Below are 55581 nucleotides of genomic sequence, written 5' to 3'. Positions count from 1 at the left end.
ATCAGGCAGGCGCAGGCGGCGGTCGGTATCGCCCACAGCGCCAGGTCCAGCGGCTCCAGATGGGTCTTGTACGTGGTGTTGACGAACCCGGTGATCAGCAGGATCGAGCCGACCGCCAGGAAGCAGTCCTCGCCGAAGAACAGGCCGACGTTGTCGGCGCTCGCGGCGAAGGACCGGATCCGCTCCCGGGTCCGCTCCGGCAGCGCCCCGTACCGACGCTCCGCGGCCCCCTCCGCCATGGGCGCGACCATCGGCCGTACCGCCTGCGCGGGGCCACCGAGGCTTACCAGCCCGACGGCGGCCGTAAGTTGACGCAGGATCAGGTACAGCGCGAGGAAGCGACCGGTGGTCAGCGCAGCGAACCTGGTGACGAGCGCACGCGCCTGCTCTCTGAGCCCGTACCGTTCCAGAAGGCCGATCACCGGCAGGGTGATCACGAAGATGGTCACCGAGCGGCTGGCGGCGAAGCCGGTGCCGAAGTCGGCCAGCACCGCACGCGGACTGAGGCCGCCGAACAGGCCGGTGACGATGCCCGCCACACCAACGACGAGCAGGGGGTTGCGTTTCGTGGCGAATCCGACGACCACCACGAGCACGCCGAGCAGAGCGAGCATCCGTCCGCCTTCCGCGCTCGGTCCCCACCGGCTGTGGGGAGGTAGCGAGGAGGCTAGAAGGTTGTTGAACAATTCCACAAGAGTCATGCACGATATGGGTCCAGTGATTCCGCGGAAGGGACACCATGGACAGCTCACCCCCTGATCTGCTCGGGGAGTTCGCCGCCGACCGTCTGCTCCTGGGCCGGTCCAGTACCGTGCGGCGGGTCACCGACGTACTGCGCGACCGGATCGCGGCGGGCGCCCTGCGCTCCGGCACCCGGCTGTCCGAGGAGGCGCTCGGCGGCGCCCTCGGGGTCTCCCGCAACACCCTGCGCGAGGCCTTCCGGGTGCTGGCCCATGAACGCCTGGTGGTCCATGAGATGAACCGGGGCGTCTTCGTGCGCAGCCTCGGCCCCGCCGACGTCGCCGACATCTACCTGACCCGCCGCGCCCTGGAGACCGAGGGCGTACGGTCCGCGACCGGATCCGGCCGACTGGCGCCGGTCGCCGAGGCGGTGGCCGCGGGCGAGTCGGCCGCACGGGACGGCGACTGGTCCGCGGTCGCCGACGCCGACCTGCGCTTCCACCGCGCCGTCGGCGCGCTCACCGGCAGCGAGCGGATCGACGCCTACCTCGCCGGCCTGCTCGCCGAACTCCGGCTGGCGTTCGCCGTGATGTCCGATCCACGCGCGCTCCACGAACCGTTCCTGCGCCGCAACCGGCAGATCGCCGACCTGCTCGCGGCCGACCGGAGCCGCGACGCCGAAGCGGAACTGGTCCGCTACCTGGACGACGCACGCGAGCTGATCGTGGCCCGGATGCGCCAGGACGCCCAATGACCGCCCCCGTCATCGACCTCAACGCCGACCTGGGCGAGGGCTTCGGACGCTGGCCGCTGACCGACGACGAAGCGCTGCTGTCCGCCGTCACCAGCGCCAACGTCGCCTGCGGCTACCACGCGGGCGACCCCGCCACCATGCGCAGGGTGTGCGCGCTGGCCGCCGAGCGCGGGGTGCGGATCGGCGCCCAGGTCTCCTACCGGGACCTGGCCGGTTTCGGGCGCCGCGCGATGGACGTCCCACCGGACGAACTGGCGGCCGAAGTGGCCTACCAGATAGGCGCGTTGGAGGTCTTCGCGCGGGCCGCCGGGGCGCGCGTGGCATACGTCAAGCCGCACGGCGCCCTGTACAACCGCGCGGTGTCCGACACCGAGCAGGCCGCCGCCGTGGTCGAGGGTGTCATGCTCGCCGGCGGCTTCCCGGTGCTCGGGCTGCCCGGCTCCCAACTGCTGGCCGCAGCACACCAGGCGGGGTTGACCGCCGTCCCCGAGGCGTTCGCCGACCGCGCCTACACCGGCCGTGGCACGCTGGTGCCGCGCCGTGAGCCCGGCGCCGTGCTGCTGGACCCCGACGCCATCGTCGAGCGGTCGCTGGGCATCGCCCGCCATGGTTCGGTGCGCTCGGTCAGCGGTGCGCCGGTCACGGTGCGGGCGCGCTCGCTCTGCCTGCACGGTGACACACCGGGGGCCGCCGCGCTGGCCTTGCGGGTCAGGAGTGAACTGCTGGCGGCGGGCGTGGAGTTGGGAGCCTTCGCATGACTGCGCCGCGCCCACTGCTGGTAGGCGCGCACGCCCTGCTGCTCGAACTGCCCACCGAGGAGGCGACCGAGGCGCTCCACGCCGAGCTGCTGCGCCGCCGGGCGGCCGGGGAGCTGCCACCGGTCCGCGAGATCGTCCCCGGCGCCCGCACCGTACTGCTGGACGGGCTGGCCGAACCCGAGGCGCTGGCCGACGAGTTGACGCGCTCGGCCGTGCCACCGCTGCCACCGCGCGAGGGTTCGGTGGTGGAGATACCGGTCCGCTACGACGGACCCGACCTGTCCGAGGTGGCCGCGCTGTGGCAGGTGCCGCCCGACGCGCTGCCGAGGGTGCTCGACGGGATCGAGTTCCGGGTCGCGTTCACCGGATTCGCCCCGGGATTCGGATACCTGAGCGGGCTGCCCGCCCGCTACCACACCCCGCGCCGGGCCACCCCGCGCACAAGCGTCCCCGCCGGTTCCGTCGGTCTGGCCGGACCGTACGCGGGCGTCTATCCGCGCAGTTCCCCCGGCGGCTGGCAGATCGTCGGCACCACCGACGCCACGCTGTGGGACCCGGCCCGCGAGCCCGCGGCCCTGCTCGCCCCCGGCGCCCAGGTGCGCTTCACCCGGGTCGGACCATGACCGCGCGGTACCTGGAAGTGGTCCGCGCCGGAGCGCTGACGACCGTCCAGGACCTCGGACGCTCCGGACACGCCCACCTCGGTGTGGCCCGGGCGGGCGCCCTCGACGAGCCCGCGCACCGGCTCGCCAACCGGCTGGTGGGCAACCCGGAGCACGCCGCGACCCTGGAGACCACGGTCAACGGCTGTGCGGTACGGGCCGGTTGCCCACTTCTCGCGGCGGTCACCGGCGCGCCCTGCCCGGTACGGGTGGACGGCCGCCCGGCGGCCTGGGGCGCACCGGTGTACGTGCCCTCGGGGGCGGTGCTGGAACTCGGCCGGGTCACCGCGGGGTTGCGCGCCTATCTGGCGCTCGCCGGCGGGGTGCGCAGCACACCGGTGCTCGGCAGCCGGTCCACCGATCTGCTCTCCGGACTGGGCCCGGGTCCGCTACGGGACGGAGAGCGGCTACCGGTCGGCGAGCCGTACGGCACACCGGCGGCGGTGGATGCCGCGCCATGCCCCGGGCCGCCTACGGAACTTGTGGTTCCGCTGATTCCCGGGCCGCGCGCGGACTGGTTCTCCCCGAACGCGCTACGGATCCTCGCGGCCGGCGGGTACACCGTCAGCCCGGCGAGCAACCGCATCGGCCTGCGCACGGAGGGGCCCGCGCTGCCGCGCGCCAGGGACGGTGAACTCCCCAGCGAGGGGATGGTGTTGGGCGCCGTGCAGGTGCCGCCGGACGGCCGCCCGGTGATCTTCCTCGCCGACCATCCGACGACCGGCGGCTATCCGGTCATCGGTGTCGCCTCGCAGGACTCCCTGGCCCCGGCCGCGCAGGCGGCCCCGGGAACGCCGGTGCGCTTCGTGCCGGTGAGCCGGTCCGGTGCCAGGGCGGCCACCGCGGCGACCGCGGCGCGATGCGCGGCCTCGTCCAGCGCGGCGGGGGACCCCGCGGCACGGTGACGGCACTCGGCCGCGGCCAGCCGCAGCAGGTCGGGCAGCAGGTCCGTGCACCGGTCCAGCACCCAGCCGGTGCCCCGGGTGGCCATCCACCAGGCGCTGGCGGTCCGGCCGGGCGGCGGGCCGTCGGGGGTGGTGCGCGGCGGCTCCCCGACCGCCAGGCCGCGCTCGTCCAGCAGCGCGTGGAACTCGTACGCCAGCAGCCGGTGGCCCAGTTCGCTGGGGTGCAGCCGGTCCACGCTCCAGGAGGCCCGGTCGGCGACCCACGGATGCTCCGCGGTGTGCAGATGCACCGCCCCGTACCGCCGGGACAGCGCGTGCACGACATGGTTGACCGCCCGCATCCGCCGTCCCAACGGCCGGGCCAGCGGCCACGGCAGCCCCAGCATCCGGCCCGGATCGGGCAGGCACGCGGTCAGCACGGTCACCCCGTCGGCCGCCAACGCGCCCAGTGCCACGTCCAGTTGGGCGGCGACCGCGCCGATGTCGAACGAACCGCGCAGCGTGTCGTTGGCGCCCGCCACCACCGCGGCGAGGTGCGGCCGGAACGCCCGGGCCGCGGCCAGCTGGCTGTTCGCCACATCGGCGGTCAGGGCGCCGCTGCGCGCGCAGTTGAGGAACCCGGTCCCGTCCGGGGTCGCGCCGATCCTCTCGGCCAGCAGCGCGGCCCAGCCGCGCCAGCCTCCCGGCACCGGGTCCCCGAGACCCTCGGTGAGCGAATCACCCAGCGCCGCGAACCGTATGCCCTCGCTCCCGGTCATCGCACGTCCTCCCGTTCCCCCCGCGCGGGTACGGCGTCGCGCGGCGCCTCATACGCGGCGTCGTGCGCGGCCAGGAAGGCCGTGATCGCGGCGGGCCAGCCGAAGCACTCCGCGCGAGCCCTGGCCGCCGCCCTGCGCCGCGCCTCGGGCACCGCCAGCAGCTCGTCCACCGCGTCGGCGAAGGCCGCGCCGTCGTCCCGCGCCGCCCGGCCCGCCTCCCCGACCACCGAGGGCAGCGCGGAGGACTCGCTGACCACCACCGGTGTGCCGCAGGCCAGCGCCTCCAACGCGGCCAGCCCGAAGGTCTCCACCGGGCCGGGCGCCAGCACCACGTCCGCGCTGGCCATCAGCCCGTACAGCACGTCCTTGCTCGCCACGTGTCCCAGGAACCGCACCGGAAGCTCCTCGCGGCGGGCACGCTGCTCCAACTGGGCGCGCAGCGGGCCGTCCCCGGCGATCGTCAGCACCGCGTGCGTCCCGCGCGCCCGCAGCGCGGCGAGCGCGTCCAGCGCCCGGCCGGGCCGCTTCTCCACCGACAGCCGCACGCACATCGCCAACAGCACCTGCTCCGGCCAGGCGTAGTGGCAGCGGTTCCGCTCACCGCCCGCCGCGGGGTGGCAGGCGGCCAGGTCCACACCCAGCGGCGCGTGCACCACGTTGCGGGCACCGATCCGCTGGAACTCGGCCGCCGCCCACGCCGTGGTGCACACCACCCGCGAGAACGCGTGCGCGGTACGGGAGTTGAGCCGGTCGGCGGCGGCCTGGGCGACCCCCTCCGGCAGGCCCCACATGCGCAGCACCCCGTCGGCGCTCTCGTGCGAGACCATCACCGCGGGCACCCGGCGCCGCCTGGCCCAGGCACCGGTCCAGCGCAGCGTCGTACGGTCGGAGACCTCAAGCCGGTCCGGGCGCAGCGCGGCCAGCCGCCGAGCCACCGCCCGGCGGTCGACCAGCACCCGGTAGCCGCCGGAGCCGGGCACCACCGGCCCGGGCAGCGTGATCACCCGGCCCTGCTCGGTCATCTCGTCGCGGTGGTCGGGCCCCGGCACGATCAGCACCGGCTCGTGCCCCGCCGCCAGGTACCCGGCGCCCAGGTGCCGCAGGGCGGTGCGCAGGCCGCCGGAGACCGGGGTGACGAAGTTGGCCAGCCGGACGATGCGCAGCCCGCGCCGCGCGTCGCCGGTCATGCCGCCACCGCCGAGGCGGCGAGACGTTCGGCGAGCACCTGCTCGTAGTGGCTGATCAGCAGGTCGCCGACGGCCGCCCAGGAACGCCCCGCCACCGCCTCCCGTCCGGCCAGACCGTACGCGGCGCGCAGCCGCGGAGTGCCGGCGAGCCGCCGTACCGCGTCCCGTAGCGCCTCCGGGTCGTCGGGCGGCACCAGCAGGCCGGTGCGGCCCGGGCTGACCAGGTCCAGCGGACCTCCCGCCGCCGGGGCGACCACCGGTATCCCGCTGGCCATGGCCTCCTGCACGGTCTGGCAGAACGTCTCCATCGGGCCGGTGTGCGCGAAGACGTCCAACGAGGCGTAGATCCGGGCGAGTTCACGGCCGGTGCGGCGGCCGAGGAAGACCGCCGACGGCAGCGCGGAGCGCAGGTTCGCCTCGCTCGGTCCGTCGCCGACGACGACCAGCCGCACCCCCGGCAGTTCGGCCGCCCCGGCGAGCAGTTCGACCCGCTTCTCCGGCGCCAGCCGACCGACGTAGCCGACCAGCACCTCACCGCCCGGCGCCAGCTCCCGGCGCAGCGCGGGGTCGCGGTGCGCCGGGTGGAAGCGGACCGCGTCCACCCCGCGCGGCCACAGGTGGACCCGGGGGATGCCGTGCCGCTCCAGGTCGGCGGCCGAGGCGGTGGACGGCGCCAGGGTGCGGTCCGCGGCGGTGTGCAGGCTGCGCAGCCGGTGCCAGGCCGCGGTCTCGCCGATGCCGAGGTAGGCGCGGGCGTAACCGCCGAGATCGGTCTGGTAGACCGCGACACAGGGCAGCCCCAGCCGGGCGGCTCCGGCCACACCGTGCGCCCCGATGACGAAGGGGCTGGCCAGATGGACGAGTTGGGCCCGGTGCGCGGCGATCGCGGCCGCCACGCGGCGGCCGGGCAGGGCGACCCGCACCTGGCGGTAGCCGGGCAGCGGCAGCGACGGTACGCGGATCACCGGGCAGGGCGCGGCGGCGTCCGCCTCGGCCGCCCGGTCTCGGGCGGGCGCGGTGGGGGCGATGACGAGTGGGGCATGACCGCGGGCGACGAGGTGCTCCGCGGTCCGTAGCGCGCAGTGTGCGACGCCGTTGACATCGGGCGGGAAGGATTCGGTGACGAGGGCGACTCGCATACTGCGGTTGTCGGCGCCCGGGAAGATGCGGCGGCCACGTCGATCTTTCCCCGCGGAAAACGTTCCGTGAGCTTCTGGCCTCCGACCCGCGTCCTGAACACAGGCGGCCCGAGGTGGCTCTCCGCAGGCAAGCGCCCCGGACCCCAAAAGCCCCGTAACCGACCTAAGCGGAACGCCGCCGTGCGGTGGCCGCCGTGGTACTCAACCTGCCGCGCACAGCGGACTGCACGTCCGCCTCCTCCGCCGGATCCGCCGCCAGGCGCCGCAGCTGTGCGAGTACCCGGACGTCCCCGGTCGCGGCGTGCCGCGCCGCCAGTTCGCGGGTGGACTCCTCGCAGTCCCACAGGCACTCGATGGCGAAGCCGTCCGCGAACGACGGATCGATGACCGCCAGCGTCCGGGCCGCGCAGCCGCGCAGATGCGACGACGCGGTCTCCCGGTAGACGTGCCGCACCACGGGCGCCGCGCAGCCGATGGCCAGCCGCCCGGCGCCCTCCACCAGGACGGCCAGCCCCTCCGCGTCGGCGCCGCGGACCCGTACCGTGCGGCGCAGTGCGGCGAGCACCCGTGCGGCGTCCTCGGCGCCGCCGAGCATGGAGAGCATCTGGGCCGCGGCGGTGCCCAGTTCGTCCTCGCGGGCGGCCCAGCGGCGGGCCTGTTCGACACCGGCGACGCTGCGCATACGGGCGAAGGACTCCAGCGCGGCGCGCGAGACGACCAGTGAGGGGTCGGCGGCGGCCGCTTCTATCAGCCCGAGGACATCCGGATCCTGCCGGTCGGCGAGATGCCGCAGCGCGGCGGCGCGGGCCCCCTGCGGTCCGAGACGGGCGGCGTGCAGCAGCTCGGCGCGGTCCTCGGGCCCGGCGACGGCGGCCAGGCAGCGGGCGGCGGGGGCGTCCCGGTGCTGCACCGGGTGGACCTCCAGTCCCTGCTCGGCCCACTCCAGCACGTCCCGCACACTCCAACCGGGCGCCGGACCGGCCGGGCGCAGCTGCCGCTGCCAGCGGTCGAAGGAGCCCTGCTCCTCGGCCGCGCGCACCCGCGCACCGTGCACCCGGTCGTCCGCCCACAGCCGCCAGGGCCTGGGCTCGTACGCCTCGCGCAGCGCACGGGCGAGCGCCGCGTCACCCTCCGCACCGCGCGGGAAGCGGCCGAGGATCGCCGGCGCCAGGGCCGTCAGCCCCGCGTCGTCGTCCCGTAGCGCCAACTCGTCCAGTGCCCAGTGCCAGTTGCTGCCCCGGGCCGCGTACTCGCGCAGCAGCCGCAGCGCGTCCCGGCGGCCGTACCCGGCGAGGTGTCCGAGCACCGACAGGGCGAGCCCGGTGCGCTGCTCCTCCGTGTCCAGGACGTCGTCGGGGTGGAACAGGTGCTGCTCGATCCCTTCGAGACCGCCCTCCAGCTCCGAGTAGAGCCGCGCGTAGTACAGCGAGCGCGACTCCACCTGCCAGTCGCGGCGGGGGTCGCTCAGCACACACTGCTCCAGCGCGGCGAGGGCCTCGCCGCGCTGCTCCGCGAGGGCATGCAGCGTCCCGTCTCCGCGCCCCCGCTGGAGGAGGCCGAGAAGGGTGCCGCTGGGCGCTATGTCGGGGTCGAACATGAGGTCAGCATCCGGTACGGAGGGTTACGGTGGCAACGGGATTTCCCTGTTGGTGCCCGGCATCCTTACCGGCGGACGCAGACGTCATGCCTGGAACGCGGTACGGATTGCGCACGGGTACGAGCGCCGCAGCTTACCCGCAGTGCGCCGTCCCGAGCCTCCCGGTGCACCGCGCTGACCAGGAACGACCTGATCGCCTCTGGGATATGCCACAAGCACCACCGGATCGGGTATTGCGGAAACCCTTACGGACGATCGCTCACTGTGCAACAGTCGTCACTGACCCTTAGGGCCGACCACAAGCACTCACGCCGCCTCGCGCCCGCAGCTGACGTCTGTATCTGAGTACGTTCGGAGACAGTCATGCCGTCCCACCTGCATGCGGACCACGCCGCAGCACCCCCGCCGGATCCCGGCACGCTCGACGCGCTCATCTCGCAGGCGCGCCAGTTGCGCGGCCAGGTGGACGCCGTGCGCAGCGAGCCGGGGCTTGACGACGATGACGCGCACAGCCGCTGGCAGCGCGCGCTGTGCGACCTCGCCATGCACCATCTGGACGACCTGGGCGAACACCTGGGCCAGCTCAAGGAAGGGCTGCGGGAGGATGGTGGCGGCGCGGCCGGGGCCGCATACGCGACGGCCGCGCCGCCGGTCCCCGGTGAGCAACCGCCGCCCGCCGCCCGGCAGGTGCGCGCGCTCGGCCGGGCGGGCAGCGCCGAATGGGACCTGTTGACCGACCAGGTGACCTGGTCCGACGAGCTGTACGCGATCTTCGGCAGGACGAAGGCGGACGGTCCGCTCACCCTGGACGAACTCCCGTCCTGGCTGTTCGCGGAGGACCAGCAGGCACTCACCACGATGGTCACCGGCTGTCTGGTGGACGCCAAGCCGATCAACGGCGAGTTCCGCATCGTGCGCCCGGACGGCTCGGTGCGCACGGTGCACATGGTGGGCGAGCCGGTGCTCGACGCCGACGGCTCCACAGCCTCGATGTGGGCCGTGCTACGGGACGTCAGCGAACTGCGCCGCAGCCAGCGGGCGTTGCGCGAGACCCGTGACTCGCTGCGACGTCAGCGCGAGGTGGCGCGGACCGAGCACCGGCTGGCGGTCGAACTGCAGGAAGCCGTCCTTCCGCCGTGGCGCGGCTCCCTGCGGTTCCCGTCCGACGGCGACACCCACGCCCTGGACCTGGCCGCGCACTACCTGCCGTCCGGCAGCAGCGCGCTGATCGGCGGCGACTGGTACGACGCGATGGAACTCGGCGACGGCGCCACTCTGTTGACGGTCGGGGACCTCATCGGCCATGGGGTGGCGGCGACTTCGGGCATGGCGATGCTGCTCGGCGCGGTCCGTGGCCTGGCGCTCGTCGGCCTGGAGCCGGGCGAGTTGCTGGCCCGGCTGAACGAGGTGGTGGACCGCTCGGCGCAGCCCGCCCTGGGCAGCGCGCTGTGCTGCCGCTACGACGGCCAGCGGCGCACCCTGACCTGGGCCCAGGCCGGGCACCCCGCCCCACTGCTGTTCCGCGGCGGGACGGGGCGCGGTCTGACGGCGCCGGAGGGCATGCTGTTGGGCGCCGCCCCCAACGCCTCCTACGGTCAACGCACCGAATATCTGCTACCGGGCGACCTGTTGGTGCTGCACACCGACGGACTCGCGCCCCGCGGCATGCCGGAGGACACCGCCGCAGCCCAACTGCTCAACCTCGGCCACCGGTTCGCCGAAGCCCGCAGCGCGCAGGAGTGCGTGCGTGCGGTCGTCGAACAGCTCGGCAGCCCGGAGCGCGAGCATGACGCCTGTGTGCTGGTTGCCCGAATCTCGTAGTCGTCATCTTGTGGTCGGGGCGCGTCGAGCGCCCCACAGCCCGACCTGGAGCCCTTGACGTGCCGGTGGTTCGGCGTTGCCGCCCCTGTCGGCGTGGGTCGGCGATCCGCCGTACGCCCGCGCCAGGAAGGCCCTACACGCTGGCGGTGCCGTCCTTGCCCCCGGGCTTCTTCGGCAGCACGGTACGGATCTCGTCGCGCAGGTCCTGGATCGTCGGGTACGTGGCGTACCGCCCGGTCAGCCGGTACATCTCACGCAACCGGTCCCAGGTGCGGTGGGACGAGGTCTGGCCGATGCTCAGCAGCGCCAGCCTGGCGTACCGGTCGGCCTGCTCCGGCTCGTCGGCGATGAAGCACGCCGAAGCCATGGAGATGTAGTCGAAGATCCGCGACCGCTCGTGCCCCGACCTGCGCAACTCCAGCGCCTGCTGGGCGTGCTGCTGCGCGGGCGCCGCGGCCGACGGATCGTGCTCGGCCAGCGTACGGAACGCCAGTGCCTGCATGCCGTGCAGATCGGCCTCGTCGAAGTTCTGCATCCAGCACGGCGGCGGCACATCGCCCTTGTCGGAGACGAAGAGGTCCTCCGCCTGCCCCAGGGTGCGCCGCATCGCCTGGCCGCGCCCCTTGGCCGCCAGCGCCCAGGCCTCGATGGTCTGGAGCATGGCGCGGGTGCGCGGCAGGGCCTGTTCGCCCGAGCCGGACTGGGCCAGCTTCATCAGGTCCAGCGCATCGTCCGGACGGCCCAGGTGGACCATCTGGCGAGCGGCGCGGGACATCGCCTCACCGGCCCTGGGCCGGTCGCCGCCCTCGCGTGCCGCGTGCGCGGCGATCACGAAGTACTTCTGGGCGGTGGGCTCCAGGCCCACGTCGTGTGACATCCACCCGGCGAGGCACGCCAGGTTGGCCGCCACCCCCCACAACCGCCTTTGCAGATGGGCCGGATGGCGGTAGGAGAGCATGCCCCCCACCTCGTTGAGCTGCCCGACGACCGCCTTGCGCTGGAGTCCGCCGCCGCGTGAGGCGTCCCAGGCGCGGAACACCTCCACGGAGTGCTCCAGCGCCTCGATCTCATCGGAGCCCACGGGTGCCGCCTCATAGCGGTCATAGCCCGCCGTGGTGGCCTTGGCGGCGTGCAGGGGGTCGTCGACGACGGGGGCATCGGCTGACAGGGCAGGGTCGGTGTGCAGCCACTCGTACATGGCGCTGCTGAGTGCGGAGCCTGCGGCGAGCGCGGCGCCCGCGCCCACCAGACCGCGTCGGTTGAGCATAAGGTCCATTCCCGTGAATTCGGTGAGGACCGCGGCGGTTCGCTCCGGTGGCCACGGCAGGCTTTCGACGGCCTGCTTCTTTCCCGTACGCCGATGCCGGTCGAACCCGAGATCCTCGATGGTCACGACACGGCCGAGGCGCTCGGTGAACAAGGCGGCCAGCACTTTGGGCACCGGATCGCGCGGCGTCTCACCGGTCTCGATCCAGCGGCGCACACGGGAGGTGTCGGTCGACAGTTGCGGGTGGCCCATCGCGGCCGCCTGCCTGTTGACCATCCTCGCGAGCTCGCCCTTGGACCAGCCGGTGAGTCCGAACAGATCCGCGAGCCGGGTGTTGGCTTCCTTGGTCACGTCAAGCCCCCAGGTTCCTCGGCACAGTTGACAGTAGTGGCCGAAGAGACGGCTCGGCAGTATTCGCCAGGGTCCGCCAGGGTTCGCTACGTGGTTCACCACCCGCGGATGGGTGTCATGTAGGAACGCGCCTCCCCGGCCCATCCGGAGCACGGGTGCTCGGGTGCCGGTGCCCTGTCAATGCGCTGTCGACGTCCTGTCGATGTGCTGGGCGCCGGCGACCGGGTCCCCCGAAGGGACCGTCCCGATCGCCTCGATCCGGGACACCCGGTTCCGGAAGCCGAGTCGGCGCCCGGCAGCCGCATTCCCCCAGGGTGCGGAGGCCGGTGGGGAACCCGCCGGACCGGCCCCCGGCCGAACCGATGAGTGCCGCCCCCAACGAGCCAGAAGCATTCCCCAGGCACACGAAGGGATCTGTTACCACCCCATGTACTCAGCATCGTCCTCCGTGTCCGCCCCACCCCGGCCGCTCGCCCCGCGTGGGCCAGGCCTCGTGGCGCGCCCCCGGGCCGCCTCCACCGAGCCGTTCCCGGACCCCTCGTACGCGGCCGCGGCGGGCCGTGGCGCCGGGCGGCCACGCGGCTTTCCGGCCGGGGCCTCCCATCCGCTCAGCGGGAGGCTCGATGTGACCGGCCCCCAGGGCGCTCCGCTGCGGGCGGCGATCGCATCCGTCCAGCGGATCTGCCCGGAGTTCACCCCGGCGCAGGTGATGCGGCGCACCAGCCGCTCGGTGCTCCTGGTGGGCACGGCGGGGCGCAGCCCGGCCGTCGCCAAGTGCCTGCTGGACCACTCGCCGGTATGGGAGAAGCAGTTCAGGCAGGAGATAGCGGCGTACCGGACGTTCGTCCGGCACCGCCCCCCGGCCCGGGTTCCGCGCCTGGTCGCCGCGGACCCGGAGAGCTGCGCCCTGGTGATGGAGCGGATGCCCGGCCGGGTCGCTGCGATCCAGCGGCATCCGGTGGAGGCTCCGCCGCGCGCCGACATACGAGCCGCGCTCGGCGCCATCTGCCGGATCAACCAGTGGCAGCCGCCCGCCGACACCTTCAAGCGCCCACTTGAGTACGGCACCCGGCTCTCCCGCTTCCATGAGCTGGGCCTGCTCACCGATCGCGACCTGGGCGACCTGCAGAAGCTGATGCGCGGCCTGGCCCGGGACTTCGGCGGCCACGGTCCCTGGCAGTTCTGCCACGGCGACGCCCTGCTCTCCAACGTGCTGCTCTCACCGACCGGCCCGGTCCTGGTGGACTGGGAGCACGCGGGCTGGTACCTGCCGGGGTACGACCTGGCGGTGCTGTGGTCGGTGCTCGGCGACGACCCGGTGACGCGGCGTCATATCAGCCAGCTCGCCCAGTCGCCCGGACCCGCCTGGCGGGACGCCTTCCTGGTGAACCTGATGCTGGTGCTGACCAGGGAGATCCGCACCTACGAGACGGCGCTACAGCGCTCCATGCACGGCACCGGCCCGGCCACCCCGGGCGCGGCCGAGGCTGGTGAGGAGCAACGGCTCCTGCTGCGCCGCCTCCACGACGACTGCGGGATGGCACGGCGCGCGGTACGGGCGGCCGTGGGCACCCGCTGAGCCGTCCAACAGCACGCCGCGCCACCCGCACCACGCTGTCCCTTCCGCCTCCCCCGGACAGCGTCATCCGGACGGCGCAATCGCGGCCCCCGAAGGGCTGGTCTACCGAGGCCGTGCGGACGTGAATGCCCGTGCCGGGGAACCCCCGGCGCGGGCATTGACGTGCCCGATTGCCGTCGTGGGCCTGCGGCAACACCGACGGCATGGATGTTTGACTGACCATCAGACAGCCGGTACGCCTGGGACTCCGCCCACGTGGAACGCGCCAGACCAGGGAGGCTGCTTTGCGAGGCTCCGCACCCGCACACCCCGGACGCCGCGGCAGGAGACCCGTGCTGCGTGTCGTGGCCACCGCCGCCGCACTGCTCCCGGTGTTCTGCGTGGCACCACGGGTCGACGCCACCCCGCCGTCGCGCCCCGAGCCGCTCCAGCAGGCCTTCGCCCAGGCTGCGCGGCAGTACCACGTACCGCAGAGTGTGCTGCTGGGCGTCTCCTACCTGGAGTCACGCTGGGACGGCCATGCCGGGCGGCCCAGCGCCAGCGGCGGCTACGGCCCCATGCACCTGACCGACGCCCGTACCGCGATCGCCCAGTCCCGCTACCGCACCGACGGTGACGCGGCCGGCGACACCCGCGGTGACCCCGCCCGCTCCCGGCTGAGCCCGGGTGCCGTCACGGTGCCCCAGGACCGGGTGCTGCCTCCGTCACTGCGCACCGCCGACCAGGCGGCCCAGCTGACCGGACTGACCAACGAGCGGCTGCGCACCGACCCGGCCGCCAACATCGCGGGCGGCGCCGCGCTGCTGGCCGCCTACCAGCAGGCGCTGGGCAAGCCGTTGAGCGCCGACCCCGCCGCCTGGTTCGGCGCGGTGGCCCGCTACTCGGGCGCCGATGACACGGCCACCGCGGTGAACTTCGCGGCCGACGTCTACCAGACCATCCACGACGGCGCTTCCCGCACCACGGACAGCGGCCAGCGCCTCACGCTGGCCGCCCAGCCGAAGGTCAAGCCCGACCCGGCGCAGGTCAACCGGCTGGGCCTGCGCACAGCGGACGCCAGGAACACCGAGTGCCCGCAGTTGGTCGCGTGCGAGTGGATCCCGGCGCCGTACGCCAAGTACGGCCCGGACGCCAACGACTACGGAAACCACGATGTGACCAACCGGCCGCAGGACTCCTCGGTGGACTACATCGTCATCCATGACACCGAGGGCACCTGGGACACCACGCTCAAGCTGGTGTCGGATCCGCACTACCTGGGCTGGCACTACACCGTCCGCTCCTCCGACGGCCATGTCGCGGAGCACATGAGCACCAAGGACGTGGGCTGGCACGCGGGCAACTGGTACGTCAACTCCAAGTCCGTCGGCGTGGAGCACGAGGGGTTCCTGGCCGATCCCGACGCCTGGTACACCGAGGCGATGTACCGCACCTCGGCCCGCCTGGTGCGGTACCTGGCGCACAAGTACCGGGTTCCGCTGGACCGCCAGCACATCCTGGGCCATGACAACGTGCCGGGCACCGAGCCGTCCACCGTGGCGAACATGCACACCGATCCGGGGCCGTACTGGGACTGGGCGCACTACTTCGAGTTGATGGGGGTGCCGTTCCAGCCGTCGCCCGGTGCGAACGGCGGGCTGGTGACGATCGACCCGTCCTACGAGGGCAACCAGCCGTTCTTCACGGACTGCGGCGGAAGGGACTTCCCCTGCGCACCCCATGGTTCCGGGGCGGTACGGCTGTACAGCGCGCCCAGCGAGGCCGCGCCGCTGGTCAGGGATGTGGGCCTGCACCCGAACGGTGACTCCACGACCGGGGTGAACGACACCGGGGCGCGCGCCGCGACCGGTCAGCAGTTCGCGGTGGCCGACCAGCGCGGCGACTGGACGGCGATCTGGTACCTGGGCCAGAAGGCGTGGTTCCACAACCCGCCGAGCGCCCCCGCGGCGCTCAACCGGCGCGGCTGGGTGGTCACCCCGAAGCCCGGCCGCCTCTCGGTACCGGTGTACGGCCGGGCCTACCCGGAGCCGTCCGCGTACCCGCGGGGCATCGCCGTGCAGCAGCTGGTGCCGCTGCAGTACTCGCTGCCCGCCGGTCAGCGCTATGTGATCGGTGACTGGATGCGTGGCGAGTACTTCTTCTCATCGTCCTTCGACCGGTCCAAGCAGACCTGGGTGCGCGGCAAGCTGATCTACTACGAGATCCAGTTCGGGCACCGGGTCGCCTACGTCCGGGCGGACGATGTGGCGATCCGACCGTCCACGGGAGCCTGATCCGGCGCGTGAACGCGAAGCGGGCGCCCCCCCCGGCCGGGGGGGGGCGCCCGCTTCGCGTTCAGCCCTGCTGGAACATCTCCGCGGGCAGCGGCTTGAGCAGCTGGTAGAGGTCGTCGGTGATCGGCCGGTCCCAGGTGGCGATGGTGACCTGCACGCCGTCGCTGCGGTCGAACTGCGCGCAGGCGATCCGGCTCTCGCTGACCTTGATGCGGCGGACGATCAGCAGGCTGTCGCCGTGCATCACGGGGATGTCCTCGCGCTCCACCTCGTGCACCGGCTCCTCGTTGCCGAGTGCCGCGAGCAGCTGCGCCACCTCGAACGGCACCTGTCCCTCGGCCAGCTCGCGGGCGGGCGAGCCCTCCGGCAGGTTGCCGATCAGCATGGCCGGGCCGCGACCGCCGAACAGGTCGTAGCGCAGGAAGATGCCCTGGCAGCTGCCGTCCGGTCCGGGCAGCAGCCCCGCACCGAGGTTGCCCGGCCAGTCGCCCGGGTCCATGGCCAGGACGTCGAAGTCAGGGCCGGTGGGCGTGGCGGCGCTGCGTCGGCGGAGGAAGGACATGGGCACATGGTACGTGCCCATGGTCCACCCGCGAGCCCGGGGCCGAGCCCTACACCGAGGGATACGTACGCCCGGCGAACCGCCGCTCGAACCCGTCGCCGGTGTCGGCGCTGACCGTGTAGTCGTAGCCGCCGTCCGGGGCGACGCCCAGGCTGACCGTCCGCGATGCGCCCGGCTGGACCGTGGCGGTGCCGCCGGACCCGCCGTCGCCCGCCGCGTTGCCGCCGATGGTGAAGGTGACGGCGGTGTGACCGGCGTTGGTGAGGGTGAGCGTGAGCTGCTGCGGGGCCGACGGGGAGATGGACACCGCGGCCTCCGGGTGGCCCTTGGTGGTGGAGGACCAGGTCCGTACATCGCCCTTGAAGCCGCGCAGATAGCCGTCCGGGCCGTGCGCGTCGATGTCGTAGGGGCCGCCGCCGTAGGTCAGCGCGCTGAAGTAGTCCTGGAAGCCGCCGCCTACGGGCGCGGTGTACCGCCAGGAGCCGTAGCCGCGGTGGTTGACCGTGTAGATCGAGAATCCCGCGCCCAGCGTGCCGGTGTTGGCCACCTTGATCCACAGGCGGCCGGTGCCGGGGTCGGTCCAGGAGGTGGTGTCGAAGCCGTAGCCGACCGGGCGGGCCGGGCGGGTTCCCGGCTCCTGCACCGGTTGGGGCGCGCTGGTCGGCGGCTTGGCAGCGGGCAGCGACTGCTCCTGGTCGCACTGGGCGACCAGCGCCTTGGTGTCGGGCAGGGTGGGGAAACCGGTGTTCGCGGTGGTGAAGTCGAAGGCGCTCATCAGGTCACCGCAGACGGTGCGCCGCCAGGTGGAGATGTTGGGCTCCTTCACCCCGGTCCAGTTCTCCAGGAAGCGCAGCACGGAAGTGTGGTCGGCCACCTCGGAGTTGACGTAGCCGCCCTGGCTCCACGGCGAGATCACGATCATCGGCACCCGCGGCCCGAGCCCGATGGGCGCGCCGTTGATGAACTCGTCGGCGGTACCGGCCGGGGCGACCGGAGGGGCGACATGGTCGAAGAACCCGTCGTTCTCGTCGAAGTTGAGGAAGACCACGGTCTTCGCCCACACCTCGGGGTGGGCGGCGAGCGCCTGGAGTACGAACGAGGAGGTGAAGTCGGCGCCGTAGGCGGGTGGATAGGCGGGGTGCTCACTCTGGTCGGTAGGTGCGACCACCCAACTGACGGCGGGCAGCGTCCCGTTGGCCACGTCCTGTGCGAAGGCGTCGGCGCCGCGCCGCTGCATGCCGTTGACGTAGAGCGGGGAGTCGGTGGAGGCGTTCTGGAACTGGGTGAACCAGGCCAAGGGGTTGTCGTCGTAGTTGTCCTGCTGCTGGTAGACCCGCCAGCTGATCCCGGCCGCCTCCAGCCGCTCGGCGTAGGTGGTCCAGCTGTAGCCCGCCTCGGAGTTGTCGGTGACGGGGCCGCCCGCGGTGCCGTTGGGGTCGATCCAACCGGTCCACTGGTAGAGGCGGTTGGGGTTGGTCGGCCCCTGGACGGAGCAGAAGTACTGGTCGCAGACGGTGAACGCCTCGGCCAGCGCGACCTGGAACGGGATGTCGGCTCTGGTGTAGTAGCCCATGGTGTAGGCGCTCTTGGCCGGGATCCAGTTGTTGTACGTGCCGTTGTTCCAGGCGGAGTGGGTGCCGGACCAGCTGTGGTCGAGGTCGACCACACGCTGTGCGTCGGTGGTCGAGGTGTCCAGATGCCAGGGCGGCAGCACGCTGCCGCCGGACGGTCCGCTGGTCGTCTGGTGCAGTACGTCGGAGCCGTTGGGGAAGCGCAGCAGTGACCGGTCGCCGAAGCCCCGAACGCCCTTGAGGGTACCGAAGTAGTGATCGAAGGAACGGTTCTCCTGCATCAGCACCACGACATGCGCGACGTCGTCCAGGGTGCCGCCGGCTGGCGAGGCGGCCATGGCCTGTTGGACGGCGGTCGGCAGTGCACCGAGGGCGACGGCGGCAGACGTTCCTGCCGCCGCACCGAGGAATCCACGACGTGACAGCGGTGTCAACGCGTCTCCTGGGTCGGCGGGATCGGGACGCGCAGATTCAAGGCGCGTGGCACGACGGGCGCGCCAACGTGAGCACATGGCGCCGTGGACACTTCCTGCACAACAGATGTCCCGCACCCCAAGCCGCGGCAAAGTAACCGCCGCCCTGGTGACAGGCGAGGCCGGAGATCGATACACTCAACGGCCTTAATTGCGCAGGCAATTAGCCAACAAATATCCCTACACTGAAAGTGTAGCCCAACCATGGCGAACCGTCAACATGGCGCCTCCCCCGCCGAGGCGCCCCAAGCCGCCGCCCTGCGCGCCGAACGGGCATACGTGGCCGCGCTGTACGCCCGACTCGACGCCGACCGCGCGCGGGCCGAGGACACCCTGCGCCGACTGGAGAGCCGCGGCTCGGCCGGCGGCACCCGGCAGGCCCGGACCGAACGCGACATCTCCGCCGCCGAGTTGGCCCGTACCATCGCGCGGCTCAACGGTGTGGACAGCGGTCTGTGCTTCGGCCGCGTCGACACTGAGGACGGAACCACCCTCTACATCGGCCGGGCCGGACTGCGCGACGCGACCTACCAACCCCTGCTGGTCGACTGGCGGGCACCGGCCGCGCACCCCTTCTACGCCGCCTCGCCGGGTGATCCGCACGCCCTGGTGCGCCGCCGCCATCTGCACACCAGGGGACGGGAGATCACCGGCCTTGACGACGAGGTCTTCGACCTCGACCTGATCGGGGAGGACGCTCGCGCACTGGTGGGCGAGGCGGCGCTACTGGCGTCGTTGCGCCGCGGCCGTACCGGACGGATGTCGGACGTGGTGGCCACCATCCAGGCCGAGCAGGACCGGGTGATCCGCTCCGGGCTGCCCGGCATCCTGGTGGTCCAGGGCGGCCCCGGCACCGGGAAGACGGTGGCCGCGCTGCACCGCGCGGCATACCTGCTCTATGCCCACCGGAAGACGCTGGAGCGGCGCGGGGTGCTGGTGATCGGACCGAACGACACCTTCCTGCGGTACATCGGCCAGGTGCTGCCGTCGCTGGGCGAGACCGAGGTCGCGACCACGGCGCTGGGCGGGTTGTTCCCCGGCGTGCACGCCACCGAGGCGGACAGCGCCGAGACAGCCGTCGTCAAGGGTTCGCCGCGGATGGTCGAGGTGATCGAGGCTGCGGTGCGCAACCTCCAGCGGGACCCGGGCGGTGACATCCGGGTGCCAGTGGAGGGTGTCGAACTACGGCTGACCAGGGGCCAGTGCCTGCGGGCCCGCGACCGCGCGCGGGCGCTGGGGATGCCGCACAACATGGCGCGCAAACGGTTCGTCACCGATCTGCTCGACGCGCTGGTCCGCGACCAGGCCGCGCGGCTCGAACGCCCGCTGGACGACGAGGAGTTGCGGCACGGCCCGGCCGAACTGTGGCGGCAACCATCCGTACGGGCGGCCATCGACGCCCTGTGGCCCGAGCTGGCCCCGACCGGCCTCATTCGTGAGCTGCTCGGCGACGCCGACCAGCTGCGTGCGGCGACCACCGGCCTGACGGAGGCCGAACGCGCCACGCTGTTCCGGCCGTTGGACGCGCCCTGGACCGTCGAGGACGTACCGTTGCTGGACGAGGCGGCCGAGTTGCTCGGCGCCGATGACTCCGCCGAACGCGCCCGGGCGAGGACCGCCGAGGCACGGCGTGCCGACGAGGAGGAGTACGCGCTGGGTGTGCTCCGGATCACCGGCCTGGAAGACCAGCTCGACCCGGCCGTGCTCGCCGCCTTCCACCGGGATCCCGCCCCTTACCGCACCACGGCGGAGCGCGCCCAGGCGGACCGGAGTTGGGCGTACGGGCACGTCATCGTGGACGAGGCACAGGAGTTGTCGCCGATGGCCTGGCGGATGGTGATGCGGCGGATACCGTCCCGTTCGATGACGGTGGTCGGCGATGTGGCGCAGACGGGCTCCGCCGCCGGGGCCCGGTCCTGGGGCGAGATGCTCGACCCGTACGCCAAGGGCCGTTGGCGGCAGGTGGAGTTGACCGTCAACTACCGCACTCCGTCAGAGGTGATGGCGGTAGCCGCCGACATCCTGGCGGCGGTCGCGCCTGGGCAGCGGGCGCCGGAGTCGGTGCGTGGCGAGGGCACCGGCCCGCGGGCGGTCGCGGCGCCGGACGGGGCTCTGGCGGCCGCGGTGGCCGACGCCGTGGCGGCCGAACTCGCCGCGTTGGAGGCGGATGGCGGTGGCCGACTCGCGGTGATCGCCGCGGACCGCCGACTCCCTTCGCTCACCGCGGCTTTGCCCCGGGCCGCGACCGGAACGCACCGTGCGGCGCTGGACTCCGACGTGGTGCTGCTGACCACTCGTCAGGCCAAGGGGCTGGAGTTCGACCGGGTGGTACTGGCCGATCCGGCAGGGATCCTCGCGCAGTCCCCCAAGGGCGGACACGATCTGTACGTTGCCGTCACCCGGGTCACCCGGCAGCTCACCGTCGTCCATGAGGGCGAGCTGCCGGAGGTGTTGTCCGGGCCCGTCAGGTGAGGTCGAACTCGCCGTCCCGGGCGCCGAGCACAAAGGCGTTCCACTCCGCCGGGGTGAAGATCAGCGAAGGGCCGTCGGGGTTGCGACCGTCGCGCATGGCGATGTAGCCCTCCACGAAGGCGATCTGGACATCGCCCTTCCCCTGGTTGCTGGCCTGCCACACCGCATCCGTCAAGTCGAGCTGCGGTTTCTTCCCGTTGGCCAAGGGCTGTCCGGTCTTGCTGTCAGCCACGTCCGCTCCCTTCCGGCTTTGTCTTCCGCGGCCCAGCCTAGCGAGGGCGGGCGGTGCCCGACAGCCCGTTCACCGAGGCCGGACGCCCTCCGGTCACGCATCGGGCCGCTCGGACCCCACCAGCCACATCGAGAAGAACTGCGAACCGCCGCCGTAGGCGTGGCCGAGCGCCAACCGGGCACCGTCCACCTGGCGTTCGCCCGCCTGCCCGCGTACCTGCAACGCGGCCTCGGCGAAGCGGATCATGCCGGAGGCACCGATGGGATTGGTGGACAGCACACCACCCGATGGGTTGACAGGAAGATCGCCGTCGAGCTCGGTCACCCCTGACTCGGTGAGCTTCCAGCCCTCCCCCTCGGCCGCGAAACCCAGGTTCTCCAGCCACATCGGCTCGTACCAGGAGAACGGCACGTACATCTCCACCACGTCGATCTCCCGGCGGGGTTCGGCGATCCCGGCCTGCCGGTAGACGTCCGCGGCGCAGTCCTGGCCGGCTCGCGGGGACACGTAGTCCTTGCCCGCGAACATGGTCGGCTCGCTGCGCATCGCGCCACCGCGCACCCACGCGGGCGGTCGTGGTGCGCGCCGGGCACCGGCGGTGTCGCTCAGCACCAGCGCGCAGGCGCCGTCGGAGGACGGGCAGGTCTCCAGATAGCGGATGGGGTCCCACAGCATGGGCGAGGACCGGACCTTCTCCAGCGTGATCTCCGGATCGCGAACGTGCGCGTACGGGTTCCGCAGCGCGTTGCGGCGGTCCTTGTAGGCGACCAGCGAGCCCACGGTGTCCGGCGCGCCGCTGCGCCGTATGTACGCCCTGACGTGCGGTGCGAAGAAGCCGCCCGCGCCCGCGAGCAGCGGTTGCTGGAAGGGGATCGGCAGCGACAGCCCCCACATGGCGTTGGATTCCGACTGTTTTTCGAAGGCGAGGGTGAGTACCGTGCGGTGGACCCGGGCGGCGATGAGGTTGGCGGCCACCAGTGCCGTGGAGCCGCCGACCGAGCCCGCGGTGTGCACCCGGAGCATGGGCTTGCCCACCGCGCCCAGGGCGTCGGCCAGGTACAGCTCGGGCATCATCACGCCCTCGAAGAAGTCCGGCGCCTTGCCGATGACGACGGCGTCGACGTCCGCCCAGCCCAACTCGGCGTCGGCCAGGGCCGCTTGGGCGGCCTCTCGAACCAGCCCGGCGATCGACACGTCGTGCCGCGCGGCGACGTGCTTGGTCTGGCCGATCCCGACGACGGCCACCGGTTCCCTGCTCATGAGGCCTCCAGTACGGCCACCAGATTCTGCTGTAGGCACGGGCCGGAGGTGGCGTGCGCCAACGCCCGCTGGGACTGGCCGCGGTGGATGCGCGCGGCGGCCTCGCCGAGCCGGATCAGTCCGGCGGCCATCACCGGGTTGGCGACCAGCGCGCCGCCCGAGGGGTTGACGGCGACGGAGTCGCCCAGCCGCAACGCCCGGCGCAGTACGACCTCCTGGGAGCTGAACGGGGCATGCAGCTCCGCGGTGTCCACGGGGGCGTCGAAGGCCCCTGCCCGCTCCGCGGCCTGCCGGGTGGACGGCGAGTCGGAGAGGTCGCGCACCCCGAGGGAGTGCGCCTCGATGCGGTGGTCCATGCCGCGGATCCAGGCGGGCCTGGGGCACAGCCGACGGGCGGTGTCCCCGGCGGCCAGCACCACGGCCGCCGCCCCGTCGTGGATCGGCGGGCAGTCCCGGCGCCGCAAGGGCCGTACGACGTAGTCGTCGGCGCCGGTGCGGGCGCCGTAACGTGCGGCGATCGCAGCCAGTCGGCGTTCGTCGGTCAGGCCCGCGTCGATCAGCGACTGCGCCTGGAGCGCGGCGAGCGAGACCGAGTCGGGCCACAGCGGTGCGACGTAGTAGGGGTCCAACTGCCGGGTCAGTACGTCGCGCAGTTCGCCGGGTGACGACTTGCCGTAGGCGTAGACCAGCGCGGTCTCCGCCTCGCCGGTGAGGATCTTCACCCATGCCTCGTACAGCGCCCACGCGCCGTCCATCTCGACGTGCGACTCGGCGATCGGAGGCCAGGCACCGACCCCGTCCAGCGCCATGGTGAACGAGAAGGCGCGCCCGGCGAGATAGTCACTCGACCCCGAACAGGTGAAGTCGATCTGGTCGGTTGTCAGTCCCACCTGGCCGAGCACCGCGTGCAGTACCGGCATCAGCATCTCCACCTCGGAGAACTCCGAGCTGTCGCGCCGGTGTTCGCTCTGCCCGAAGGCGACGATCGCCACGTCTCGGGTCACAGCAGCTCCTTGTAGCTGTCGTAGTCGGCGTCGGGCTCACCGGTCGGGCGGTAGTGGTCGGGGTACCGGCCGCCCTCGGTCCACACCGCCTCCACCCGCAGTCCCATCCGCACCTGGTCGTACGGGATGCCGCCGATCCGGCCGTGCAGCGCGAGGTCGGCGCCGTCGAGGGCGATGTGCGCGTAGACGTAGGGGACTTCGATGTCCAGGTTCTTCGCCTTGATGTTGACCACGCAGTATGTGGTGACCGTGCCGCGCGGCCCCACCTCGACCTGCTCGGCGGTGGCCACCCCGCAGGTCGGGCACGCGCCGCGCGGCGGTACGTAGACCTTGCGGCAGGCCGGGCAGCGCTCGCCGATGGTGCGCCGCTCGGCCAGCGCGGCGAGATAGCGGGACTGGGCCTGTCCGGGCGAGTACGTGTAGTCGAGCCGCGCGGGGGCGACGATGCCGCTGACCGGATCGGCGAACCGGCCGTCGAAGGCGCGGGGTTCACGCCGGGCCGCGCCGCCCTCGTCGGGTTCGAAGCAGGCGATGTCCGTGATGGCGCCGGTACGGTCGGCGGCCCAGCGGATCCGAACCCGCATACCGGTGTGCACGCCCTCGGCGTCGGGGGCGTCCATGGCGTGCAGCATGGCGGTGTCGGCGCCGTCCAGCCTGACCAGTACCCAGGCGAACGGGCGGTCCAGCGGCTGCTGCTGGCGCGGTTCGGGGTTCCATGCCCAGCTGGTGACGGTGCCGGTGGGGGCGACCTCGACCAGCTCGCGCAGTTCCTCGGCGGTGACCGGGTCGTACTCGACCGGCGGCACCAGTACCCTTCCGTCGTGGCAGCGCACGCCGAGCACGGTGCGCTCGCGCAGTCCGGTGAGGAAGGCGCTCTGCACAGGCCCGAGGGAGCGGGTGAACGGGAACTCCACGACCAAGGGCGCCTGGAGCGCCCGCGGTGCGGGGGCTGGGGTCATGGGCGTCTCTCCTTGGGTCGCGCCACCGTCAGGCGCGCCGGTAGTGGGCGGGGCGCTTCTCGGCGAAGGCACGGGCGCCTTCCTTGGCGTCCGAGGTGGCGAAGATCGGCCAGCCGCGATCCAGTTCGCTGGCGAGTCCCTCCGTCTCGGTCAGCTCGGCCGTCTCGTAAACCGAGGCCTTGACCGCCTCGACGGCCAGTGGGCCGTTGGCGTTGATCAACTCGGCGATCTCCAGCGCCTTCTCGCGCGCCGTGCCGTCCGGGACCACCTGACCGATCAGGCCGATACGCTCGGCTTCCCGCGCGGAGTACGGACGGCCGGTGAGCAGCATCTCCAGCGCGTGGGTACGGGGGATCTGCCGGGCCAGCCGGACGGTTGAGCCACCGATGGGGAACAGCGCGCGGCGCACCTCGAACAGCCCGAAGACCGCGCCCTCCGCGGCCACCCGGATGTCGGTGCCCTGGAGCAGTTCGGTGCCGCCCGCCACGCAGTGCCCCTCGACGGCGGCGATGACGGGTTTGCGGGGGCGGTGGTGGCGCAGCATCGCCTTCCAGTGCAGGTCGGGGTCGGCGGTGAGGCGGTCGCGGTACTGCTGGCCGTCCATCCGCCCGTCGGCGGACAGCGCCTTGAGGTCCATGCCGGAGCAGAACGTTCCGCCCGCGCCGGTGAGCACCACCGACCGGATCGCGTCGTCCTCGTCGGCCTCCACCCAGCCGTCCCACAGTCCGACGAGCATCGGCAGCGAGAGGGCGTTCTTCGCTTCCGGCCGGTTCAGAGTGAGTACGAGTGTCGCGCCGGCGCGCTCCACGGTGAGGTGTTCGGTGCCGCCCATGGCATCTCCTCCAGTCGTGGCACTCAGTAGAACAGGTTGCAGTAGGACGTTCAACAGGTTCCTGACGAGTTGTCAGATTTCTCGGCCGGTGGGTCTTCACACCTCCCGCGGTCGGCGCTCTAATGGGGCCGCCAAGCCAGTGGTGCCGGTCAGGAGGAGCCGTGGAGTACAACCTCGCCGACCTCTTCGAATCCGTCGTCGACGCCGTACCGGACCGCGAGGCGCTGGTGTATGTCGACCACCCCGGCAGCGGCGCGGAGCGGCGGCTGACGTACGCCGAACTGGACGCCGCGGCCAACCGCGTCGCCCACCACCTCGCGGCGTCCGGTGTCGCCCCCGGCCAGCACGTCGGCCTGCACCTGTACAACGGCGTCGAGTACCTGCAGACCGCACTGGCCTGCATGAAGATCCGCGCCGTCCCGGTCAACGTCAACTACCGCTATGTCGCTGACGAGTTGGCGTACCTGTACCAGGACGCGGACCTGGTGGCGCTGGCCCACGACGCGGACTTCGACGACCGGGTGGCCGCGGCGGCCGCGACATGCCCGACGCTGCGGCATCTGGTCCGGGTCGGCTCCGGAACGGCATCCGCACTCTCGTACCGGGAGGCGGAGGCGTCCGGATCACCCGAGCGGGACTTCGGGCCGCGCTCCGGGGACGACCAGATCATCATCTACACCGGTGGCACCACCGGCATGCCCAAGGGCGTGATGTGGCGGGCGGAGGACCTCTTCTTCTCCGGCCTCGGCGGCGGCGCGCCGACCGGCGAGCCGGTGCGACGGCCCGAGGAGTTGGCCGAACGGGTGGCGGTCGGCGGCGAGGGGCTGGTCTTCTTCCCCACCGCGCCGCTGATGCACGGCACGTCGACGCTCACCGCGTTCATCGGCTTCTTCTTCGGCCAGAAGGTAGTGATCCACCGCAAGTTCGCTCCGGAGGAGGTCCTGCGGACCATCGAACGGGAAAGGGTGACCAGCGTCTCACTGGTCGGCGACGCGATGCTGCGCCCGCTGACCGACGCGCTCGCCGGACCGTTGAAGGGCACCGACTGCTCGTCGCTGATCACCCTGTCCAGTTCCGGGGCGATCCTGTCCGACACCGTGCGGACGCAGTTCCAGGCGCTCGTCCCGAACGTGCTGGTCCTCAACAACTTCGGATCCTCCGAATCCGGCTTCAACGGCACCGCGACGGACGACGCGGGCCCGCGCCGGGGCTTCCGGTTACACGTCAACTCCCGTACCAGGGTGGTGGATCCGGTCACTCACCTGCCCGTCGCCCCGGGCGCTACCGGGCGCCTGGCACAACGCGGTCACGTGCCGCTCGGCTACTACAACGACCCCGAGAAGACCGCACGGACCTTCTTCCGCGACACGACCGGGGAACGCTGGGTACTGCTCGGCGACCTGGCCACGGTGGACGACGACGGTGTCGTGACGGTACTGGGCCGCGGGTCGCAGTGCATCAACACCGGCGGGGAGAAGGTGTTTCCGGAGGAGGTCGAGGAGGCGGTCAAGTCCCACCCGGGCGTCTACGACGTCCTCGTGGCCGGCGTCCCCGACCCCCGCTGGGGCAGCCATGTGGCAGCCGTAGTCCAACTACGCGACGCCACCGCGACATTGACCCTCACCGAACTACAGGACCACTGCAGGACCCGCCTGGCGGGCTACAAGGTCCCGCGCACACTCGTCATAACCCCCCAGATCCACCGCTCCCCCAGCGGCAAGGCGGACTACCGCTGGGCGGCAACCATCGCGACGGCCGCCGCCAACCCCACCTGACACCCGCCCAGCCGAAGGCACCCATCTCGCCGCTGCACACTGCCGGTTGGGGAACACGTCCCCCCAAGGAGCGGCGAGCCACAAGCGATCGCACCCCCGCGACCCAAACGACCACCGGACCGCAAGAGGACAGACAACGTGAGGGGGCGGGGGCGAAGGGGTGGGGGTCCTGGACGCTGACGTGTATTTGCGGGCCGAACTTCCGCCGCACCCAACACAGGGGGCAACCGGCCCGTAAATATACGGTCCAGGACCCCCACCCCTTCGCCCCCGCCCCCGCCCGCACCCCCTCCGGCAACGCGCCGGACGTCAGAGGGCCCGCAACCGCCGCTTGTAGAGCTTCCCGTTGGGATCCCGCGGCATCTCCGCGATGAAGTCAACAGACCTCGGGCACTTGTACCTGGCCAGCACCCGCCCGCAGTGCGCCAGGATCTCCTCCGCCAGCTCCGGCCCCGCATCCCGCCCCGGAGCCGGTTCGACCACCGCCTTGACCTCCTCCCCCCAGTCCTCGTGCGGCACGCCGAACACCGCCGCGTCCGCCACCGCGGGGTGGGTCAGGAGGGCCGCCTCCACCTCCGCCGGATAGATGTTGACCCCACCCGAGATGATGAGGTCGATCTTCCGATCACGCAGATACAGATAACCGTCCGCGTCGAGGAACCCGAGGTCGCCCACCGTGAAGAAGTCTCCTATGCGGTTCTTCCGGGTCTTGTCCTCGTCCTTGTGGTAGCGGAACCCACCGGTGGTCATCGACATGTACACCGTCCCCAACTCCCCCGGCGGCAGCCGGTTCCCCGCGTCGTCGAAGATGGCGATCTCGCTGATCGGCCAGGGGCGCCCGACGGTGCCCGGTTTCTTCAGCCACTCGGCGGCGGGAGCGAAGGTCCCGCCGCCCTCGCTCGCGGCGTAGTACTCCTCCACGCACGGCCCCCACCACTCCAGCATCGCCCGCTTGATGTGCTCGGGGCACGGCGCGGCGCCGTGGATGGCGTGCCGCATGGAGGACACGTCGTACCGCCCCTTGACCTCGCCGGGCAGCGCCAGCAGGCGATGGAACTGCGTCGGCACCATATGCGTGTGCGTGCACGCGTACGTGTCGATCACCCGCAGCATTTCCTCGGGCGTCCACTTGTCCATCAGCACCACGGGATGCCCGATGTGCAGTGCCGCCGCGGCGAACTGGAGCACCGCCGTGTGGTAAAGAGGCGAGCACACCAGATGCACGTTGTCGTCGAACGGCTTGATGCCGAAGAAGCCGAGGAATCCGCCGAGATGGGTTTCCTCCGGAGGCTTTCCGGACAGTGGGCGCCGAATGCCGCGCGGCTTTCCGGTGGTTCCCGAGGTGTAGTTCATCACCCCACCGGAGGTGCGGTCCCGCGGCGGCTCCGAGGGCTGCCCGTCGAGCAGCGCGGAGTACGGCCGGAACCCCGGCGCGTCGCCCACCGCGAAGCGGTGGCTCGCCGGAAGCGCCGCCTCCTCCGCGGCGGCCCGCGCCTGCGGCGCGTACCGCTCGTGCGCGATCAGCGCCTTGGCCCCGGAGTCCGCGACGATCCAGGCGATTTCCGGGCCGACGAGATGGTGGTTGACCGGTACGAGATAGAAACCGGCCTGCGCGGCGGCGAGATAGGCGGTGAAGAACTCGACGCCGTTCGGCAGTACGACGGCGAAGGCGTCGCCGGGTCCGAGCCCGGCGGCCCGAAGGCCGTGGACGAGTTGGTTGGCGGTGGCATGCAGCCGCTTCGCGCTCCACCGCTCGCCGTCCGGTGCGACCAGCATGGTCCGGTCGGGGTTCTGCGCGGCCTGCGCCCAGAATCCGTTGACGGTCGTGGTCATCGGGGACGACCTCCTTCGCGTCCGGCGATCCGGTTGACACGGGTGATGGCCCGCTCGAAGCCGCGGACCAGGTCGTCGAAGACGGCCTGGACCGGTCGTTCGGAGTTGAGTCGGCCGACGATCTGGCCGACGGGAGTGCCGAGCAGTGGTTCGACCTCGTACTTCTGGATGCGGGAGACCGCCTCGGCGACCAGCAGCCCCTGGAGCGGCATCGGCAGTGGGTCCGGGCTCGCCGGGTCGTCCCATGCCTCGGTCCAGCGGGTGCGCAACTGGCGGGCGGGCTTGCCGGTCAGGGCGCGGGAGCGGACGGTGTCGCCGGATCCGGCGGCGAGCAACCTGCGGGTCAGCGCTGGGGAGTTCAGCTCGGCCTCACGGGTGGTGAGCCAGATCGAGCCGAGCCAGACGCCCTGTGCGCCGAGCGCCAGCCCGGCGGCGATCTGCTCTCCACTGCCGATGCCCCCGGCGGCCAGCACCGGCAGCGGGGCCACCGCGGCGACCACCTCCGGGGTGAGCACCATGGTGGTGATCTCGCCGGTGTGGCCCCCCGCCTCGTAGCCCTGGGCGACGACGATGTCGATGCCCGCCTCCTGGTGGCGTCGGGCGTGCCGGGCGCTGCCGGCCAGCGCGGCCACCAACGCGCCGTTGTCGTGGGCGCGTTGGGTGACGTCGGGTGGCGGTGAGCCCAGGGCGTTGGCGAACAGCTTGACCGGGTGGTCGAAGGCGACATCGAGCTGGGAGCGGGCGACCTGCTCCATCCAGCCGGTGATCCGCCAGCCGGACTCCTCACCGGGTGGCAGTTCGGGCACGGCGTGCTGGGCGAGGGTGTCCCTGACGAACTGCCGGTGCCCTTCGGGGATCATCGCCTCGATGTCGGCGACGGAGACGCCGTCGACCTTCTTGGCGGGCATCACCACGTCGAGCCCGTACGGTCGGCCTCCGGTGTGCGCGTCCAGCCAGTCCAGGTCGCGGGCGAGGTCGTCGACGGCCCCGTAGCGCACCGCGCCCAGTACGCCGAGCCCACCCGCCTTGCTGATGGCCGCGGCGACCGCGGGGAACGGCGTGAAGCCGAAGATGGGGTGCTCGATGCCCAGCCGCTGGCTCAGCTCCGTCTCCATGAGGGGCAGGATGCCGCACGCCGCCGACGAGGGGAAGAGATTTTCTGACGTAACGTCAGTTTTGCTCGGGATCAGGACCGGGCGTACTCCCGGCGGATCGCCGCCACCCTCCGGTACAGGTCCACCGCCTCGGCGCCACGGCCGAGTTGCTCCAGGCAGTGCGCCTCGTCGTTGCGACTGGTCAGGGTGTCCGGATGGTTGGGTCCGAGCGCCCGCTCCCGCCCCTCGGCGACGGCGCGGTAGAGGCTCAGGGCCTCGTCCCAGCGGCCCAACCAGCCCAGGGCAACGGCCACTTCGCGCCTGCTGACCAGCGTGTCGGGGTGCTCGGCGCCCAGCGCCCTGGCACGGATCCCGTACACCTGGCGCGCCTCGGCGAGCGCCTCCTTCCAGCGCCCGAGCCTGCCGAGGTTGACGCCCATGCCGTGCCGGGCCCGCAGCGTCTCCGGGTGGTCGGCTCCCTGGACCCGGGCGCGCACCGCGGCCAGCTCCCGGTAGAGCTTGAGCGCCTCCTCGCTGCGCCCGAGCCGGCCCAGGCAGATGCCGACCTCGTAGCGGGCGGCCAGGGTGTCCGGATGGTCGGGGCCGAGGCTGCCGGAGCGGGCCGCGGCCACGTCCCGGTATTCGGCGAGCGCGTCCTCCCAGTGGCCCAACTGGCCGAGTGTGTAGGCGACTTCGAAGCGGGTGACCAGGGTGTCCGGGTGACTGGCGCCCAGCGTCCGGGCCCGGGCCGCGGCCACCTCGCGGGCCGTCTCGTAGGACTCCTGGAGCCGTCCGAGCCGACCGAGGTTGAAGGCGAGGTTGTGCCGGCAGCGCAGGGTGTCGGGGTGGTCGGCGCCCATGGTGCGCTGCCGGGCGGCCAGCACGTCGGTGTAGACCCGGTGGGCGTCCTCGTGGCGGCCGAGCCTGCCGAGGGCGAACGCGGTCTCCTGCCGGGCGGCGAGCGTCTGCGGATGGTCGGCGCCCAGCGTCCGGCTGCGGGCCGCGACCACCTGCTCGTACTCGGCCAGCGCCTCCTGCGCGTGGCCCAGTCGGCTGAGGGCGAAGCCCAGTTCGTAGCGGCTGGCCAGGGTCTCGGGGTGCTCGGCGCCCAGCGCGTCCTCGCGGGCCTGGGCGACGGCGCGGTGCACCTCCACCGCCTCGGCCCAGCGGCCGAGCCTGCCCAGGCTGAGGGCCGCGTTGTACCGACTGGCCAGCACGGACAGCAGCTCGGGATCCACGGTGTGCCGCGGCCGGGCCGCCCAGGCCGCGTTGTACCAGGCCCCGGCGGGTATGCCGCCCCCGGCGTCCGGCCGGAGCGCGCGGCGGCCGACCGCCAGCGGGCCGAGAGTCAGTGCCCGGGCCCAGAAGGGCAGTTCGCCCGCGCGTTCCGCACTGGCCTGGATGGCGGCCAGCCGCTTGCCGATCACCTGGGCGTCCTGCGGGCGGTCGTCCGGCTCCTTGCCGAGCAGGTCGAGGACCAGCCGCTCCAGCGCCTCGGGCAGTTCGGGGCGGTGCTCGCGCGGCGGCTCCGGCGCGGTGTCCCGGTGCCGTACCAGCACCGCCCAGGCGTCGTCCATGTCGAACGGCGGGGCACCGGTGGCCAGTTCGTAGAGCACGCAGCCGAACGAGTACAGGTCGCTGCGGTGGTCTATCTCGCCCCCGGCGATCTGCTCCGGCGACATGTAGTGGGGGGTGCCCATCGCCATGCCGGTGCCGGTCAGCCGGGAGGTGAAGCCGATGTCATGGCCGAGCCGGGCGATGCCGAAGTCGCAGATCTTCACGGTGCCGTCGGGCACGCGGATGATGTTGGCCGGTTTCAGGTCCCGGTGCACCACCCCCTGGGCGTGGGTGTACGCCAGCGCCGCGGCGACCTGCTCGGCGATGTCCAGCAGGTCGGGCACCGGAAGCGGGATGCGCTGTCCGTCCTCCAGTAGTTGCAGCAGGTTGCGGCCGTCCAGCAGTTCCATCACGAGGTAGAGCACCCCGTCGTCCTCGCCGAAGTCGTGCACCACGGTGATGCCGCGGTGTTGCAGCGAGGCGGCGACCCGCGCCTCGCGGCGGAACCGCAGTTCCATCGCCCGTGTGTGCGCGGGATCGCTTGAGCTCTTCATCGGCTTGAGGCACTTGACGGCGACCTTGCGGCCCAGCGCCTCGTCCTCGGCGCGCCACACCTCGCCCATGCCACCGCGACCGATCAGTTCGATCAGCCGGTATCGCTCCCGAATCAGCCTGTTCTCCCCCATCGCAAGCCGCCGCCCCCCGTTGTTTCGCTTCTGTCACCCGGCGTTTTCCAGTATGGCCGCGCCGTGCAGGGTACGGCACGGCGCATCACGGCCGGGTTCGCGCATCCGCCTCCGCGCAGCGCGTGTTTCGCGGGAGCGGCGTTGGGGAAAGGCCGGTCAGCGGCGGACCCTCGGCATGCCCAGGCCGATCCACGAGATGATCTCCCGCTGGATCTCGTTGTTACCGCCGCCGAACGTGAAGATCACCGCACTTCGGTAGCCTCGCTCCAACTCCCCGTGCAGCAGCGCCCCGGCGGAGCCCTCCTTCAACGGGCCCGCCGCCGCGGCCACTTCCATCAACCAGGCGTAGGCGTCGCGTCGTGCCTCCGAGCCGTAGACCTTGACCGCGGAGGCGTCCTGCGGGGTGAGCGTGCCGCGCTGGAGGGCGTCCACCATCTGCCAGTTGAGCAGCTTCATCGCGTCCAGCCTGGCGTGTGCGCGGGCCAGCCGGGCGCGCACCCAGCCGAGGTCGATGACCCGGCGGCCGTCGCCGAGCTTGGTCAGGGCGGCCCAGCGCCGTACGTCGTGCAGCGCGCGGATGGCCATCGTGCCGTGTGCGGCGAGGGTGACGCGTTCGTGGTTGAGCTGGGTGGTGATCAGCCGCCAGCCCTTGTTCTCCTCGCCGACCCGGCGGGTGACGGGCACCCGGACGTTCTCGTAGTAGCTGGCGGTGGTGTCGTGCCCGGCGAGGGTGTGGATGACGGTGCAGGAGTAGCCGGGGTCGCTGGTCGGCACGAGCAGGATGCTGATGCCCTGGTGCGGCGGGGCGTCCGGGGCGGTGCGCACGGCGAGCCACACCCAGTCGGCGGTGTCGCCGTTGGTGGTCCAGATCTTCTGGCCGTTGACCAGGTAGCCGTCGCCGTCGCGAACGGCGCGGGTCCTGAGCGAGGCCAGGTCGGTCCCGGCGTCGGGTTCGCTGTAGCCGATGGCGAAGTCGATCTCCCCGGAGAGGATCTTCGGCAGGAAGTACGCCTTCTGTTCGTCCGTGCCGAACTGCATGATCGTCGGTCCCACGGTGTTGAGCGCCATCAGTGGCAGCGGCACGCCGGCTTGCGCGGCCTCGTCGAAGAAGACGAACTGCTCCATGGGGGTCAGACCGCGCCCGCCGTACTCCACGGGCCAGCCCACGCCCAGCCAGCCGTCCGCGCCGAGGCGGCGGACGGTCTCCCGGTAGAAGGTCTTCTGGCCCGCCGGGTCGCGGTGTCGGGCGTAGGCGTTGTCGGGCACCAACGTGCCGAAGTAAGCGCGCAGTTCGTCGCGCAGGCGCTGCTGCTCGGGGGTGTAGTCCAGGTGCACGGCCCCTCCTGAGGTCTGGTGTCCCGGCGGTCCCGCGGTGTCGGCGCACAGAGTAGAACGCGTTGCAGAAACCTGGAAGGGGCGCACGGCGAGGGCGACTTGGCGCCTGCCGGGTGGATTACGCGGCCCGGTGGACTGGCCGCTGCCGCGGCCCACGACGCGGGATCCGCGGGACAGGCGCTATGGCTTGCGGGCCACCGCGGCGTAGCAGGACGCCTCGGCCGCGCTGACCGCCGCGACATCGCGCGGGTCGTCGGGGCGCCACCGGTGGGAGAGGGTGATGCCCGGCTCCAACAGCTCCCAGCCGTCGAAGAACCGTGCGAACTCCGCCCGGTCGCGCAGCCGTACCGGGGTGCCCGCCGCACGGTAGATGGCGGTCACCTCGGCCAGCGCCTCGGGGGCGAAGTCCGCCGTGGCGTGCGTGACGGCCAGTACGCTGCCGGGCGGCAGCGCCCGCTTGAAGTGCTCGACGACGGCGTGCGCTCCGCCGCCCCGCTCGTCGTCGACGAAGTGCAGCAGGGCGTTCAGGCTGAGCACCACCGGTCGCGACAGGTCCAGGGTGCCGAGGAGTTCCGGCGCCGACAGCACCGCCGCCGGATCCGTGACATCGGCCTGCACATAGGCCGTACGGCCCTCGGGATGGCTGCGCAGCAGCGCGGCGGCATGGGCGAGGACGATCGGGTCGTTGTCGGTGTAGACGGCCCGCGCCTCGGGCGCGACCTCCTGAGCGACCTCGTGCAGGTTGGGCGAGGTCGGGATGCCGGTGCCGATGTCCAGCCACTGACGCGTTCCGGCACGGGCCAGGGCACGGGTGGCGCGGTGCATGAACTCGCGGTTCACCCGGGCGGCGAGCTGGGCCGCGGGGAAGACGCCGAGGACCTTCGCCGCGGCCTCCCGGTCGGCGGCGAAGTTGGTCCTGCCGCCCAGGAAGTAGTCGTAGATGCGCGCCGAATGCGCCCGGTCCAGCCGCAGGTCCACGCCGGACGCGCCGTGTTCGTACTCGTCCATGACCACCCTCCCCGTGCCGGACCGATGGGAACCCGGAGTTGCAGTAGTCATACCATTACGCTGCGGAAGATTTTTACGGGGCCGCGTTACACACCAGGGCCGTTTGTCCGATTCGCTGACAGGCGAGGGCACAACGCCCCCGCTCCGACGCCGCCGTCCGTCAGCCACGGGCGCGGTCGTGAAATCCAGCAGAGGACCGTGTGAACACCAATCCCCCGCACCCATCCGCGCCCGACGGCCCGTCCGGCCCTCCGCTGCGGCAGCCCGTGCGCCGCCTCGCCCTCACCTTCGAGGCCTTCCACGACACCCACCACCTGCTGTGGCTGCGCTACGCCCATCTGCACACCGGAAGCCGGGCCGCCGCCCTGCGCATAGAGGGCGCCATATCGCGCCAACTCGCCACGTCGTGGCCGCATGTGCTGCGCCAGGAGTCGGTGCCGTTCTACGCCTGGACCGTGCTGAAGGAACACGTGGCGAACTGGCTCAGCGCACACGACCGCCCGGTGGCGCTCACCGAGACCGCCGCCTTCGACGCCGTCTCCCGGGCACTGCGCGAGGCCCAGGAGCAGTTCGCGGTCCTGGAGAGCAGGATCGGACTGTACTCGGCCATCGCCGAGTTACCCGAGCGGCAGTGCGACGTGATCGTGCTGCGCTTCGCACTGGGTTACGACGACCCGTTCATCGCCGCGCTGTTGGGCGTGGAGGAGAGCACCGTACGGTCGCATGTGAGCATCGCGAGGAGGAAACTGGCCGCACGGCTAGGGATTCCGTGGCGGGAGTGAGGGGGCCGGACGGATGCGTCCACGCCGCGACGGCGACAGCATAGAGGCGCTGCTCGGCACGGCCGAGGTGCTGGCGCACGAGTACGAGGACTACGATCCGGTCGCCGCCCGGGAGGCGGTGGCCCGCAGCCTGGGCAGCACCACCGCGGGCGCCGCGCCGTGCCCCACCGCGCACGAGCAGGCCCGGCACGAACTCGACCTGGCCTGCGCGCTGGTGCTCAACGCACCGGAAGCGGCGGCCAGTTTGGACCGGCTGGTCGACCACGACCGGATCGACCCGGAGGGCGCCCTGGTCTTCGCCGCCCTGCTGCACCTGGCCGGGCACGGTGAGGCGGCCGAGTTCTGGTGGCGGTTCGCGGCCGGCGGCGGCAGCCGTACCGCGGCCTACTGCCTCTTCCTCGACCACCGCCGCCGCGGCGAGTTCCGCGACGCCGACCACTGGCGCGGGCAGGCCACCCGGCCGCCGGGCGCGGCCCAGCCCAACCGCGAACCCGCGCGGGCCAACGGGCCGCTGCCGCTGTCGGAGTCGGCTTGCCGCGACCTACTGGTGCAGTGGCACCGCGGCCTCACCCCGCGACTGCCCGCGGCGCTGCGCGGCGCCATCGCCCGCCTCCAGGCCGACTGCGCCGAGGGCGACTTCGGTCGCATCCCCCGCCCCGGCCCCACCCTGTGCGGCCGACTCGCCTCGCCTACGGCCGGGGATCGATCGGCGTGAGGGTGCCGCTCACCAGTTCCTCGACAGGCATCGGGCCAGGTCCCGTGAGGCGGTTGCCCAGACCGACGATCAGGGACATGAGGAAGACGAACGCCGCCGTGACGGCCAACGCCCAGGTCGTCACATGCAGGTAGCCGCCCGGCTGGCGCGGGTCCAGGAAGTCGTACGGGTACCAGTGCGCGAACGGACCGCGCAACAGCGAGTAGGCGAGGTAGGCCAACGGGAAGGCGAGCCAGGGCAGTCCGCGCACCCAGCGGATCGGACGGGCGGGAGGCCCCGCCAGCCAGTCGGTCAGCGCCGCCACCGGCATCACGGCGTGCACCACGACATTGGCCCAGACGATCACATCGCCGCGTTCCTGGCCGGCCAGCAGCGTCCAGTAGACGATCCCCGTCACCGCCAGGTACAGCGCCGCGGCACCCCGCCACGCGTCACCGATCGGGCCGCGGCCGGTCAACAGCGCCAGGCCGCCGACCAACAGCACCGCGGCACCGAAGAGGTTGGACAGGTTGGTGAAGTAGGAGAACCAGTTGGCCGCACCCTCACCGATGTGCAACGCCTGGTCGAACGTCACGGCGAGCGCGCTCACCGCGAGCAGCGCGAACGCCACCCTGGCTGCCCCAAGGCCCCGCGTCATGGCCGACATGAGCGCACGCTACTACAACGGGTAGTACGAATCGAGGGTCATGCGGCATCGAATCGCCGCCGCGCGTGAGGGCTCCCTGACCACCCCCCCTTCGGGCCGCCATCAGCGCGTCCTGGCCGCCCGCTCATGGAGTGGGCGGCCCGCGCCGAGTTGCCAAGATCGCCTACGGCGGCGCTGCGCGCTGAACATCGCTCACCCAGGACGGCTCCCCCGGCTCCCGGCAGGTCGGGGAAAGGTCCAGCGGGCGCGCACGGCACGGCGTGCCGGGGGCTTACGGGTGGTACTTCTCCTCGACCGTCTCGGCACCGCCGGACTTGGGGTTCATGGTGACGCGGACAGTCACGCTGTTGGTCTTCGCAGCCGTCTCCAGCTGGTCCACGGTGCACTTCGAGGTGCCGTAGCCGTCGTGGCCGATGGTCACACGGCCTTCGGTGTTGTCGGAGCAGATCGCGGCCGCGCCGAGGATCTGCGTGGCGTTGGAGACCAGGAATGCCTGCTCCGTGCCGCCGCCCTGGGGCTTGACTATCAGCTTGCCGGGCGCGAGGTACCCCAGCCTACCGACGACCGTGCGGTGGTCACCCGCGTTGGCGACGCCGCTCCCGCCGGAGGCGGACACCGGCGGGCAGTAGCCGGTCTGCTCGCCGATGCTGTTGATTTCGGCGTTGGACCGCGGGTCTCCCGCGTAGTTGATCTGGTCGGTGCAGCGCACCCCATGCTTCTTGGGAGTGCCCGACGGCGTGCCGTGGGCGGAGCCTTGGCTGCCCTTGGCGGTGGATTGGGTGCCGGGCTGTGCGGAACTCGTGGGGGCGGACGAACTGGTGGAGGATCCAGCGGCGGAGGTCGCGTCGTTGGGTCCGCACGCGGTCAGTGCCAGACCTGCGGCGACGAGCACGGCAGTCGACAGGCCCCAACGAGCAGCCCTGGTACGCATGGTGTCCCTCTTTCACTTCGACGATGTCGCCCCGCATCCGGTGGCGATGACTCCGATTTAGCCCCTGGGCGGACGCAACCACCAGCGGCTGCAATGACTTTGGCATGTACAACAGTCCAAGTCAGCGCCTGTTACAGCCCCGTGGCGTAACGCCATACACGTCACGACAATCGACACCGGAGCATTGCCACCCAGCCCCACCTGAGCACACCCGGCAACGGGGCACCACGTTCTGTGTTCCCCCGCCCGAAGATCCCTGTCTCGATCAACAAGCCGGAGCCCACGTCCCCACCCGGGGCACCAGGCCGACAACGCTGCTGCGTGCACCCGCTGTGGGGGACGATCGGTTATGACCATCGCGCGAGAGACCCTGGCGGGGGCGCGGCGGGGCGCACCTCAGCCGGGCCACATGGAATCCCCTCCAAGATCCGTAACGAAATTGCGGCCGCGCCGACGGCTCGGTCAGCTCGGCGGCCTTACGTTGGTCGTTTCCAGGCAATTAATACGGGTAAACGGCTTATTGGATGTTATGTAGAGCAAGGGGTTGACCTGATGTCGACAGGGACGCTTCTAGCGATCATCATCCCCGTTGTGGTGGTGATCGCCTTGATCGCGGTGGCCTCATCACTCGCCCTACGCCGCCGCCGTCTACGCGAGCGCTTCGGCCCGGAGTACGACCGGACGGTTGAAAGGGCCGACAGCCGCATGGCGGCAGAGCGCGAACTCAGCGCACGTGAAAAGCGCCACGACGCATTGGACATCAAGCCATTGCCGAGCGACGTCCGGGACCGCTACGCGCGAGAATGGGGCAGCGTCCAGGAAGAGTTCGTCGACCGGCCCGAAAACGCCGTGCATGACGCCGATCGCCTCGTGACCTCGCTGATGCATGAGCGCGGCTACCCCACCGAAGACTTCGAGCAACAACTCAAAGACCTCTCCGTAGAGCACAGCCAGACGCTTGAGCACTACCGAGCCGCCCACAAGGTCGACGAACTCAGTACTCGGCACCAGGCGACCACCGAGCAGTTGCGTAGCGCCATGGTGCACTACCGCGCCCTCTTCGACGAACTGCTCTCCGACGGCGGCCAGACCCGGCACGCCCGAGCCTGAGTGATCACAACGGGAAGGAGGAGAAGGCATGCAGCGCGAAGGACCATCCGAGTCCGGCGGCGAACTGTCGACCGAGGATCTTGTCCGCGCCCCAGCGGGAGGCGATGAGACCGAGGCGGAGGCTCCCACGCTTCCTGGCGAAAGCACGGGAGCGACGCCGGGGACCGCCGAAACGGAGGAGGCAGGACGCACCGAAAACGAAGAGGCGGAGACCACTACCGCAGCAGAGGAGGAAACCCCTGCGCTGCTCACCGGCGAGGACGCGGAGGAATTCCGCGACCGCTGGCAGAAAATCCAGGGGGACTTCGTCGACGACCCGCGTGACGCCGTACACGCGGCCGACGGGCTGGTCGCCGATGTCATGCGAACGCTCGCCGCGCGCTTCGCCAAACACAAGGAGGGTCTGGAGGAGCAGTGGCACCGAGGCGGAGAGGTGGGCACGGAAGACCTACGCCTTGCCCTGCGGCATTACCGTGCGTTCTTCAACCGCCTCCTCGGCACGTAGCGGAATGATGGTCGGCGCCTCCGGCCGCGGTGCACGTGGCCGCCCTCTGACAGCGCTCGTTCGGGCGCGGCCGGAGCGGGTGCCACCTGGCGAAGGTTGCCGGTGAAAGTCCGCGGGATCATCGTGGGATAAAGGGCTTGTCCGAGAGGTCGGAGGTTGCTGTGATCATCCTCGGCATCATTTGCCTCATCGTTGGATTCTTGCTCAAGATCGCCATTCTGTGGACGATCGGGATCATCCTTGTGGTGATCGGGGCGATCCTTTGGCTCCTGGGATCCGTTGGGCACGCTATCGGCGGCCGACGGCACTACTGGTAGCGAAGGAGCACGAGCGGTCGTCGAGCGACGTAGGGAGGACGCGCCCAGGCGCGACATCCGGTGACGCTGCCGAAGTGGGCCGAAGTCGATTTCCAGCGGGTGCCCGTTATAGAGAACAAGCCGGCGCTCCCAGGCGTTCAAGGTGAGCGATACGGCGGCTGTCGGCATGAAGGGGCACGGCCGATCTCGGGGTGATTGGTTCGGGACGGTCAACCACCCCGCGCCCACGCGCCGTCCGCTCCGCGTTCAAGGGTTTGGCTGATGCGTCTGGCTGCCGGGCGGGACAGGATCCGAGGTCAGGGCAGGGTGAGGATGCGGGGGCCGTCCTCGGTGATGGCGATGGTGTGTTCGATGTGGGCGGCTCGGCTGCCGTCGATCGTGCGCAGGGTCCATCCGTCGGAATCGGTGTAGTAGTCGTTGCGCCCTCCGGCCATGAGCATGGGTTCGATGGCGAGGGCGAGGCCGTGGCGCAGGGGGAAGCCGCGGCCGGGACGTCCATGGTTGGGGACATGGGGGTCTTCGTGCATCTGGCGGCCGATGCCGTGGCCGCCGAAGTCGGCCGGCATGCCGCAGTCGGCCTTGCGGGCGACCGTACTGATGGCATGGGAGATGTCGCCGATCCGGTGGCCGACGGTGGCGGCTGCGATGCCGGCGTCCAGGGCCTGCTGGGTGGCGGCGATGAGTTCGAGGTCGGCGGGGCGAGGGGTGCCGACGGCGAAGCTGATCGCGGCGTCGCCGGTCCAGCCGTCGAGTTCGGCTCCGCAGTCGATGCTGACCAGGTCGCCGTCGCGCAGGCAGTAGTCGTCGGGGATGCCGTGCGAGACGGCGTCGTTGACGGACGCGCAGATCACGGCGGGGAAGGGGATCGGGGCGAAGGAGGGCTTGTAGCCCAGGAACGGAGAACGTGCTCCGGCCTTGGCGAGAACGGCGCGAGCGGCTTCGTCGAGCTCGCGCAGGCGAACTCCCACAGCTGCCGCCGCGCGGGCGGCCGCGAGTGCGTGGGCCACGACGCGTCCAGCTTCTCGCATCGCCTCCAGTGCCGTGTCGGTCTTGATCTCCACCATGTTGGTGACTCCCTGCCATGCGACGCTATCCAATACTTATACCGGTATTAGTATCACAGGCATGGTGAGAGTTCCCTTGAGTCCGCAGGAGCGGCAACGCGGAGAGCGCTTCGGGCTCCTGCTTCGCCAGGCACGCGGTGACCGCAGCATGGTCGACGTGGCAGCAGCCGCCGGGGTATCCGCTGAAACCCTCCGCAAGATCGAAACTGGCCGGGCCCCGACCCCGGCCTTCTTCACCGTGGCAGCCCTGGCCCACGCACTGAACCTGTCCCTGGACGACCTCGCCGCCGCCTGCGCGGAAGACGCCGAAGGCGGCGACCAGACCATGTCGGCGTAACCGCCAGGAACCGGGTTCGGGGCCCGGCTGCTGGCGGCACGGTGCTGGACCGGTGGCCGGGCCTCGCGGCCACCGTCGCCTCCCCCGCGAAGATCGGGCAGTTGGACCTGCATCGCGACCCACCCGCCGCCCGCCTGTGCCACCCAGATGAGGCTGATGACCGCGCGCTGTGCGTTGTGGCGGTGATATTGGGCTCGGCGGGGCGGTTGCGCGCTACTGGGCGGCGATGGGTTTCGGCCGTACCTGTGAAACCCGTGGAAGCTGGTTCGGCTGATTTCCTAGGCTGTGGGGCTCCTGACGCTGCACCACCGGGGAGCTGCCCGGTGTGGGAATCGCGTCAGGACAGGGGGATGACTGCTTTGGTCAACAGCAGCAAGCGTGCTTGGGCAGCGGAGTTCGCAGCGTTCTCGATCGTCGGTTCGGGCGCGCGTGCCGCACAAGCCGAGCGCGCCAGCGACACCCTATGCGTCCAGCAGTCGGTGCCCAACGTGGCCGCGGCTGTCGCCGGGGTACAGCACCGGCACGGTGGCGGATGAGTCCGCGTACTACGGGTTGGCCGCCACAAACTGATTTTGGACACCTCCATCCCTTTGGCAAGGGCGGAACTTCGGATCTACTCGAGATCAGTCCGGAATCGACCGGGGCAACACGAGGGGAGAGGCGATCGTGGGGGAACTGGACGGCAGAACCGCACTGGTGACGGGCGGCTCGCGTGGGATCGGGCGCGCGGTCGCCCTGCGGCTCGCCGCCGAGGGGGCGCTGGTCGTGGTCCACTACGGCGGCAACGACGCCGCCGCCGAGGAGACCGTGGCGCTGATCGCCAAGGTCGGCGGCCGGGCGTTCGCGGTGCAGGCCAGGTTCGGCGAGAGCGGTGCTGTGGACCGGTTGTTCGAGGGGCTCACCGCTGGGCTGGGGAGCCACGGCGCGGACGGCCTGGACATCCTGGTCAACAACGCGGGCATCCACTCGGCAAGTTCGATCGGACAGCTAACCGAGGAGGAGTTCGAACGATTGCTCGCGGTCAACGTGAGCACGCCGATCTTTGTGATCCAGCGGGCGCTGCCACTACTGCGGGACGGCGGGCGGATCGTCAACATGGCCTCGGCGGCCACCCGGATCGCGGACCCGCGCCAGATCGGCTACACCGTCACCAAGACGGCGCTGGCGGCTCTTGGCGCATCGCTCGCCAACGAGCTCGGTCGGCGCGGGATCACCGTGAACACGGTCAACCCCGGAGTGGTCCGGACCGACATGACCGCCGGCTACACCAACGTTCCCGAGGCGGTGGCCGGACTGGAGTCGCTCACCGCGCTCGGACGGCTCGGCGAGCCGGAGGACATCGCGGACGTGGTGGGCTTCCTGGCGGGTCCGCAGGGCCGCTGGGTGACCGGCCAGATCATCGACGTCTCCGGTGGCACCTACCTCGGTCCGATCACGGCCGGGTGATCGCCCGGGGAAAGTACCGGGGCGGCGGGGCGGCGCCCCACCAGGGAGCTGGTCGACGTCGCGAAGTCGCTGGGCGATGTCGAGGGGCTCTTGCGCCGCGCTGGCGTCAGCCCGCTGGCGCGTCAACTCACCGCCCATCGTCGACTTTGACGTCCGCTTCAGTCGGCGGCCCGTGGCATGTCATGGATCGTCAAGACACCGACCGAGCGCACCTGGCTGCCCCGGCGCTTGGACGGCCTGGCCGTTCGTCCACCACGGTCAGCAACGTCCGCGCCATGCACCGCACTTACTCCACCCGCCCGTGTCCGGCGGGGCGTGCGGGCAAGGTCTGCTTCGCCAACAGTCCACCGGATCGAGGGGATTGGTTCCGCAGATGGCAACGAGGACCCTGCCGCGGCGTACCCTCCGGCATATGCGAATCGCCTCGTCCTCGGATAGCAGCGGATGGTTAGAACTGAGGTGGGCCCTCATCCGGCAGGAGAGCAACGGCAGCGGCTACCGCGTGGGCCGGTATGCAACCCATGGGGAGGCTGAGCAAGTTCGCAAGGCGCTCGAAGCGTGCGGCGATACGCAGCTCTACGCGATCGAGAAGATCGACCGCCTCCAGGTGCCCTCGTCCGGGGTCGGCTCCTGCGCATAGCGAGGCCGACACCCGTCTACGGTGTCGGCCCTCTGTCGGCTGTGCAGGAGGAGGGGCGGCGGGGAAGACCCCGCCACCCCGTGCCATGCCTACCTCGATGGCCATTCCAATGTCCCGGTTGGTGGCGCCACCAGCAATCGACCGGATGGGTGAGACGTCTCCTAGAAGGAGCGAGAGTGGATCAAGTATGTGACGATCACGCGCTTTGACAAGCGGGCGTATGTCTACCAGGCACCGTGACCGCTGCTGCCGTCCGGTTGTGGCTGCGCCCGAAAATCACCGGACACCTCTCACGGTGGGATCCGGGGACGGACCGCGGTGACGGTCGGCCAATCAGGGTGACATGACCTCTCAGGAGGTCTTGGCTTCCCTGCGGGTCCGGCTGGCGGCCGGATTGTGCTTCCCGCTGTCAGGCGGTCGTCCGCTCGGCTGACCCGCGCGGGCGGCCGAGCGCGTAGGGGCGGGCGGGCCGCATCGTGCGGGTGCTGCGTGAGCATCGAGGACTGCTCACGCAGGAGAAGCTGACTGAGGCGACGGGGCTGACAACGGCCCGCCCTGTGGGCGTGTCGGTCTGGCTGCGTTCGAGCATGGAGCGCAACTTCGAGATGGCCTGTGCGGCGGCCGACGCCGAGGAACTGTCGAGAGTGCCTTCGACTGACACAGCCAGTCTCGCCGTCGCTTATCCCGCACCTCCTGGGCGCCTTCGCTCCGCCGGTCGCGGAAGCCGTCCGCACCGTCCTCCGGGTCACCTGATCGCCTGTCGGATCTCGCGCATAAACGAGCGTGAACGGGTACCCGCACCAGTGTGTGTCCAGTGCGGCGGCCGCACCGCCGCGCTGCCGGGACGACAGTGAGGAGCCCCTGATGACCACGGTGAAAGAGTCGGTAGAGGTCGACGTGCCCCTCCACACCGCCTACAACCAGTGGACGCAGTTCGAGGAGTTCCCGAACTTCATGGAAGGCGTCGAGGAGGTCCGGCAGGTCGACGACCGCCACAATCACTGGACCACCAAGATCGGTGGCGTACGGCGGGAGTTCGACACCGAAATCGTCGACCAGCTCCCCGACGAGCGGATCACCTGGCGAACGGTCGGCGGCGACACCCAGCAGAAGGGCATGGTGCGCTTCCAGCCCGTGGACGAGGTGCACACGCGCGTGGAGTTGGTGATGGACGTCGAGCCGAGCGGGGCCGCGGAGAAGGCCGCCGACCTGACCGGCACCATCGACCGGCGCGTCAAGGGCGACATGCGGCGCTTCAAGGAGTACATCGAGCACCGCGGTGGCGAGACGGGAGCCTGGCGAGGCCGGATCCGGCCAGGGGAATAAACCGCGTGCGGTCGTTCAGCTACCGGCATCGAGCGGCTCAGGCGCTGGTCGGGGCTTCTCTACGCCCACACGTCGGGTCCGCCGCCGCGCCATTCGATCAGGTCCGGGTCATCCATGGCGATCTCGTCCGGGTTGAGCCCGGCCCGCTGTAGGACGTCCTCGACATCACGCAGCGACCGGGCGACTCCGACGGGCTCGTTGAGGATCGTCATCAGCCGCCCGGCGTCCTGGAGCGGGTGCACCACGAGAGGCGCGTTCTCCATGGACCCATCGTGCGCCCAGCGGGTGGCCGTCGCAGGCTGGCGCGGCGGTCCAGCGGGCCTGGTAGGCGGCCCGCTGGCAGCCGTGAATCGCCCCGGAAGGGAGATGGGCACGGGCGGGCTCGTGTTCCTCGGCGACTGGTCAAGGGTTCGTTTCGAGGGTGAAGGCGCCGCGCGTGTGGGTCAGCCGGAGAAGTCGGGCAAGGACCTGCGGAACGGCGCGAAGGCGCAGGTCGCAGCCGTGGGCCTGAGCGCGGCGAACCGCGCCGATCAAGGCATTGAGCCCGGCGCAGTCGCAAAACTGCAGGTTCGACAGATCGACGCTGATCCGCCGGTACGTGGTAACCGCCGAGTACAAGGTCATGCGCAGATCCGGGGCGGTGGCGATGTCCAGTTCCCCGGTCACGAACACCTGGCAGTCGTCGGGCCCAGAATCCTGGACCTCGACGCGGAATGCGTCGAGCACGCGCGCTCCCTCACAGGTGCGGTGCGCCTTCTCTCCAGGAAACGCCGGTACCAGCCGCAGTGTCCACCCACGTCAAGCCCGTGGGCGCGGACCGAGCGGGCCCGGCAGCCGGTCCGGCAGGGCCCGCGCGGCAGCGGGGCTTGGATGCTCCGGTCACTATCGCGGCGGGCCGGGCGTCAGGGCGGTCGGTTCACCTCGGGGCCGGCGTTCTGATCAGGCTGAGGTCTTCGGCGGCGACTGGCGGCCTGCTGTGCGCAGTTGCTGGTTGATGCGCTGGGCTTCTTCGAGCTGGTCTTCGAGAATGATGATGCGGCAGGCGGCCTCTATTGGGGTGCCCTGGTCGACGAGCTCGCGGGCGCGTGAGGCGATGCGCAGCTGGTAGCGGGAGTAGCGGCGGTGGCCGCCTTCCGAGCGCAGGGGGGTGATCAGGCGGTGTTCGCCAAGGGCGCGGAGGAAGGCGGGGGTGGTGCCGAGCATCTCGGCGGCCCGCCCCATGGTGTAGGCGGGGTAGTCGTCGTCGTCGAGGTTGTCGACGGCTCGGGAACTGGCAGGGGGCATAGACCTCTTCTTTCGGGGACGCGTCGGGGGGCCCGGGTGCCGTCTGGCACCCGGGCCCCGAGCTTTCAACACCATCTACCGGCTATCTGTGCCGGCCTTCTTTGTCCGCAGGTTCCGCCTGGGAGGGCGGGACTGCGGGGATCGCGGATGCGTGACCGGGGACCACCTTCCAATCCGGGGCCTGCGGTACCCGGGCGGACTGGCTTCCTCGCCCGGGCGATCCTGATGGCGTTCTGCTCCTTACCTTCGGTTACTTGGATGTACTGCTGGATACCGCGGGTACTGCTTGCGGTCCCCGTGGGGACGTCCTACTTGACCTGCTTGCACGGCAGTTCGTGTCTGCCGTGCCCTCTCGACTTCCTGGGTACGACTAAACAGTAACCCTGCGACGGGGCAATGTCTACTGTCGCCGTGACAGTTTTTCTCCACTACCGATGCGTGGACTTCTGTCGCCGCTGCCCTCGGAAGTAGTGCTTCCCGGGGGCGAAGCCCGGCCCGGCGGGGCACACGCTGGGCCTGGGGGCACAACCGATCCAGAGCGGGGGGCGGCGCGCCCCTCGAACTCGCCGCCGCCGTCGAGGCGGTGACCGTCGCCGTCAGCGACCTCAACCCGGGTGGGCGGTCGTCGGAGGCTGGTCGTGTTGTGGCGGGCCCAGGCCGCGATGGTGCGTCGGCAGCGCGACGTTCGCGGTGGCCTGGAGGCGTTGTTCGCCGGTGGTTCTGTCTCAGCAAGACCGCGCCGGAGCGCAGCAACGCACTTCCCGCAATACTGCGCTCAGACGGCATCAATATCTGTGCCCGCGGAGTGAGAGTTCAACGCGACCTCCACCCAGATTTATTGCCGCAAGGACCGAAGTGGAATTATTCAACACGCACAGGCCGTTGCGACGTGCTACTGTCGATCCCGGTTGCGGTTGTGGTTCCCGAAACTTCGTGCGTTCCGGTCGGCTTCCGTGCCACTGGAAGTACTTTTGTAATTCCGGTCTTCTCCGGGCGGGGTAATCATCGCGGCGACACGGCGTCCGCACGGTGCGGATACCGGTGCACTGCCCCGAAGGAGAAATGACATGGCTACTGGCACCGTGAAGTGGTTCAACGCGGAAAAGGGTTTCGGCTTTATCGAGCAGGAGGGTGGCGGCGCTGACGTGTTCGCCCACTACTCGAACATCGCCGCCCAGGGCTTCCGCGAGCTGCTCGAAGGCCAGAAGGTGAACTTCGACATCGCGCAGGGCCAGAAGGGCCCGACGGCCGAGAACATCGTTCCTGCCTGACGCGACTGACGCGCACTCGTAGCTGGGGCCCGCATCCTTCGGGGTGCGGGCCCCAGCCGCATACCCCTCACGGTGACGGTTTCAACTGGGGAAACCCCGAGGAATCCGTACTCGCCGTACTGGGATCAGGGACGCAGGTGCACGTACTGGCCGCGCCGCGGCCGAGGCTCCGAATACTGCATCCACATCGCGGTCGCCCTTCTCGATACCGGCGCCTGCACAGACTGCACGCGACCAGATTCTCTCTCTCGTTCCATTCGGCCCATTCTTGCAATTCTCCGCACGGATCATCGCTGCGGGAATTCCTTTATACGTGCCGCATCGAGGAAGGTTCCGCATGAACCGCACACGCGCGAACAACCGCTTCGCCCGCACCCGTACCAGCAGTGCTGGCTCCGGAAGGAGCGGCAGCCGATTGGGCTCGTCGGCCTCCAGTCGCTCCGGCGGACAGGCGCGTTCCGGCGATTACAGCCGCCGACGCGCCGCAGTGCACGGTGAGTTCGCACTCCCCAGGACGATCACCCCCGCGCTTCCCGCTGTGGAGGGCTTCGCCGATCTCGACATGCCCAGGGAACTGCTGGCCGCGCTCGGCTGGCAGGGCGTGACCGTGCCGTTCCCGATCCAGGCCGCGACGCTGCCGAACTCCCTAGCCGGCCGCGACGTCCTGGGCCGCGGGCGCACCGGCTCCGGCAAGACCCTCGCCTTCGGGCTGGCGCTCCTGGCCCGCACCGCCGGGCAGCGTGCCGAGGCCAGGCAGCCGCTGGGGCTGATCCTCGTACCGACGCGTGAGCTGGCGCAGCAGGTCACTGACGCGCTCGCTCCGTACGCCCGCTCCGTGAAGCTGCGGCTGGCCACGGTCGTGGGCGGGGTGTCGATCGGCAAGCAAGCGGGCGTGCTGCGCGGCGGCGCGGAGGTCGTCGTCGCCACGCCCGGGCGTCTGAAGGACCTTATCGACCGCGCTGACTGCCAGTTGGACCAGGTCGCCATCACCGTCCTCGACGAGGCCGACCAGATGGCTGACATGGGCTTCACGCCGCAGGTCACCGCGCTGCTCGACCAGGTCCGCCCCGACGGGCAGCGCATGCTTTTCTCCGCCACCCTCGACCGCAACGTCGACCTGCTCGTGCGCCGCTACCTCAGCGATCCCGTCGTGCACTCCGTCGACCCCTCGGCTGGCGCGGTCACGACGATGGAGCACCATGTGCTCCACGTCCATGACGCCGACAAGCACGCGGCCACCACCGAGATCGCCGCGCGCGACGGCCGCGTGATCATGTTCCTCGACACCAAACACGCCGTCGACCGCCTCACTGAGCATCTCCTGAGCAGCGGGGTGCGGGCCGCCGCCCTGCACGGCGGGAAGTCGCAGCCGCAGCGCACCCGCACGCTGGCGCAGTTCAAGACCGGGCACGTCACCGTGCTGGTGGCGACCAACGTCGCTGCGCGCGGGATCCACGTCGACAGCCTCGACCTCGTCGTCAACGTCGATCCACCGACTGACGCCAAGGACTACCTCCACCGCGGCGGCCGCACGGCCCGCGCCGGCGAGTCCGGCAGCGTCGTCACCCTGGTCACCCCGAACCAGCGGCGCGGTATGACCCGCCTCATGGCAGCGGCTGGCATCGTCCCGCAGACCACCCAGGTCCGTTCCGGCGAAGAGGTCCTGCACCGCATCACCGGAGCCCAGGCCCCCTCCGGCATCCCGGTCGTCATCGCCGCACCGGTGGCCGAACGTCCCAAGAAGCGCGGCGCCGCCTCACGCGGCCGAGGCCGCCCCGCTTCGGCGTCCCGGCGCTCGCCCGTACGGCGGTCCGCCTCCGACGCGGCAGCCTAGAACTTTCGTCATCAGGAAGTTGACCCATCACTGTAGGAGGCACCTCTTGACGCTGGTCCAGACGCACCCCAGCTCGGCGGACACGAGCCCCATGAACAGGACGGCAGTCGACGCCACGGAAGCGGTCGGCCCGCAGGTCTGGGACGCGATGACCGTCGAGGTGGCGCTGTCCCTCATGGCCGCCGCCCGTACGGGGCACCTGGTCATCTGCGACGAGGACGGCCAGTGCACCGGCCTGGTCACCCTGGCCCGGCTTACCGCCGTCCGTGACAGCTCCAGATACACGGACCGGCTCCGCCTGCGCGACATCGCCGACGGCTTGGAGCCCTTCGCATCCCCGCTGAACACGACGGCCGAGGCCGAGCACACGATGCGCCACCGGCCGCCCGGGACCCTGCCCGTGGCCGAAGAACACAGCACCGCTCCGGATGTGCTCGCCCTCTCCCGCTGAACCGCCCTCAGTACACCCGGCCCCGACTTCCCTTCTCCCTGTGAGGCATCATGCGCTGCGTCATCGCCCGCTTCCCGTTCGACCTGACCAAGAGCGGCGTGCTGGAATCCATGAAGGGCGTCAAGCCCGAGCCGGTCACCGGTGAGTGCGTCATCATCGGACGACGCCACTACCCCGCCAAGCAAGTCGGCCAGGTCATCACCCGCCAGGACCGGCGTGATTTCACCACCGGCGAAGTCCTGAGGGCCATGGCCCAACTCGGCTTCACCTGCCGCACCAGCCCCGAAGCCACACCTGCGCCCATGGCCAGCCCATACCAGCGGGCTTCCGCGATGCTCGGCACTCCCCTGTCCGTCGGGCCGACGGAACAGGCGCGAGCCGAACAAGGCGGTTTCTCGGCGCGGCGAGTCGTGGGTCAGTGGTCGGAGTAGCTGAAGTCCCCCACAGTCCAGGCACTTACGTCCTCGATCGCGACGCGGTACATCCCGCCCGTCCCCGGGATCCCCACCGTGCCCTGCAGGATCCGGGCGACATGGAAGTGCAGATGCGTGGGCGGGCCGTCCTTCTTTGCGGGAGGGTCGAAGACAGCGGAGAACTCGCCCAGGCGGGCGGAATCCGCCAGCACCTCCGACACCCTCTGCCTCCACACGGCTTCGGGAGCCAGGCGACCGGTGATGACAGCACCACCGGTGACCACGGTCAGGGACATCTGACTGCTCCGCCCGGACTCCACAAGGGCGGCGATGTCAACGATCAGCTCGTCAGGCTTCGGCATGAGATCGAATTCTATGCAACGGCCCGTCCGGGCGTCATGGGCGTTGGCACTATCGGGCAAGACGGGAGCATACGGTCTTGACGCCGGAGGCCCGGCAGGTCTCGGTGCGCCGCGCCTGCACCGCTACGGCAAGGACTCCGACCCGCTGATCGCGTTCACCGCGTGGACGTGGAACTCGGCCTGCCGGAGCGCCTGTAGGACCACGAGCAGCGCCGCTCTCTGCGTCTGCCGGAGGGCCACCCGGTGGTCAAGCAGATCGCGGGCGCGCGAAGTGGAAGTTGACCCAGCGTGGGTTCGGCCTGTGGCCGGGGAACGCTGGCGGCGTGGTGTCGGTGGCCCGGAGGCGAGTCCGGCCGCCGAGGCCGGCGTTGCCGTCTACCGCGTCGCCTTGGAACGATGGGTCGACGACGCCTCCGGTGACTGCGCGACCCGCAGGACCGGTGCTGGGCGAGGAGTCCCCGGCCGACCGGATCAGCAAGTCACCCCGGGCTCACGACAGTTCGCCGTGGCTGACTGCGGCGCTACCGCAGACAATCACCAGCCTCGGCTCCAAGTACGTTCAGAAGTGCCAGAGCCTCGGCGGCGGGGGATCCGGGCGGCGCGCTGTAGAGCACGAGGTGCTGGTCGCGGTCCGTGAGCGCGAGCGCGTCGCAGTCGACGGTGATCTCCCCGACGACCGGGTGGCGGAAGGTCTTCGTGAGCATCGGCGCGGCCTGCACGTCATGCCGCTCCCAGAGGCGGGCGAAGTCGGGGCTGGTGTCGCGGAGTTCGTCGACGAGGCCGGTTACCGCCGGGTCCGTCGGGTAGCGGGCGAGGGTGGCACGGAGCTCCATGACGACATGGTGCTGGAACTCGGCGGCGTCGGAGATCCCGTACTGCGTCGCGTCAGGTCGCCTCGGCCCGAGGAATGCCCGGCGCGCGAGATTGCGGTCCTTGGGGGCGAGCTCGCCAAAGTCCTCCAGGAGCGCGGCTGCCAGGTCGTTCCACGCGAGCACCTCGAAAGCGGCGGACGTGACCAAAGCGGCCGTCTGCGGCAGCCGCTCGAGGAGCGCGAGAATGCTCGGGCGGACGTCGCGCCGGTGCACCCGGGTACGGGTCGGAGCGGTACCCGCGAGGACGTGGAGGTGGTCGGATTCGGCGTCGGTGAGCCGCAGCGCGCGTGCGATCCCGGCGAGGACCTCGCCCGACGGCCGCGGCGCCCTGCCCTGTTCGAGCCGCACGTAGTACTCCGTGGAGATGTGCGCGAGGACCACGACCTCCTCACGGCGAAGACCCGGTGTCCGGCGTCGCGGTCCGGAGGGGAGGCCGACGTCCTCCGGCCGGAGCCGCTCACGGCGGCTCCGGAGGAACGCCCCGAGCTCCTGCTTGTCCATAGCCCAAGTCTGCACGCTGCGAGGCGACGGATCCTGGTACCGCCTGTGCCTGCATCCGGCCTGGAGACCGGATGCACAGTGTCGGCATGACGAACGACATCGACAGCGCACCCATCGGCCTGCTCACCGGCAAGGTTGTGTTCATCACCGGCGCCAGCCGCGGCATCGGGGCGGCCGCGGCCCGGCTGTTCGCTTCCGAGGGCGCCGCCGTCGTGCTCGCCGCCCGCAGCACGGACGCCCTCCAGCGGATCGTCACCGAGGTCCGCGCCGACGGAGGCGTCGCCGACGCCGTCGCCCTGGACCTCGCCGACCGTGCGAGCATCCGCGCGGCGGTCGACCGCGTCGAGCAGCTGCACGGACGGCTCGACGGCGCCTTCAACAACGGCGCGGCGATCCAGCAGCCCGGCCCGCTCGACACCACGAGCGAGGAGGACATCGACGAGCAGTTCGCCGTGAACTTCCGCTCGCACTGGACCGCCATGACCGCCGAGGCCGCACTCATGCGACGCAACGGCGGCGGGGCGATCGTCAACACCTCGAGCATCGGCAGCCGCCGCGCGAACCCCGCCCTCCCCGCATACGGCGCCATGAAGCGCGCGCTCAACAGCATCACCGAGACCGCGGCCGTGACCTGGGGCCGTCAGGGCATCCGAGTGAACGGCATAACCCCCGGCGGAACCGCCACAGAGATGATCGACGCGTGGGAGGCCGTATCCCCGGGCATCATCGAGCGCAACAACGCGGCGACCCCACTCGGCCGCATGGCCAAGCCCCGCGAGGTGGCCGAGGTGGCCGCGTGGCTGCTCAGCGACCGTGCCTCGATGGTGACCGGCGCGATCGTGCCGGTCGACGGCGGCGCCGGCGCCTGAAAGGGAGAGCCGAGGCGGTCGACGATGGCCGCCCAGAGGCGAGGGTGGAACCGCTGCCGTCGAGGCCCTCCGCGCGGCGTCGCCGTATCCGATGGAAACGTCCTCGCGTCCTCACGGGGAATCCGCACACCTCAACACGGGATTCCCGCACGGCGTGAGAAGCGTTTCAGCAGGTCAGCGAATCCCGTCGGTCGCCTACTCCCTGGCGTGCGCCTGCGGCGAGGCGGATCGAGGACCGGGAGCGCTTCAGTTCTCGGCGGCGTGGCGGATGGCGTCCAGGACGATGTGGGCGATGTGTTCGTCGGTGAGGGAGTACTCGATCTCACGGGCTTTGCGGTGGGCAGTGACGATCCGCGAGGTGCGCAGCACCCGCAGGTGCTGGGATACCAGGGGCTGGCTCACCCCGAGAGCGTTGACGAGTTCGTGGACCCGCCGGTGGCCGGTGGAGAGTTCGCGCACGATCCCCAGGCGGACGGGGGCGGCCAGCGCGCGCAGCAGTTCGCTGGCCGCCCGCAGATCGGCCAGCGGTTCCCCGAAGTCCGGATCCATCGCCATATGCATACCTTAGTACATGGCAATGGAGTTCAGTTGCCCTTCGGCGAGGCCCAGATGACACGAGGGCGGGCCGGGGTGATCGACCCCGGCCCGCCCCTGTCGTGCTGTGTCCGTCAGTGGTCATCCCAGTGGTCGCCGTGGCTGGCGTGGCGGTGCCCATCGTGGATGTAGTCGACGTGGTCCTCGTGCGGCACGGCCACGTGACCGCACCCCGCCTCGTGGCGGTGTTCGTGGCCTTCGTGGACGGCGTGCTCAGCGGACGCGCACTCGTCGACATGATCACCGTGCACCCGGTGGATGTGGGCGTCGTGCACGTAGTCCACGTGATCGCCGTGGGGGATGGCGACGTGCCCGCAGCCCTCTCCGTGGGCGTGGGGGTGGTCTTCGTGGGTGCGGTGCAGCGTTGCGGCAGACATCGGGGACTCCCTCTCCTATATGCGCCACACCGACCGTGAGACGTAGGCCCAACGGCGACATGGCGGCGCGCTGCGGATTCATGAGTAAGCATATAGCTACGTCTGCATGTATTGGCAAGTGCGGCATCGGCCTTCGGGCGTTCGACGCTCCCCCGGATGCCCCGCCCCCACCCGCCGCGCCTTCCGGCCCACAGCCGCCCGTCAAGGACCTTGGTCGCAGCTTGACCGGACCTACGTGCGGATACGTGCTTTCGGGAACACGAGAGGTCAGGGCCGTTAAAGTCCTATAAGGTTCTTATCGGTGTGCCGGGAAGTCTGGTCGGTAAAGAGCTATACGGCGTAACCGACGGGGGAGTTCAATGACCGGCCTGACCATCGTCCTGCTGCTCGTGGTGCTGGCCACGGCGGTCGCGACCGGGGCCCGGCACTGGAGGCTTCCCGCCCCGTCACTGCTGGTCGTCGCCGGACTCGGGATCGGACTCCTGCCGTGGGTGCCGAACATCCACGTCGCGCCCGAAGTGATCAGCGTCTTGGTGCTGCCGCCGCTGCTGTACGCCTCGGCCGAGGAGATGTCCAGCCGGGAGCTGCGGGCGGTGTGGCGGCCGGTGACCGTGCTGGTCTTCGGCCTCGTCCTGGCCTCGGCGGCAGCGGTCGGCATGATCGCCTCGGCCCTCACTCCGCTGTCCCCCGCGACCGCGTTCGTCCTGGGCGCGATCCTGGCCAGCACGGACCCCGTGGCCGTGACGGCGCTGGGGCGCCGTCTGTCGCTGCCGCCGCGTGTTCAGGCGATGGTGCAGGCCGAGAGTCTGTTCAACGACGCCACCTCGCTGGTGCTGTACAAGGTCGCGGTGGCCACGGCGGTGACCGCGAGTGCGGTGTCCATCCCCTCGGCCGCCGGGCAGTTCGTCGTGCTCGGCGGTGGCGGGGCCCTCCTCGGCGGCGCCGTCGCCGCGGTGGTGGTGCTCGTTCGCAGGCGTACCGAGGACCCGGTGCTGGAGACGGTCATCGCACTGGTCACTCCGTACGCGTCGTACGTGCTGGCCGAGGACCTGCACACCTCCGGGGTGACCGCGGTCATCGTCGCCGGGGTCATACTCGGCAGCACCGGCCACAAACTCACCAACGCCCCCATACGGCTGCAGATCCACGCCGTCTACGACACCGTCGTCTTCCTGCTGGAGAGCGTCGTCTTCGCCGTCATCGGCCTGCAACTTCCCACCCAGGTGCGTGAGCTCGCCGCCGATGAGCGCGGCTGGCCGCTGTGGGTGCCCGCCGTGGCCTTCACCGTGCTGGCACTGCGCCTGCTGTGGGTCTTCCCGCTCTCCGCGCTCATGCAGTACCGGCGCGGCAACAATCGCATCTCCTGGCGGGTTCCGGCCGTCCTGTCCTGGGCCGGCACCCGCGGCGTGATGCCCCTGGCCGCGGCGCTGTCCATCCCGCTGACCACCCACTCCGGCGCCCCGCTGCCGCACCGGGCGCTGATCCTGACACTGACCACCGGCACCATCGCGCTGACCCTTGTCGTGCAGGGCTTCACGCTCGCGCCCGTCGTCCGCCGCTCCGGCATCGCCCTGGAGCCCCAACACACCGCTCGCGAAGAAGCCCAGGCACGACACCACCTCGCCCAGGCCGCCCTCGCGGAGCTGGAACAGATCGAAACCGCCGACGCCGCACCGCAGATCGCCCTCAAACAACTCCATCGCCACCTCGAAGCCCGCATCCAACAAGCCAACGACGACAGCAGCACCGACGGCGACACCGACGACACAGCGACCCGACCCGCCGACGCCTACCGTGAGATACGCCGCGCCCTGATCGCCGTCGAAACGGCCGAACTCCAGCGCCTGTACGAGGCGAACAAGATCAGCAACACCACCCGTCGCCGCCTCCAACGCGCACTCGACCTGGAAGAAGCCAGCCTCGGCGGCTGACTCCCCCGGTACGACGCCCGGCACCACGGCGCGCGAGGAGGCACCGGCGCGGCACGCGGCCACCCCTACACACGGTGGCGTGCGGTGGCGGACCTCGACCTCGCTGGCGGGGCCAAGCGTGGTGGCAATCGGCCGCACGTGCTCTTGCTCCCCGCTTGGTTGCACGGCGAACAAAGTGTGGCCCCCATGGGGCATATGGGGCATCAAGTGCGGCCTTTCGAGGGGTGCCATAGCCGCCTCCCCTATGACTGCCGTCGGGCGGGGACAGCTTCCTCACAGGGGTACGCCCCGGCCGGAAGAGAGCCCCGGTGCGGGCCGCTGACCGCTCGACTGCCGTTCACTTGTCTGCTCGCAGGAAGGACCTTCGCACGTGCCTGTTCCCGTCGTCCTCATTACGGGCGCGCTCACCGGTATCGGCCGCTCAACTGCGTTGGCCTATGCCCGTCAGGGCGCGAACCTCGTCGTTTCCGGCCGCCACGATGACGCCGGCGAGCAACTCGCCGGGGAGCTTGGCGACCTCGGCGCCCAAGCCGAGTTCGTGCGTGCCGACGTCCGCTCGGACGGCGATGTGGAGAACCTCGTCGACCGTGCGGTCGAGCGGTTCGGGCGACTCGATGT

Annotated in this window: 53 protein-coding genes and 1 pseudogene (2 of these 54 running past the window's edge); 26 read left to right on the top strand and 28 right to left on the bottom strand. The window is 71.1% G+C overall.

What is annotated here, in order from left to right; translation table 11 throughout:
• Positions 1 to 614, bottom strand: the 5' portion of a protein-coding gene (locus O5O46_RS17525; RefSeq protein WP_269856374.1) for a DUF969 domain-containing protein. It extends 103 nt beyond the left edge of the window; 614 of the gene's 717 nt are visible here — the first part of the coding sequence; its start codon is at positions 612 to 614; the stop codon falls past the left edge of the window.
• A gap of 125 nt (positions 615 to 739) precedes the next feature.
• Between O5O46_RS17525 and O5O46_RS17520 the strand changes: the two genes are divergently transcribed.
• From O5O46_RS17520 to O5O46_RS17505, 4 genes are read left to right on the top strand one after another with little or no spacing between them, the layout of a single operon-like run.
• Entirely contained in the window at positions 740 to 1435 is a 696-nt protein-coding gene (locus tag O5O46_RS17520) for a GntR family transcriptional regulator (protein ID WP_269856373.1), read from the top strand.
• Positions 1432 to 2193, top strand: coding sequence for a LamB/YcsF family protein (locus O5O46_RS17515; protein ID WP_269856372.1), 762 nt, complete (start codon positions 1432 to 1434; stop codon positions 2191 to 2193). Before O5O46_RS17520 ends, O5O46_RS17515 begins: the two co-directional genes overlap by 4 nt.
• Positions 2190 to 2816: a 5-oxoprolinase subunit B family protein gene (locus tag O5O46_RS17510; protein WP_269856371.1), complete on the top strand. Its 627-nt coding sequence runs from the start codon at positions 2190 to 2192 to the stop codon at positions 2814 to 2816. The genes O5O46_RS17515 and O5O46_RS17510 overlap by 4 nt, the downstream gene beginning before the upstream one ends.
• The gene (locus tag O5O46_RS17505; protein WP_269856370.1) at positions 2813 to 3760 is read left to right on the top strand and encodes a biotin-dependent carboxyltransferase family protein; all 948 of its coding nucleotides are present in this window, start codon (positions 2813 to 2815) and stop codon (positions 3758 to 3760) included. The genes O5O46_RS17510 and O5O46_RS17505 overlap by 4 nt, the downstream gene beginning before the upstream one ends.
• Positions 3761 to 4005: 245 nt before the next feature.
• Here O5O46_RS17505 and O5O46_RS35560 read toward each other — a convergent pair.
• The 4 genes and pseudogenes from O5O46_RS35560 to O5O46_RS17485 form a co-directional block, all read right to left on the bottom strand.
• Positions 4006 to 4518: pseudogene (locus O5O46_RS35560) on the bottom strand (SGNH/GDSL hydrolase family protein); the annotation flags it as partial.
• Positions 4515 to 5705, bottom strand: coding sequence for a glycosyltransferase (locus O5O46_RS17495; RefSeq protein ID WP_269856369.1), 1191 nt, complete (start codon positions 5703 to 5705; stop codon positions 4515 to 4517). The gene O5O46_RS17495 and the pseudogene O5O46_RS35560, both read right to left, overlap by 4 nt.
• Complete coding sequence (locus O5O46_RS17490; protein WP_269856368.1) at positions 5702 to 6844, bottom strand: glycosyltransferase family 4 protein; 1143 nt, start codon at positions 6842 to 6844, stop codon at positions 5702 to 5704. Before O5O46_RS17490 ends, O5O46_RS17495 begins: the two co-directional genes overlap by 4 nt.
• Before the next feature lie 163 nt (positions 6845 to 7007).
• Positions 7008 to 8441: a HEAT repeat domain-containing protein gene (locus O5O46_RS17485; protein WP_269856367.1), complete on the bottom strand. Its 1434-nt coding sequence runs from the start codon at positions 8439 to 8441 to the stop codon at positions 7008 to 7010.
• Between the two features lie 363 nt (positions 8442 to 8804).
• Here O5O46_RS17485 and O5O46_RS17480 point away from each other — a divergent pair, with 363 nt between their 5' ends.
• Entirely contained in the window at positions 8805 to 10262 is a 1458-nt protein-coding gene (locus tag O5O46_RS17480; protein ID WP_269856366.1) for a PP2C family protein-serine/threonine phosphatase, read from the top strand.
• Between the two features lie 133 nt (positions 10263 to 10395).
• On the opposite strand, the gene O5O46_RS17475 is transcribed toward O5O46_RS17480, so the two are convergent.
• On the bottom strand, positions 10396 to 11880 hold the full coding sequence (locus O5O46_RS17475; protein WP_269856365.1) for a DNA-binding protein NsdB: 1485 nt from the start codon (positions 11878 to 11880) through the stop codon (positions 10396 to 10398).
• Between the two features lie 427 nt (positions 11881 to 12307).
• Between O5O46_RS17475 and O5O46_RS17470 the strand changes: the two genes are divergently transcribed.
• A complete protein-coding gene (locus tag O5O46_RS17470; protein ID WP_269856364.1) occupies positions 12308 to 13459 on the top strand; it encodes an aminoglycoside phosphotransferase family protein in 1152 nt (383 codons plus the stop codon).
• 332 nt (positions 13460 to 13791) lie between these two features.
• Positions 13792 to 15732 (top strand): N-acetylmuramoyl-L-alanine amidase, encoded by a 1941-nt coding sequence (locus tag O5O46_RS17465; RefSeq protein WP_443072555.1) that lies wholly within the window; start codon positions 13792 to 13794, stop codon positions 15730 to 15732.
• A gap of 61 nt (positions 15733 to 15793) precedes the next feature.
• Here the strand turns inward: O5O46_RS17465 and O5O46_RS17460 are convergent, their stop codons facing one another.
• A complete protein-coding gene (locus O5O46_RS17460; protein ID WP_269856363.1) occupies positions 15794 to 16294 on the bottom strand; it encodes a hypothetical protein in 501 nt (166 codons plus the stop codon).
• A gap of 49 nt (positions 16295 to 16343) precedes the next feature.
• Positions 16344 to 18299 carry a phosphocholine-specific phospholipase C gene (locus O5O46_RS17455; protein WP_269856362.1) on the bottom strand — a complete coding sequence of 652 codons (1956 nt, stop codon included), beginning with the start codon at positions 18297 to 18299 and terminating at the stop codon, positions 16344 to 16346.
• A gap of 243 nt (positions 18300 to 18542) precedes the next feature.
• Between O5O46_RS17455 and O5O46_RS17450 the strand changes: the two genes are divergently transcribed.
• Positions 18543 to 20810 carry a HelD family protein gene (locus tag O5O46_RS17450; RefSeq protein ID WP_269856361.1) on the top strand — a complete coding sequence of 756 codons (2268 nt, stop codon included), beginning with the start codon at positions 18543 to 18545 and terminating at the stop codon, positions 20808 to 20810.
• Here the strand turns inward: O5O46_RS17450 and O5O46_RS17445 are convergent.
• From O5O46_RS17445 to O5O46_RS17425, 5 genes are all read right to left on the bottom strand, one after another.
• On the bottom strand, positions 20803 to 21042 hold the full coding sequence (locus O5O46_RS17445) for a DUF397 domain-containing protein (RefSeq protein WP_269856360.1): 240 nt from the start codon (positions 21040 to 21042) through the stop codon (positions 20803 to 20805). The two genes, O5O46_RS17450 and O5O46_RS17445, sit on opposite strands and share 8 nt — an antisense overlap.
• Positions 21043 to 21135: 93 nt before the next feature.
• Positions 21136 to 22302 carry a thiolase domain-containing protein gene (locus tag O5O46_RS17440; RefSeq protein WP_269856359.1) on the bottom strand — a complete coding sequence of 389 codons (1167 nt, stop codon included), beginning with the start codon at positions 22300 to 22302 and terminating at the stop codon, positions 21136 to 21138.
• Positions 22299 to 23306: a thiolase domain-containing protein gene (locus tag O5O46_RS17435; RefSeq protein WP_269856358.1), complete on the bottom strand. Its 1008-nt coding sequence runs from the start codon at positions 23304 to 23306 to the stop codon at positions 22299 to 22301. The genes O5O46_RS17440 and O5O46_RS17435 overlap by 4 nt, the downstream gene beginning before the upstream one ends.
• Positions 23303 to 24265, bottom strand: a complete 963-nt coding sequence (locus tag O5O46_RS17430; protein WP_269856357.1) for a Zn-ribbon domain-containing OB-fold protein — start codon at positions 24263 to 24265, stop codon at positions 23303 to 23305. The genes O5O46_RS17435 and O5O46_RS17430 overlap by 4 nt, the downstream gene beginning before the upstream one ends.
• Before the next feature lie 28 nt (positions 24266 to 24293).
• The gene (locus O5O46_RS17425; protein WP_269856356.1) at positions 24294 to 25097 is read right to left on the bottom strand and encodes a crotonase/enoyl-CoA hydratase family protein; all 804 of its coding nucleotides are present in this window, start codon (positions 25095 to 25097) and stop codon (positions 24294 to 24296) included.
• Between the two features lie 161 nt (positions 25098 to 25258).
• Here O5O46_RS17425 and O5O46_RS17420 point away from each other — a divergent pair, with 161 nt between their 5' ends.
• Positions 25259 to 26872 (top strand): acyl-CoA synthetase, encoded by a 1614-nt coding sequence (locus tag O5O46_RS17420; protein ID WP_269856355.1) that lies wholly within the window; start codon positions 25259 to 25261, stop codon positions 26870 to 26872.
• A 309-nt stretch (positions 26873 to 27181) separates the two neighbouring features.
• Here the strand turns inward: O5O46_RS17420 and O5O46_RS17415 are convergent, their stop codons facing one another.
• The 5 genes from O5O46_RS17415 to O5O46_RS17395 form a co-directional block, all read right to left on the bottom strand.
• Positions 27182 to 28705 (bottom strand): acyl-CoA synthetase, encoded by a 1524-nt coding sequence (locus O5O46_RS17415; protein ID WP_269856354.1) that lies wholly within the window; start codon positions 28703 to 28705, stop codon positions 27182 to 27184.
• Positions 28702 to 29820, bottom strand: coding sequence for an NAD(P)H-dependent flavin oxidoreductase (locus O5O46_RS17410; RefSeq protein ID WP_269856353.1), 1119 nt, complete (start codon positions 29818 to 29820; stop codon positions 28702 to 28704). The genes O5O46_RS17415 and O5O46_RS17410 overlap by 4 nt, the downstream gene beginning before the upstream one ends.
• A gap of 71 nt (positions 29821 to 29891) precedes the next feature.
• Complete coding sequence (locus O5O46_RS17405; RefSeq protein ID WP_269856352.1) at positions 29892 to 32042, bottom strand: serine/threonine-protein kinase; 2151 nt, start codon at positions 32040 to 32042, stop codon at positions 29892 to 29894.
• 156 nt (positions 32043 to 32198) lie between these two features.
• Positions 32199 to 33377 (bottom strand): acyl-CoA dehydrogenase family protein, encoded by a 1179-nt coding sequence (locus O5O46_RS17400; protein WP_269856351.1) that lies wholly within the window; start codon positions 33375 to 33377, stop codon positions 32199 to 32201.
• Between the two features lie 180 nt (positions 33378 to 33557).
• The gene (locus O5O46_RS17395) at positions 33558 to 34385 is read right to left on the bottom strand and encodes an SAM-dependent methyltransferase (protein ID WP_269856350.1); all 828 of its coding nucleotides are present in this window, start codon (positions 34383 to 34385) and stop codon (positions 33558 to 33560) included.
• A gap of 200 nt (positions 34386 to 34585) precedes the next feature.
• Between O5O46_RS17395 and O5O46_RS17390 the strand changes: the two genes are divergently transcribed.
• Both O5O46_RS17390 and O5O46_RS17385 read left to right on the top strand, forming a co-directional pair.
• The gene (locus O5O46_RS17390; RefSeq protein ID WP_269856349.1) at positions 34586 to 35167 is read left to right on the top strand and encodes an RNA polymerase sigma factor; all 582 of its coding nucleotides are present in this window, start codon (positions 34586 to 34588) and stop codon (positions 35165 to 35167) included.
• A gap of 13 nt (positions 35168 to 35180) precedes the next feature.
• Entirely contained in the window at positions 35181 to 35882 is a 702-nt protein-coding gene (locus O5O46_RS17385) for a hypothetical protein (RefSeq protein ID WP_269856348.1), read from the top strand.
• Here O5O46_RS17385 and O5O46_RS17380 read toward each other — a convergent pair.
• Positions 35857 to 36528 (bottom strand): Pr6Pr family membrane protein, encoded by a 672-nt coding sequence (locus tag O5O46_RS17380; RefSeq protein ID WP_269856347.1) that lies wholly within the window; start codon positions 36526 to 36528, stop codon positions 35857 to 35859. The genes O5O46_RS17385 and O5O46_RS17380 overlap by 26 nt on opposite strands.
• A gap of 271 nt (positions 36529 to 36799) precedes the next feature.
• Positions 36800 to 37459 (bottom strand): hypothetical protein, encoded by a 660-nt coding sequence (locus O5O46_RS17375; RefSeq protein WP_269856346.1) that lies wholly within the window; start codon positions 37457 to 37459, stop codon positions 36800 to 36802.
• Between the two features lie 552 nt (positions 37460 to 38011).
• On the opposite strand from O5O46_RS17375, the gene O5O46_RS17370 reads away from it, so the two are divergent.
• From O5O46_RS17370 to O5O46_RS17360, 3 genes are all read left to right on the top strand, one after another.
• Positions 38012 to 38569 carry a hypothetical protein gene (locus O5O46_RS17370; protein ID WP_269856345.1) on the top strand — a complete coding sequence of 186 codons (558 nt, stop codon included), beginning with the start codon at positions 38012 to 38014 and terminating at the stop codon, positions 38567 to 38569.
• A gap of 28 nt (positions 38570 to 38597) precedes the next feature.
• Positions 38598 to 39074: a hypothetical protein gene (locus O5O46_RS17365; RefSeq protein WP_269856344.1), complete on the top strand. Its 477-nt coding sequence runs from the start codon at positions 38598 to 38600 to the stop codon at positions 39072 to 39074.
• Between the two features lie 161 nt (positions 39075 to 39235).
• Complete coding sequence (locus tag O5O46_RS17360) at positions 39236 to 39391, top strand: DUF6131 family protein (protein WP_269856343.1); 156 nt, start codon at positions 39236 to 39238, stop codon at positions 39389 to 39391.
• A gap of 296 nt (positions 39392 to 39687) precedes the next feature.
• Here the strand turns inward: O5O46_RS17360 and map are convergent, their stop codons facing one another.
• Entirely contained in the window at positions 39688 to 40455 is a 768-nt protein-coding gene (gene map / locus O5O46_RS17355; protein WP_269856342.1) for a type I methionyl aminopeptidase, read from the bottom strand.
• Between the two features lie 61 nt (positions 40456 to 40516).
• On the opposite strand from map, the gene O5O46_RS17350 reads away from it, so the two are divergent.
• The 5 genes from O5O46_RS17350 to O5O46_RS17330 all read left to right on the top strand — a co-directional run bounded on the left by O5O46_RS17350 (position 40517) and on the right by O5O46_RS17330 (position 44204).
• On the top strand, positions 40517 to 40792 hold the full coding sequence (locus O5O46_RS17350) for a helix-turn-helix domain-containing protein (RefSeq protein ID WP_269856341.1): 276 nt from the start codon (positions 40517 to 40519) through the stop codon (positions 40790 to 40792).
• 350 nt (positions 40793 to 41142) lie between these two features.
• Entirely contained in the window at positions 41143 to 41328 is a 186-nt protein-coding gene (locus tag O5O46_RS17345) for a hypothetical protein (protein ID WP_269856340.1), read from the top strand.
• A 130-nt stretch (positions 41329 to 41458) separates the two neighbouring features.
• Complete coding sequence (locus O5O46_RS17340; protein ID WP_269856339.1) at positions 41459 to 42238, top strand: SDR family oxidoreductase; 780 nt, start codon at positions 41459 to 41461, stop codon at positions 42236 to 42238.
• Between the two features lie 412 nt (positions 42239 to 42650).
• Positions 42651 to 42878, top strand: coding sequence for an SPOR domain-containing protein (locus tag O5O46_RS17335; protein WP_269856338.1), 228 nt, complete (start codon positions 42651 to 42653; stop codon positions 42876 to 42878).
• 864 nt (positions 42879 to 43742) lie between these two features.
• Complete coding sequence (locus tag O5O46_RS17330; RefSeq protein WP_269856337.1) at positions 43743 to 44204, top strand: SRPBCC family protein; 462 nt, start codon at positions 43743 to 43745, stop codon at positions 44202 to 44204.
• A gap of 59 nt (positions 44205 to 44263) precedes the next feature.
• Here O5O46_RS17330 and O5O46_RS17325 read toward each other — a convergent pair whose 3' ends face one another.
• The 3 genes from O5O46_RS17325 to O5O46_RS17315 all read right to left on the bottom strand — a co-directional run bounded on the left by O5O46_RS17325 (position 44264) and on the right by O5O46_RS17315 (position 45488).
• The gene (locus O5O46_RS17325) at positions 44264 to 44467 is read right to left on the bottom strand and encodes a hypothetical protein (RefSeq protein WP_269856336.1); all 204 of its coding nucleotides are present in this window, start codon (positions 44465 to 44467) and stop codon (positions 44264 to 44266) included.
• Between the two features lie 139 nt (positions 44468 to 44606).
• Complete coding sequence (locus tag O5O46_RS17320) at positions 44607 to 44930, bottom strand: STAS domain-containing protein (protein ID WP_269856335.1); 324 nt, start codon at positions 44928 to 44930, stop codon at positions 44607 to 44609.
• A 213-nt stretch (positions 44931 to 45143) separates the two neighbouring features.
• Complete coding sequence (locus O5O46_RS17315) at positions 45144 to 45488, bottom strand: MerR family transcriptional regulator (protein WP_269856334.1); 345 nt, start codon at positions 45486 to 45488, stop codon at positions 45144 to 45146.
• 1067 nt (positions 45489 to 46555) lie between these two features.
• Here O5O46_RS17315 and O5O46_RS17310 point away from each other — a divergent pair.
• The 4 genes from O5O46_RS17310 (at position 46556) to O5O46_RS17295 (ending at position 49475) form a co-directional block, all read left to right on the top strand.
• On the top strand, positions 46556 to 46759 hold the full coding sequence (locus O5O46_RS17310) for a cold-shock protein (protein ID WP_037861485.1): 204 nt from the start codon (positions 46556 to 46558) through the stop codon (positions 46757 to 46759).
• 337 nt (positions 46760 to 47096) lie between these two features.
• The gene (locus tag O5O46_RS17305; protein ID WP_269856333.1) at positions 47097 to 48593 is read left to right on the top strand and encodes a DEAD/DEAH box helicase; all 1497 of its coding nucleotides are present in this window, start codon (positions 47097 to 47099) and stop codon (positions 48591 to 48593) included.
• Between the two features lie 46 nt (positions 48594 to 48639).
• A complete protein-coding gene (locus O5O46_RS17300) occupies positions 48640 to 49044 on the top strand; it encodes a CBS domain-containing protein (RefSeq protein ID WP_269856332.1) in 405 nt (134 codons plus the stop codon).
• 50 nt (positions 49045 to 49094) lie between these two features.
• Positions 49095 to 49475 carry an SCO5918 family protein gene (locus O5O46_RS17295; RefSeq protein ID WP_269856331.1) on the top strand — a complete coding sequence of 127 codons (381 nt, stop codon included), beginning with the start codon at positions 49095 to 49097 and terminating at the stop codon, positions 49473 to 49475.
• On the opposite strand, the gene O5O46_RS17290 is transcribed toward O5O46_RS17295, so the two are convergent.
• Positions 49460 to 49819 (bottom strand): hypothetical protein, encoded by a 360-nt coding sequence (locus O5O46_RS17290; RefSeq protein WP_269856330.1) that lies wholly within the window; start codon positions 49817 to 49819, stop codon positions 49460 to 49462. The genes O5O46_RS17295 and O5O46_RS17290 overlap by 16 nt on opposite strands.
• 521 nt (positions 49820 to 50340) lie before the next feature.
• Positions 50341 to 51192 carry a helix-turn-helix transcriptional regulator gene (locus O5O46_RS17280; RefSeq protein WP_269856329.1) on the bottom strand — a complete coding sequence of 284 codons (852 nt, stop codon included), beginning with the start codon at positions 51190 to 51192 and terminating at the stop codon, positions 50341 to 50343.
• Positions 51193 to 51278: 86 nt separating this feature from the next.
• On the opposite strand from O5O46_RS17280, the gene O5O46_RS17275 reads away from it, so the two are divergent.
• A complete protein-coding gene (locus O5O46_RS17275; RefSeq protein ID WP_269856328.1) occupies positions 51279 to 52061 on the top strand; it encodes an SDR family NAD(P)-dependent oxidoreductase in 783 nt (260 codons plus the stop codon).
• Between the two features lie 246 nt (positions 52062 to 52307).
• Here O5O46_RS17275 and O5O46_RS17270 read toward each other — a convergent pair whose 3' ends face one another.
• Positions 52308 to 52616: an ArsR/SmtB family transcription factor gene (locus tag O5O46_RS17270; protein WP_269856327.1), complete on the bottom strand. Its 309-nt coding sequence runs from the start codon at positions 52614 to 52616 to the stop codon at positions 52308 to 52310.
• Positions 52617 to 52729: 113 nt separating this feature from the next.
• Entirely contained in the window at positions 52730 to 53032 is a 303-nt protein-coding gene (locus O5O46_RS17265) for a hypothetical protein (protein ID WP_269856326.1), read from the bottom strand.
• 359 nt (positions 53033 to 53391) lie between these two features.
• Between O5O46_RS17265 and O5O46_RS17260 the strand changes: the two genes are divergently transcribed.
• On the top strand, positions 53392 to 54963 hold the full coding sequence (locus O5O46_RS17260; protein WP_269856325.1) for a Na+/H+ antiporter: 1572 nt from the start codon (positions 53392 to 53394) through the stop codon (positions 54961 to 54963).
• A gap of 370 nt (positions 54964 to 55333) precedes the next feature.
• Positions 55334 to 55581, top strand: the 5' portion of a protein-coding gene (locus O5O46_RS17255) for an SDR family NAD(P)-dependent oxidoreductase (RefSeq protein ID WP_269856324.1). It continues 520 nt past the right edge of the window; the window shows 248 of its 768 coding nt (coding positions 1-248); the start codon lies at positions 55334 to 55336; its stop codon lies beyond the right edge, outside the window.

The organism is Streptomyces sp. RPT161, from assembly GCF_027533845.1.
GTDB lineage: Bacteria > Actinomycetota > Actinomycetes > Streptomycetales > Streptomycetaceae > Streptantibioticus_A > Streptantibioticus_A silvisoli_A.
Note: the sequence above shows the minus strand (reverse complement) of the source record. Positions and strands in the feature narration are given on the sequence as shown.

Coding starts and splice junctions, on each gene's coding strand:
- O5O46_RS17520 (WP_269856373.1), top strand. CDS start 740: ATGGACAGCTCACCCCCTGATCTGCTCGGGGAGTTCGCCGCCGACCGT.
- O5O46_RS17515 (WP_269856372.1), top strand. CDS start 1,432: ATGACCGCCCCCGTCATCGACCTCAACGCCGACCTGGGCGAGGGCTTC.
- O5O46_RS17510 (WP_269856371.1), top strand. CDS start 2,190: ATGACTGCGCCGCGCCCACTGCTGGTAGGCGCGCACGCCCTGCTGCTC.
- O5O46_RS17505 (WP_269856370.1), top strand. CDS start 2,813: ATGACCGCGCGGTACCTGGAAGTGGTCCGCGCCGGAGCGCTGACGACC.
- O5O46_RS17495 (WP_269856369.1), bottom strand. CDS start 5,705: ATGACCGGCGACGCGCGGCGCGGGCTGCGCATCGTCCGGCTGGCCAAC.
- O5O46_RS17490 (WP_269856368.1), bottom strand. CDS start 6,844: ATGCGAGTCGCCCTCGTCACCGAATCCTTCCCGCCCGATGTCAACGGC.
- O5O46_RS17485 (WP_269856367.1), bottom strand. CDS start 8,441: ATGTTCGACCCCGACATAGCGCCCAGCGGCACCCTTCTCGGCCTCCTC.
- O5O46_RS17480 (WP_269856366.1), top strand. CDS start 8,805: ATGCCGTCCCACCTGCATGCGGACCACGCCGCAGCACCCCCGCCGGAT.
- O5O46_RS17470 (WP_269856364.1), top strand. CDS start 12,308: ATGTACTCAGCATCGTCCTCCGTGTCCGCCCCACCCCGGCCGCTCGCC.
- O5O46_RS17460 (WP_269856363.1), bottom strand. CDS start 16,294: ATGTCCTTCCTCCGCCGACGCAGCGCCGCCACGCCCACCGGCCCTGAC.
- O5O46_RS17450 (WP_269856361.1), top strand. CDS start 18,543: ATGGCGAACCGTCAACATGGCGCCTCCCCCGCCGAGGCGCCCCAAGCC.
- O5O46_RS17440 (WP_269856359.1), bottom strand. CDS start 22,302: ATGAGCAGGGAACCGGTGGCCGTCGTCGGGATCGGCCAGACCAAGCAC.
- O5O46_RS17430 (WP_269856357.1), bottom strand. CDS start 24,265: ATGACCCCAGCCCCCGCACCGCGGGCGCTCCAGGCGCCCTTGGTCGTG.
- O5O46_RS17425 (WP_269856356.1), bottom strand. CDS start 25,097: ATGGGCGGCACCGAACACCTCACCGTGGAGCGCGCCGGCGCGACACTC.
- O5O46_RS17415 (WP_269856354.1), bottom strand. CDS start 28,705: ATGACCACGACCGTCAACGGATTCTGGGCGCAGGCCGCGCAGAACCCC.
- O5O46_RS17410 (WP_269856353.1), bottom strand. CDS start 29,820: ATGGAGACGGAGCTGAGCCAGCGGCTGGGCATCGAGCACCCCATCTTC.
- O5O46_RS17405 (WP_269856352.1), bottom strand. CDS start 32,042: ATGGGGGAGAACAGGCTGATTCGGGAGCGATACCGGCTGATCGAACTG.
- O5O46_RS17395 (WP_269856350.1), bottom strand. CDS start 34,385: ATGGACGAGTACGAACACGGCGCGTCCGGCGTGGACCTGCGGCTGGAC.
- O5O46_RS17385 (WP_269856348.1), top strand. CDS start 35,181: ATGCGTCCACGCCGCGACGGCGACAGCATAGAGGCGCTGCTCGGCACG.
- O5O46_RS17380 (WP_269856347.1), bottom strand. CDS start 36,528: ATGTCGGCCATGACGCGGGGCCTTGGGGCAGCCAGGGTGGCGTTCGCG.
- O5O46_RS17375 (WP_269856346.1), bottom strand. CDS start 37,459: ATGCGTACCAGGGCTGCTCGTTGGGGCCTGTCGACTGCCGTGCTCGTC.
- O5O46_RS17370 (WP_269856345.1), top strand. CDS start 38,012: ATGTCGACAGGGACGCTTCTAGCGATCATCATCCCCGTTGTGGTGGTG.
- O5O46_RS17365 (WP_269856344.1), top strand. CDS start 38,598: ATGCAGCGCGAAGGACCATCCGAGTCCGGCGGCGAACTGTCGACCGAG.
- map (WP_269856342.1), bottom strand. CDS start 40,455: ATGGTGGAGATCAAGACCGACACGGCACTGGAGGCGATGCGAGAAGCT.
- O5O46_RS17350 (WP_269856341.1), top strand. CDS start 40,517: ATGGTGAGAGTTCCCTTGAGTCCGCAGGAGCGGCAACGCGGAGAGCGC.
- O5O46_RS17345 (WP_269856340.1), top strand. CDS start 41,143: ATGACTGCTTTGGTCAACAGCAGCAAGCGTGCTTGGGCAGCGGAGTTC.
- O5O46_RS17335 (WP_269856338.1), top strand. CDS start 42,651: ATGCGAATCGCCTCGTCCTCGGATAGCAGCGGATGGTTAGAACTGAGG.
- O5O46_RS17330 (WP_269856337.1), top strand. CDS start 43,743: ATGACCACGGTGAAAGAGTCGGTAGAGGTCGACGTGCCCCTCCACACC.
- O5O46_RS17325 (WP_269856336.1), bottom strand. CDS start 44,467: ATGGAGAACGCGCCTCTCGTGGTGCACCCGCTCCAGGACGCCGGGCGG.
- O5O46_RS17315 (WP_269856334.1), bottom strand. CDS start 45,488: ATGCCCCCTGCCAGTTCCCGAGCCGTCGACAACCTCGACGACGACGAC.
- O5O46_RS17310 (WP_037861485.1), top strand. CDS start 46,556: ATGGCTACTGGCACCGTGAAGTGGTTCAACGCGGAAAAGGGTTTCGGC.
- O5O46_RS17305 (WP_269856333.1), top strand. CDS start 47,097: ATGAACCGCACACGCGCGAACAACCGCTTCGCCCGCACCCGTACCAGC.
- O5O46_RS17295 (WP_269856331.1), top strand. CDS start 49,095: ATGCGCTGCGTCATCGCCCGCTTCCCGTTCGACCTGACCAAGAGCGGC.
- O5O46_RS17290 (WP_269856330.1), bottom strand. CDS start 49,819: ATGCCGAAGCCTGACGAGCTGATCGTTGACATCGCCGCCCTTGTGGAG.
- O5O46_RS17280 (WP_269856329.1), bottom strand. CDS start 51,192: ATGGACAAGCAGGAGCTCGGGGCGTTCCTCCGGAGCCGCCGTGAGCGG.
- O5O46_RS17275 (WP_269856328.1), top strand. CDS start 51,279: ATGACGAACGACATCGACAGCGCACCCATCGGCCTGCTCACCGGCAAG.
- O5O46_RS17270 (WP_269856327.1), bottom strand. CDS start 52,616: ATGGCGATGGATCCGGACTTCGGGGAACCGCTGGCCGATCTGCGGGCG.
- O5O46_RS17265 (WP_269856326.1), bottom strand. CDS start 53,032: ATGTCTGCCGCAACGCTGCACCGCACCCACGAAGACCACCCCCACGCC.
- O5O46_RS17260 (WP_269856325.1), top strand. CDS start 53,392: ATGACCGGCCTGACCATCGTCCTGCTGCTCGTGGTGCTGGCCACGGCG.